Source organism: Dyella sedimenti, assembly GCF_022760995.1.
In the GTDB taxonomy this organism is placed as follows: domain Bacteria; phylum Pseudomonadota; class Gammaproteobacteria; order Xanthomonadales; family Rhodanobacteraceae; genus Dyella; species Dyella sedimenti.
Genome location: NZ_JAKWJO010000012.1, coordinates 1 through 56622, shown reverse-complemented (window position 1 = coordinate 56622; position 56622 = coordinate 1). Strand labels below are relative to the sequence as shown.

The following is a 56622-nucleotide window of genomic DNA, read 5'->3' as shown; positions in this document are numbered from 1 at the left end:
GACTGGACGCCACCTTCGCCCAGCGGCTGGCCGCCTCGTCGCAGCGCATCGCCTTGCTGCGCGCCGCCAATTTCAGCCTGGGCGTGGCCGTGCTGACCTCCCTATTGCGCCAGGCCGCCGCGGCGCTGCCGGACTGGGACCTGGATATCTTCGAAGCCCACCACAACCGCAAGGAAGACGCACCGTCCGGTACCGCCCTGGCGCTGGGCGAGGGTGCGGCGCAGGCGCGCGGCACGTCGTTGCGGGAAAGCGCCGTCTATGCGCGCGAGGGCCGCACCGGACCGCGCGAGCACGGCACCATCGGCTTCTCGGTGGTGCGCGGCGGCGACATCGTGGGCGAGCACGAAGCCTGGCTGATGGGGCAGGGCGAGCGGCTGGAACTGGTGCACCGGGCCACCGACCGCTCCATCTTCGCGCGGGGCGCGCTGGAGGCGGCGCATTGGCTCAGCGGCCGGCCGGTGGGCGAATACGACCTCGATGCGATGCTGGCCGGGCGCGCACTGCATCCGGAAGCGTGACGGCGGGGCGAAAGGTGCCGACGCCAAGGTGACGCGGATCTTCCCCATCGACGAAGCCTCGCCATGACCCGATCCCTCGAAGACCATCTCGTCCACGGCCGCCGCCAGCGCCCGGACGGTCCCGCGCCGGTGGACATCATCTCGGTGCAGTCGCAGCTGGTGTACGGCCATGCGGGCAACAGCGCGGCGGTGCCGCCCTTGCGCCAGCTGGGCCTGCGCGTGGCCGAGGTGCCCACCACGCTGCTGAGCAATACACCTTTCTATCCCACGCTGCGCGGCCGGGTGCTGCCGTCCGACTGGTTCGGCGACCTGCTGCTGGGCGTGCGCGAGCGTGGCCTGCATCGTCGCGCCCGGGCGCTGCTGTCCGGCTACCTGGGCAGTGTCGACAACGGCCATGCGTTCGCCGACTGGGTGGAGCAGGTCCTGGACGAAGCGCCTGGATTGCGTTTCTGCCTCGACCCGGTGATCGGCGATACGCATACCGGCCCCTACGTGGAGCCGGGCCTGGAAGCCGTGTTCCGCGAGCGCCTGCTGCCGCGCGCCTGGCTGGTCAGCCCCAACGCCTTCGAGCTGGAGCGCCTGAGCGGCCTGGCCGCTGCGACCGAAGCGGAAGGGTTGGCGGCCGCCCGCGCCCTGCTCGCGCGTGGACCGGCCTGGGTGGTCACGCACAGCGTGCGCAATGCCGCCGGCGAACTGGTGACCCTGGCGGTGAGCCAGGGCGAGGCATGGAAGGTGGCCTCGCCGGAGCTGCCAATCGACGTGGCCGGTACCGGCGACGTGCTGACGGCACTGCTGTTGGCCAGCCTGCTCGGTGGCGAACCGATGCCCCGTGCCCTGGAACGGGCGGTGGCCGGCGTGCATGCGGCACTGGAGGCGACGCTCGCCGCGCAGCACGAGGAACTGGATATCACGGTGGCGGCGCCTGCCTCGCGCCAGGTGGAGGCGAGGCGTTTCGTCGCGGTGCCTGCGTGAGCCGGCGAAGGCGCTGGCTTGTCGGCAAGCCAACCTAGCCGGTACCATGCCGCCCGTTGTCATTGGGGAGTAGCCATCCTCACCCCATCCGCCCGCCGTTCCGGCCGGCGAATCCGAGGAATCCGCGTCAACAGACTTGAAGCGAAGGCTTCATGGCGTGGATGGCCCACGGCACCTGCGGTGCCGTTAGCCCGGCGAGACCTTTGGCCGCGACGCGCTCACCTTCGCCGGGCGAGCTCGCGTCGTCGAGCCAATGGTTTCCGCTCGCCCGGCCCTGGAAAAAGCATGCTCACCCTGTTGTTGTTCCTGCTCTCCGCCGGCGCGATCTATCTCGCCTGCGAGTACTTCGTCAATGGCGTGGAATGGTTCGGCCACAAGCTCCGGCTGGGCGCCACGGCGACCGGCACGATCCTCGCCGCGTTCGGCACGGCGCTGCCGGAGAGCGCCGTCACCTTCGTCGCGGTGATCCTGGGCCGCACGCCGGAACAGCGCGACATCGGCGTGGGCGCGGCGCTGGGCGGCCCGCTGGTGCTGGCGACCATCGCCTACGCCGTGGTCGGCATGGCCTTGTGGGCCAATCGCCGCCGCTTGCAGCGTGCCGACAACCTGGTGCGGGTGGCGCACCGGCGCCTGGCGCGCGACCAGTCCTGGTTCCTGGTGATCTTCATCGCCAAGTGCGCCGCGGGCCTGGTGACCTTCGCCCTCAAGCCCTGGCTGGGCGTGCTGTTCCTGGCCGCCTACGCGCTGTATGTCTGGCGCGAGCTGAAGAGCGACGACGCGGCGCCGGAAGACGAGGCGCTGGAGCCGCTCAAGTGCCGGCCCGGGGCGGCCGATCCCTCGATGTGGTGGGTGACAGTGCAGACGCTGGCGGCGCTGGCGGTGATCGCCGTGGCCTCGCACACCTTCGTGCGGCAGATCGAGGCGATCGGCCTGGCCTTGCAGCTCTCGCCGCACCTCGTGGCGCTGGTGCTTAGCCCGGTGGCCACCGAGCTGCCGGAAACCATGAATGCGCTGATCTGGGTGCGCCAGGGCAAGGAGCGGCTGGCGCTGGCCAATATCTCCGGCGCCATGATGATCCAGGCCACCATTCCCAGTTCGCTGGCGCTGTTCGCCACGCCTTGGCTGTTCGATGCACCGCTGATGGTGGCCGGCGTGCTGACCGCCGTGGCGGTGGTTTTCCTGTGGTGGCAGTTCCGCCGCGGGCGCGTGGATGCGCGCTGGCTGGTGCCGGTCGGGCTGCTGTACGGCGTGTTTGCCGCCTATATCGCCTGGTATTTCGCCCGTTGAGGAGGGTTGGATCACGCACTGGGTGCGCTCCTACAAGGCTTCTGTAGGAGCGCACCCTGTGCGCGACCCGGCCTCGCCTCAGTCTCTATGCGCCGCGTTGCGATCGCGCCCGGCGCCGAACTTGCGATCCAGCGCGCCGGCCAGCTTCTTGAAGGCGCGCGCGAACTTGCCACGCTTGGTCTTGCGCAGCTTTTCCTCCTCGCTGGTCAGCCAGGCCACCTGGATGACGCGGCGCTCGCCCTCGAAGGGCAGGTGGCCGTGGAAGGAGTTGTCGCAGCGCTTGAACACCGCGAACTCGCCGTACAGCGGCTTGAGTTCGGGCGCGATCATATCGTCGATGTTGTCGATGCTGCCCAGGAAGCGCAGGCAACCGTCGCTGGTGTCCGGCCACTGGTTGTTGAGGTAGAGCAGGGCGGTGGCCACCTTGGACCGGCTGTCCGTATGGATGGTGCCGTGGCGCTTGTTCAACGAACGGCACAGGGTAATCAGGGTGGGGTACTGCCCGAGGCCGGGAATGCCGAGCCGGGAGCCGATCGCGCTGGCGAACTCGGCCGAACTCAGCCGCTGCACCAGGGCATTGACCGAAGGGCCGCAGTCTTCCGGGTCGTAGGGAAAGAAGCCGGCACTGGCATAGAGGGGGAAATCCCGTTCCAGCTCGGCGCGCGCCTCGTCCGGCAGTTGCCCATGGGCGATCAGGAAGGGAAAGGGTTCCAGCCGTATGTCCGTGTCCGGTCGGTCAAGACGGGAAGGATCGAGCAACGCGGCTGAGTTCATGGAGATCGGGTCGTGGACGGGGCCGCGCTAGTGTAGCGCCACGGTCAGCTGTCCATAGGGCTTTCCCCCGCCTTGTGTTCAGCTGTTTCCGATGGACACGGGAGGCGCTTCCACCTATCATTTCCACCCGCCCTGAAACGTTCCTCGACCAAGGTCCACAAGCTGCTTTCGCAGCGGCTTGCGGACTTTGCTGCACCTAAAGGCGGCCCTCTCATGCCTATTCCTGCTCTGCTTGCCCTCGAAGACGGCAGCGTGTTCCACGGCCACGCCGTGGGCGCGACTGGCGAAACCGTCGGCGAGGTGGTTTTCAACACCGCCATGACCGGCTACCAGGAGATCCTCACCGATCCCTCGTACAGCCGACAGATCGTCACCCTGACCTATCCGCATATCGGCAATACCGGCGTGAATGTCGAGGACGCCGAGTCCGATACGGTGCACGCCGCCGGCCTGATCGTTCGCGACGTGCCGCGTCGCGCGAGCAACTGGCGCAGCGCCGAAAGCCTGCCCGATTACCTCAAGCGCCATAACATCGTCGCCATCGCCGGCATCGACACGCGTCGCCTGACCCGCATCCTGCGCGACAAGGGCGCGCTCAACGGCTGCATCGTGGCTGGCGAGACGGTCGACGCCGAGGTCGCGCTGGCCAAGGCGCGCGCCTTCCCGGGCCTGAACGGCATGGACCTGGCCAAGGTGGTCAGCGTCGGTGAGTCCTACCCGTGGAACGAGGGCATCTACGACCTCGACCGCACGCGCTTCAATCAGCCGTCCAAACGTTTCAAGGTCGTGGCCTACGACTACGGCGTGAAGTACAACATCCTGCGCCTGCTGGCCGAGCAGGGCTGCGACATCACCGTGGTGCCCGCGCAGACGCCGGCCGCCAACGTGCTGGCGATGAAGCCCGATGGCGTGTTCCTCTCCAACGGCCCCGGCGACCCGGCGGCCTGCGACTACGCCGTGGAAGCCACGCGCCAGTTCCTGGATGCGAAGATCCCGCTGTTCGGCATCTGCCTGGGCCACCAGATCATGGGCCTGGCCGTCGGCGCCAAGACGCTGAAGATGAAGTTCGGCCACCACGGTGCGAACCATCCGGTGAAGGATCTCGATGACGGCAGCGTGCTGATTACCTCGCAGAACCACGGCTTCGCCGTCGATCCGGCCACGCTGCCGGCGAACGTGCGCGTCACTCACACCTCGTTGTTCGATGGTTCGCTGCAGGGCTTCGCGCTCACCGATCGTCCGGCGTTCTGCTTCCAGGGCCATCCGGAAGCGAGCCCGGGTCCGCATGACATCGGCTACCTGTTTGATCGTTTTGCCGCACTGATGCAGGAGGCCCGCACGAATGGCTAAGCGCACCGATATCAAGAGCATCCTCATCATCGGCGCCGGCCCGATCGTGATCGGCCAGGCCTGCGAGTTCGACTACTCGGGCGCACAGGCCTGCAAGGCGCTGAAGGAAGAGGGTTACCGCGTCATCCTGGTGAACTCCAACCCCGCCACGATCATGACCGATCCGGAGACGGCCGACGCCGTCTACATCGAGCCGATCAACTGGCAGACGGTGGAGCGCATCATCGCCAAGGAGCGACCGGACGCCGTGCTGCCCACCATGGGCGGCCAGACCGGCCTCAATTGCGCGCTGGACCTCGCCGACCACGGCGTGCTGGAGAAGTACAACGTCGAGCTGATCGGCGCTTCGCGCGAAGCCATCCGCATGGCCGAAGACCGCGAGCTGTTCCGCGTGGCCATGGCCGAGATCGGCCTGGAGTGCCCGAAGGCCGAAGTGGTCCGCACCTTCGAGCAGGCACTGCTGACCCAGGCCAAGGTGGGCTACCCGACCATCATCCGCCCCAGCTTCACGCTCGGCGGCTCGGGCGGTGGCATTGCCTACAACCGCGAAGAGTTCGAGGAGATCGTCAAGCGCGGCCTGGAGCTCTCGCCGGTGGGCGAGGTGCTGGTCGAGGAATCCGTGCTCGGCTGGAAGGAATTCGAGATGGAAGTGGTCCGCGACAAGGCGGACAACTGCATCATCGTGTGCTCGATCGAAAACCTCGATCCGATGGGCGTGCATACCGGCGACTCGATCACCGTCGCGCCGGCGCAGACGCTCACCGACAAGGAATACCAGCGCCTGCGCGATGCCTCCATCGCGGTGCTGCGCAAGATCGGCGTGGATACCGGCGGCTCCAACGTGCAGTTCGGCATCAATGCCGAGAACGGTCGCGTGGTGGTCATCGAGATGAATCCGCGCGTGTCGCGCTCCTCGGCGCTGGCCTCCAAGGCCACCGGCTTCCCGATCGCCAAAATCGCCGCGAAGCTCGCCGTGGGCTACACGCTGGACGAACTCAAGAACGACATCACCGGCGGCCTGACCCCGGCGTCGTTCGAGCCGACCATCGACTACGTCGTCACCAAGATTCCGCGCTTCGCGTTCGAGAAGTTCCCGTCCGCCGACGCCCGCCTCACCACGCAGATGAAGTCGGTGGGCGAGGTGATGGCGATGGGGCGCACCTTCCACGAATCGCTGCAGAAGGCGCTGCGTGGCCTGGAGATCGGCAAGACCGGCCTCAACCCGACCGGCCTGGACCTCACCACCGAGGAAGGCATCGTGGCGCTCAAGCGCGAGCTGCGCGAGCCGCGCCCCGACCGCGTGTTCCATCTTGCCGATGCGTTCCGCGCCGGGCTGACGCTGGAAGAGGTCTATGGCCTCAGCCGCGTCGATCCGTGGTTCCTCGCCGCGTTCGAGGACATCGTGCTGACCGAGAAGGTAGTGCAGGCGCAGGGCATCACCGCGCTCGATGCGGCGCGCATGCGCGAGCTCAAGCGCATGGGCTTCTCCGATGCACGACTGGCCGAGCTGCTTGAAACCAACGAGGCGGCCATGCGTCACCTGCGCCGCACGCTGGGCGTGCGTCCGGTGTACAAGCGCGTGGATTCCTGCGCCGCCGAGTTCGCCACCACCACGGCCTACATGTACTCGACCTACGAGGAAGAGTGCGAAGCCAACCCGACCGACCGCGACAAGATCATCGTGCTCGGCGGTGGTCCGAACCGCATCGGCCAGGGCATCGAGTTCGACTACTGCTGCGTGCATGCGGCACTCGCGCTGCGCGAGGATGGTTTCGAGACCATCATGGTCAACTGCAACCCGGAAACCGTGTCGACCGACTACGACACCTCCGACCGCCTGTACTTCGAGCCGCTGACGCTGGAAGACGTGCTGGAAATCGTCGACCTCGAAAAGCCCAAGGGCGTGATCGTGCAGTACGGCGGCCAGACGCCGCTCAAGCTTGCACGCGCGCTTGAAGCGGCGGGCGCGCCGGTGATCGGCACCTCGCCCGACAGCATCGACCTCGCCGAAGACCGCGAGCGCTTCCAGCAGATGATCGAGAAGATCGGCCTGAAGCAGCCGCCGAACCGCACCGCGCGTACGCCGGATGAAGCGCTGGCCTCGGCCCGCGAGATTGGCTATCCGCTGGTGGTTCGTCCGAGCTATGTGCTGGGCGGTCGTGCGATGGAAATCGTCTATGGCGATGCCGATCTCTCGCGCTACATCCGCGAAGCGGTGCAGGTGTCGAACGATTCGCCGGTGCTGCTGGATCGCTTCCTCGACCACGCGGTCGAAGTGGACGTGGACATCATCGCCGACGCCGACGGCAACGTGCTGGTTGGCGGCATCATGGAGCATATCGAGGAAGCGGGTGTCCATTCGGGCGACTCCTCCTGCTCGCTGCCGCCGTACTCGCTCACGACCGAGGTGCAGGACGAAATGCGCCGCCAGGTCACGGCGATGGCGAAGGAACTGAAGGTCGTCGGCTTGATGAACACCCAGTTCGCCATCCAGGGCGACACGGTGTACATCCTTGAAGTGAACCCACGTGCCTCGCGCACCGTGCCGTTCGTGTCCAAGGCCACCGGTGTGCCGCTGGCCAAGATCGCGGCGCGCGCGATGGCCGGCCGTTCGCTGATCGCGCAGGGGGCCACGCGTGAGGTGATCCCCGAGTACTACTCGGTGAAGGAAGCGATCTTCCCGTTCCTGAAGTTCCAGAACGTCGACCCCATCCTCGGTCCCGAAATGCGCTCCACCGGCGAGGTGATGGGCGTGGGCCGCAGCTTCGGCGCCGCGTTCGCGCGCGGTCACGACGCTGCCGGCATCAAGACACCACCGAAGGGCAAGGTGTTCGTGTCGGTGCGCGATGCCGACAAGGACCGCCTGCTGCCGGTGGCGCGCGAGGTGCTGGAGCGAGGCTTCAGCCTGGTCGCCACCGAGGGCACGGCCAGGTACCTGGCCGAGCATGGCGTGGCCTGCGAACGCATCAACAAGGTGATCGAAGGCCGCCCGCACATCGTCGACCTGATCAAGAACGGCGAGATCGTCTATATCGTCAACACCACCGAGGGCAAGCAGGCGATCGCCGACTCGTTCTCGATCCGGCGCGAGGCCCTGCAGCAGCGCGTCACGTACTCCACCACGGTGGCGGGCGCGCGCGCGCTGGTGCATTCGCTGGATTACCACGGCGACGGCCAGGTGCACAGCCTGCAGGAACTGCACAAGGAACTGAAAGCATGAGTCGCGCTCCCATCACCAAGACGGGTTCCGAGCGTCTTCGCGGCGAACTGGAGAAACTCAAGTCCGTCGACCGGCCGCGTATCATCGCGGCCATCGCCGAAGCCCGCGCGCACGGCGACCTGAAGGAAAACGCCGAGTACCATGCCGCGCGCGAGCAGCAGAGCTTCATCGAAGGCCGCATCGCCGAGCTGGAAGCGGCGCTGTCCACCGCGGAAGTGATCGACGTCAGCCGCCTGGCCGCCGGCACGCGCGTGGTGTTCGGCGCTACCGTGGACCTGGAGGACGAGGAAAGCGGCGAAGCCGTGACCTACCAGATCGTGGGCGACCTGGAGGCCGACATCAAGCAGCGCCTGATCGCCGTCTCCTCGCCGATCGCCCGCGCCCTGATCGGCAAGAGCGAGGGCGACAGCTTTGAGTTCAAGGCGCCGAACGGCGTGAAGCGCTACGAGATCACCGGCGTGCGCTACGGGGAGTAGTGCCCCCGTTCCTGCCCCACGGAAAAAGACGGAGTGACAACAAGGGCCGCGCAAGCGGCCCTTGTTGATTCGGCTGGACAGATATAGGGGCGCACCCAGTGCGCGACCGCAGAGCTTTGCCGTTACCAAACCGCGTGGTGTTCGCGCCCGGGTGCGCTCCTGCAAGGAGACGGGGACGGATGAGAGGCAACAAAAAAGGCCGCTCGCGCGGCCTTTTCCGTCACTCGTCGCAGCTGAAGATCAGCGCTGGCGAGCCTTGAAACGCGGGTTGCTCTTGCAGATCACGAACACCTTGCCGCGACGGCGCACAACCTTGCAGTCACGGTGCCGCTGCTTGGCGGACTTCAAAGAGGAAAGCACCTTCACGGCCAGCTCCTGAAACTAACGATAGAGGAAACACAAGAACGAAATAGTAAACAATTGGATGAATCTGCGCAAGTCCTTGGGGAGGTGAGCAAAATCCAGGCGCACGGTAACCGTGCCTGGCGCCGGACTATTCGGGCTCGGTCATGGCGCTGAGGAAGCGTCGCACGACGGGCGAAGGGTCGTCGGCGCGGCTGGCCAGGGCCAGCAGCATATAGGCGTCGGGGTCCTCCAGGCGCAGGTAGCTGACGCCGGGCAGGGTCACCGTTCCCATCGAGGCGGGAACCAGCGCCAGCCCCATGCCGGCGGCGACCAGCACCAGCAGGCCGTTGATCTGCTGGGCGTGCTGGCTGATCTGCGGATGGAAGTTGGCCTTGGCGGCGATCTGGGTCAGGCGGTCGTACAGCGTGGCGGCCAGTTCGCGCGGTTGCACCACGAAGGCCTCCATCGCCGCCTCGCGCAGCCAGATGCTTTTTCGCACGGCCAGGGGATGATCGGAGGGCAGGGCGAGCAGCAGCGGCTCGTGGTCGATCACGTCCAGCCGCAGCCCTCGCGCGATACCTTCGTGCGAGGGCTGGTCGCGCACGAAGCCCACGTCCAGCTCGCCCGCCAGCAGGGCGGCGTACTGTTGCTCGGTATACATCTCGCTGAGGATCAGCCGTACCTGGGGGGCGAAGCGGCGGTAGCGCAGCAGGGTCTGGGGCAGTGCCGGGTGGAAGGTGACCGACACCGTATAGGCCAGCCGCAGCTTGCCGCTGAAGCCGGTGGCCGCATCGGCCATCTGTTCGCGTGCTTCCTCGGCCTTGGCCAGGATCTGGCGCGCCTGTTCCAGGAATAGCTTGCCGGGTTCGGTCAGGGAGACGTTGCGCTTGTTCCGTTCCAGCAGCCGCACCCCAAGGTCGTCTTCAAGCGACTGAATCTGCTGGGAAAGTGGAGGCTGGGAAATGTAGAGGCGTTGGGCCGCGCGGGTGAAGCTCAGCTCCTCCGCGACAGTTACAAAGTAACGAAGCTGACGGAAGTCGAACATAGGGGGTCTTTAATAGGATTTACATATAAGTGCGGCCTTAAATATATATTTGTTTCTATAACAGGTCGATCATAAGATTCTCCCTGTCCCGCCACCGTCCCCTCCCCCCTGGTGGCGGCGACCCTCGCCCCGCTGCGACGCTATCCCCGCGATATCTGGTCTTCCTCCCCCCTGACCCATATCGACGCGTCGCCCAGCGGGGCGCTTTCCTTTCCAGCACGACGCCCGGCCTTGGAGCCGGGCGTCGTCGTTTCTGCCGTCCGCTTTTTTGTGGGAGCGCACCCTGTGCGCGACCCACCTCGGCAGGAACTGGCCGCACACTGGGGACGCGCCTACAAGGTGGCGGCCAACCTCGTTCCCTGGTCGATCGCCCGCTTGGCGTCGAGTTCGGCGGCCACGTCGGCCCCGCCGATCACATGGGTCTTGATGCCGGCCGCCAGCAAGGTATCGGCAAGGCCCCGGTTGGATTCTTGCCCCGCGCAGACGATCACGTGGTCCACCGGCAGCACCTGCGGCTGGCCGTCCACGGTGATGTGCAGGCCCTGGTCGTCGAAGCGCTCGTAAGTGACGCCGCCCAGCATGGCGACGCGCTTGGCCTTGAGCGTGGCGCGGTGGACCCAGCCCGTGGTCTTGTTCAGGCGAGCGCCCGGCCGGCCCTCGCTGCGCTGGAGCAGCCAGACCTGGCGGGCGGGCGGCTCCGGCTCGGGCGGGGCCAGGCCGCCGCGGGCTTCGAGCGACATGTCCACGCCCCATTCGTGCGACCAGCGGCGGACGTCCAGGCTGGGCGAAGGCTGGCGTTCCACCAGGAACTCGGCGACGTCGAAGCCGATGCCGCCGGCGCCGATGATCGCCACCTTCCGGCCCACTGGCTTGTCGTGGGCCAGCACGTCCAGGTAGCCCAGCACGCGCGGGTCGTCGCTGCCGGGAAAGCTGACCCGGCGCGGCGTGATGCCGGTCGCCACCACCACCTCGTCGTAGCCGCCGGCGGTCAGCGAGGACGCGTCGGCAGCCTGGCCCAGACGCAGCGTCACGCCTGTGTCTTCCAGGCGATGGCGGAAGTAGCGCAGCGTCTCGTGGAATTCTTCCTTGCCGGGGATGCGCTTGGCGACGTTGAACTGGCCGCCGATCTCGCCGGCCCGGTCGATGAGGGTGACCGCGTGGCCACGCTCGGCCAGGGTGCTGGCGCAGGCCAGGCCGGCCGGGCCCGCGCCCACCACGGCGATGCGCTTGCGCGTGGCCGCGGGCGTGATCGCCAGCTCGGTCTCGTGGCAGGCGCGCGGGTTCAGCAGGCAACTGGCGCGGCGATTCTGGAACACGTGGTCCAGGCAGGCCTGGTTGCAGGCGATGCAGGTGTTGATGCGCTCGCTGCGTCCGGCCTGGGCCTTGCGGGGCCATTCGGGGTCGGCCAGCAGCGGCCGTGCCATCGAGACCATGTCGGCCTCGCCGCTGGCAAGCACCTGTTCGGCCACCTCCGGCATGTTGATGCGGTTGGTGGTGACCAGCGGAATCGACACTTCGCCCTTGAGCTTGCGGGTCACCCAGGCGAATCCCGCGCGCGGCACGCCGGTGACGATGGTGGGCACGCGCGCTTCGTGCCAGCCGATGCCGGTATTGATGAGGCTGGCGCCCGCGGCCTCGATGGCCTTGGCCAGGGCGACGATTTCCTCCCAGCTCTGGCCGTTCTCGACCAGGTCGAGCATGGACAGGCGGTAGATGATGATGAAGTCGCGGCCGACCGCCTCGCGCGTGCGGCGCACGATCTCGACCGGGAAGCGCATGCGCTTGTCGGCGCTGCCGCCCCAGGCGTCGCTGCGCTGGTTGGTGCGGGCGGCGAGGAACTGGTTGATGAGGTAGCCTTCCGAGCCCATCACCTCGACGCCATCGTAGCCGGCGTCCTGGGCCAGCTGCGCGCAATGCACGAAGTCGCCGATGGTGCGCTCCACCCCGCGCGGGGTCAGCGCGCGCGGGGTGAATGGCGTAATCGGCGACTTGATCCTGGAGGGCGCCACCGACAGGGGATGGAAGCCATAGCGGCCCGCGTGCAGGATCTGCATGCACAGCTTGCCGCCCTCGGCATGCACGGCCCGCGTCAGCTTGCGGTGGCGGGCGACGTGCCAGGGCATCGACAGGCGTCCGCCGAAGGGCTTGAGCCAGCCGCGGATGCTGGGCGCGATGCCGCCGGTCACCATCAGGCCCACGCCGCCTCGGGCGCGCTCGGCGAAATAGGTGGCGAGCTTGTCGTAGTCGCTGGCCTTGTCCTCCAGGCCCGTATGCATCGAGCCCATCAGGATGCGGTTGGGCAAGATGGTATGCCCGAGGTCGAGCGGGGCGAACAGGTGGGGGAAATTCATGCGGACCGTCGAGGAGGTTCAAACGATCGTATGAATGTGCCTGGGAAGGACGTTTGAAAGCAAGAGCGGGAGATGGGGGATGGGTAGTGGGGGCGCAAAAACTGTGGCGCCCCATGGCGTGTCAGCAAAATTCCCTGCTGCGGGCTTGAGGAGGTGGATCTTGGCGTCCCCGCCCCCCATTCCCCCCATCGCCTAACCCAGCAGCTCGCGCACCAGGTCGATGTAGCGCTGCATGGCCTCATCCTCCGGCGTGCCGCGCAACTGGCCCCAGGCCTCGTACTTGGCGGTGCCCACGAAGTCGAAGAAGCCCGGCTGCTCGCCGTGCACGTCGCCCTCCGAGCCCTGCTTGTAGAGGGCGTAGAGCCGGAGGAGGGTGTCGTTGTCCGGTCGCTGCGCCAGGCGCTGGATGTCTTCGGCGGCCTGTTCGAATTCGCGACGCAGATCGGTCATGGTGTGGACTTGCATGGTTTCGTACGGACTGGGAGGGGGCAACGGTGCATCCCGCGTTCCGTGCGAGGACCAACGCGATAGCATAGGCGTTTTCCTTCGTCGCCGTCAGGAGTCCCCATGAGTCCGTCCCCGTCCGTTCCCGTGCTGACCATCGACGGCCCCTCGGGGTCGGGCAAGGGCACGGTCAGCCGCTTGGTGGCGGAGCGGCTCGGCTGGCGCCTGCTGGATTCCGGGGCGCTGTACCGGGCGGTGGGCTACGCGGCCGGGGCCGAGGGGCTGGACCTGTCCGACACCGAGGCGGTCACCCGCTGCGCCCGGGAAACCCGGATCCGCTTCCAGGCGGTGGCGGACGGCAGCGACACCCGGGTGCTGGTCAACGGCCATGACGCCACCGACGAACTGCGTACCGAGACGGCCGGCGCGGCAGCCTCGGCGATCGCCTCGATTCCTTCGGTGCGTCAGGCACTTGTGGACATGCAGCTGGCCTTCCGCAAGGCTCCGGGACTGGTCGCCGACGGCCGTGACATGGGCACGGTGATCTTCCCTGACGCCCCTTACAAGGTATTCCTGACGGCCAGCGCCGCCGAGCGTGCCCAAAGGCGCTATAAGCAGTTGAAGGAAAAGGGTCTCAGCGTTACACTTGGCACCCTCAAGCGCGAGATCGAAGCGCGCGACGCCCGCGATGCCTCGCGGACGGTCGCGCCGCTCAAGCCGGCCGCGGATGCGGTTTTCATCGACACCACCGGCATGGGCATCGACGACGTCGTCGCGAAAGTATTGGCTGTCGTGCAGTCCTGACGTGAAGGGACTGCCGGCGGCTTTTGGCGCCCCGGCCCGAAAGTCGGGGTACATGGTCAACGGTGCCAAGGGAGCGATCCCGAGCACCCATAACCGGTGGGCCGACCGTCCGTGCGCCATGCCACACGGCAAGCACAGGACCTAAGGCCTTTTCTCATTTCTGGAATCAACATGACTGAAAGTTTTGCCGAGCTGTTTGAACAGAGCCAACAGGCCATCTCCAAGCTGAAGCCGGGCGCGATCGTCACCGGTATCGTTGTGGAAATCCGCAACGATGTCGTCGTGATCAACGCTGGCCTCAAGAGCGAAGGCATCGTCCCGATCGAGCAGTTCAAGGACGAGAACGGAGAGCTGGAAGTGCAGGTCGGCGACGAGGTGAAGGTTGCCCTCGACGCCCTCGAAGACGGCTTCGGCGAGACCAAGCTCTCCCGCGAGAAGGCCAAGCGTTCCATGGTGTGGGACGACCTCGAGCAGGCCTTCGACAAGGAAGAGACCATCACCGGCAAGATCTCCGGCAAGGTCAAGGGCGGCTTCACCGTCGACATCAAGGACGTCCGCGCGTTCCTGCCGGGCTCGCTGGTCGACGTACGTCCGGTCCGCGATCCGGTCTACCTGGAAGGCAAGGACCTCGAGTTCAAGATCATCAAGCTCGACCGCAAGCGCAACAACGTGGTGGTCAGCCGCCGCGCCGTCGTCGAGACCGAGTTCTCCGAGGAGCGCGAGAAGCTGCTGGAGCGCCTGACCGAGGGCGCGGTGGTCAAGGGCACGGTCAAGAACCTCACCGACTACGGCGCGTTCGTGGACCTGGGCGGCATCGACGGCCTGCTGCACATCACCGACATGGCGTGGAAGCGCGTGCGTCATCCGTCCGAAGTCGTCAACGTCGGCGACGAGCTGGACGTCCGCGTGCTGAAGTACGACCGCGAGCGCAACCGCGTGTCGCTGGGCCTCAAGCAGCTGGGTGACGATCCGTGGGTCGCCATCGCCCGCCGCTACCCGGTCGGCAGCCGCCTGTTCGGCAAGGTCTCCAACGTCACCGATTACGGCTGCTTCGTCGAGATCGAGCCGGGCGTGGAAGGCCTGGTCCACGTGTCCGAGATGGACTGGACCAACAAGAACGTCAACCCGGCCAAGGTCGTGCAGGTCGGCGACGAGACCGAAGTGATGGTGCTGGACGTGGATGAAGAGCGTCGCCGCATCTCGCTGGGCATCAAGCAGACCCGCTCGAACCCGTGGGAAGCCTTCGCCGCCATGCACAAGAAGGGCGACAAGGTGTCCGGCCAGATCAAGTCGATCACCGACTTCGGCATCTTCATCGGCCTGGACGGCGGCATCGACGGCCTGGTCCACCTGTCCGACATCTCCTGGCAGGCTTCCGGCGAAGACCTCGTGCGCAACTTCAAGAAGGGCGACGAGATCGAGGCCGTGGTGCTGGCCGTGGATCCGGAGCGCGAGCGCATCTCCCTCGGCATCAAGCAGATGGAGCAGGATCCGTTCGGCCAGTTCATGGCCACCAACCCGCGCGGCACCATCGTCAATGGCACCGTGAAGGAAGTGGACGCCAAGGGTGCCGTGATCGACCTGGGCGAAGGCGTGGAGGGTTACCTGCGCGCCAACGACATCGCCAAGGAGCGCATCGACGATGCGACCCAGCACCTGAAGGTGGGCGACAAGGTCGAAGCCAAGTTCACCGGCATGGACCGCAAGGGCCGCCAGCTGCAGCTGTCGATCCGCGCGAAGGACGAAGAAGAACTGCACGACGCCATGGCCGAGTACTCGAACACCTCCGGTGGCACGACCAAGCTCGGTGCGCTGCTCAAGGAGCAGCTCAACAAGGCCGACTAAGCAGTAGTTGCAGGAATGCGGGGCGGCTTATGGCCGCCCCGTGGTTTCACGTCACGGACATTGGGGACCCATGACCAAATCCGAATTGATCGAGGCGCTGGCACGGCGCCAGACCCATCTCGCGTTCGCGGATGTGGAACTGGCGGTCAAGAGCGTGATCGAGCAGATGAGCCACGCGCTTTCCAACGGCGAGCGCATCGAGGTCCGCGGTTTCGGCAGCTTCGCGCTGCACTACCGTCCGCCGCGCATGGGCCGCAACCCCAAGACGGGTGAGGCCGTGGCACTGCCGGGCAAGCATGTCCCGCACTTCAAGCCAGGCAAGGAATTGCGCGAGCGCGTCAATATGAATCTGGAGTGATGCCGCCTCCATGGGCGGTGTCTCCGGACAGGTCGAAGGCAGGCGGGCCTCTCGGGCCGGGCCTGCCTTCTTTTTTGGAATCCCTGGGGCGGGCCTTCGAATCCGGCGCGCTATGCGATTTCTGAAGGCCTCCCCCATGCACGCCTGTGACGCTCACGGGCAATCGGGTAAAGTCGCCGCATGCGACTGATTGTGACGCTGATCCTCCTGCTGTTCGTCGCCGCCGGCATCGTGCTGGGGGCGCTCAACGCCGACCTGGTGAGCTACGACCTGGGATTCGTACGGCTGCCGCTGCCCAAGGGAGCGGCGCTGCTGCTGGCATTGGTGATCGGCTGGCTGCTGGGCGGTCTCACCGCCTGGCTCGGCGTCAGTTCGCGGCATCGCCGGCAACGGCGCCAGGCGGCCGCCGCCGATGGCAAGGCCCATACCAACCCGGCTGGTGCATGAGCGCGCTCCTGTACGTACTCCTCCTGCTGGTACCCGCAGCATTCGCCAGTGGCTGGTGGACGGCCCGCAAGGCGGGGGCGCGGCGTTCGGGCGCGCAGGTCAGCGAGCTGTCCTCGGACTATTTCCGTGGCCTCAATTACCTGCTCAACGAGGAGCAGGACAAGGCCATCGAGGTGTTCCTCAAGCTGGCCGAGTACAACCGCGACACGGTGGAAACCCATCTGGCGCTGGGCAACCTGTTCCGCCGCCGCGGCGAGGTGGACCGGGCGATCCGGCTGCACCAGCACCTGGTCTCGCGGCCCGGCCTGTCCGACGCGATGAAGACCGTGGCCCTGCTGGAACTGGGCGAGGACTATATGCGCGCGGGCCTGCTGGACCGCGCCGAGACGCTGTTCTCCGACCTGGTGGCGATGGATGCGCATGCGCCCTCGGCGCTGCGGCACCTGATCGCGATCTACCAGCACGAGCGCGACTGGCACAAGGCGATCGAGCACGCGCGCCGGCTGGAGGCGATGACCGGCGAGGACGAGTCGGGCATGATCGCCCAGTTTTACTGCGAACTGGCCGAGCAGTCGCGCCAGCATGGCGCCCGCCAGGAAGCGCGCGAGTACCTGCGCCAGGCCTTCGCCTGCCAGGCCGACTGCGTGCGCGCCTTCATGCTGACCGGACGCCTGCATGCCGAGGAAGGGCAGCATGCCGAGGCGGCCAGGGCCTATGAACAGGCGGTGGACGCGGACATCGCCTTCGTGCCGGAGATCCTCCCGCCGCTGCTCAATAGCTACGCGCGTTCGCAGCAGATGGAACATGCCGAGCACTTCCTGCGCGACATCCTCGAGCGCTATCACGGCATCTCGCCGGTGCTGGCGCTGACGCGGCTCTACCAGCAGCGCGATGGCGAGCGCACGGCGATCGAGTTCCTTACCTCGCAACTGCGCCAGCGTCCCTCGGTGCGCGGCCTGATGGCGTTGATCGACGCCACCATGGACAAGATCGAAGGCGAAGCGCGGGAAAACTTCCTGATCCTGCGCGACCTCACCAGGAAGCTGCTGGAAGGGCAGGCGATGTATCGCTGCAGCCGCTGTGGCTTCGGCGCCAAGGCGCATCACTGGCAGTGCCCCAGCTGCAAGAGCTGGAGCACGATCCGCCCGATCCATGGCGTCGCCAACGAATGAGGCGCGGATGAGTCCGAGTTCGCTGGCGATAGGGATGGTGCTGGCCTCGTTGGTGATTTCCCTGGCCGTCGTGCGCGGCGCGATCGCCTATGCGCATCGCCGCGGCATGATGGATATGCCCGGGCAGCGCCGTTCCCATACCGTACCCACCGCGCGCGGCGGCGGCATAGGCATCGTGGCCGCCGCGTTGCTGACCATGCCCGCCAGTCTCGCATGGCTGCCCCGGCCATGGCCGGCGGCCACGGCGGTGGCGCTGGCGGTGGCCATGGTGCTGGTGGCCGCGGTGGGCTGGTGGGACGACCATCGTTCCCTGCCGGTGCTTCCCCGGCTCGGCGTACAACTGCTGTCGGCGACCCTGGTCGCCGTGGCCCTGTCGGTGGCCGGCATGGCCTGGTGGTGGCTGCCCGTGCTAGTCCTGGCGGGCACCTGGAGCATCAACCTGCATAATTTCATGGACGGCATCGACGGCCTGCTGGCCCAGCAGGTGATGTTCGTCGGGGCCGGCCTGGCCTTGCTGGCCTGGGCCGCCGGCCAGAGCGCGCTGGCAGGGGCGGCGGCCTGCCTGATGGCCGCATCCTTGGGCTTCTGGTTCTACAACCGGCCGCGGGCCCGCATCTTCATGGGGGACGTGGGCAGCGGCACCATGGGGCTGCTGCTGTATGCCCTGACCGCCCTGCTGTGGCGGGCCGACGGGCGTCTGCTGTGGCCGGCCCTGATCCTCAGTTCATCTTTCGTAGCAGACGCAAGCCTTACCCTCTTGGGTCGTATGGCAAGTGGCCGCCGTTGGTACACTGCCCACCGGGAGCATCTATATCAGTGGATGGTTCGCAGCGGGTTCACGCATGCCTCGGGGGGGATGTGCTATCTGGCCTGGAATCTGCTGGTGGCGGCGCCCTTGGCCGCGCTGGCGTGGGTCTGGCCGGTTGCATCCATTCCGGCGTTCGCCGGCACTTACGTGGTAGCGACCGCCGTATGGATGGTCATGAAGCGCCGATGCCTGCGGCGCGTTTCGCACAAGGGTCGTCATGTCGCTTCGTAAACTGATCGGCGTTATCCATCCGCGTACGGCCGTGGTGCTCCACGACCTGGCGATGGCGGCGTTGGCCTGGTGGGTGGCCAAGGCCTTGCGCTATGCGCTGGTCGACAACGCGGCCATCGGCTTCCACATGCTGGAATTTCCCCTGGTGCTGCTGGTGCAGGGGGCGGTGCTGAGCTGGACCGGCCTGTACAAGGGCGTCTGGCGCTTCGCCAGCCTGCCGGATCTCTGGAACATCCTGCGCGCGGCGGTACTGGGCGCGCTGGCGATTGCCGCCGCCCTGATGCTCTACAACCGCCTGGACGACGTGCCGCGCTCGGTGCTGCTGCTGTATCCGGTGGTGCTGGCCGTGCTGCTGGGCACGCCGCGCCTGGCCTATCGCTTCTGGAAAGACAGCCGGCTGGACCTGTTCCAGTCCAAGCCCACCCAGCGCGTGCTGATCGTGGGGGCCGACCGCGCCGGCGAGGCGTTGTCGCGCGACCTGCATCGCGACAACGGCTATACCGTGGTCGGCTTCGTCGACGACAGGGAAAGCCTGCGCGGCGCCAGCATCAACGGCCGCCCCGTGCTGGGCCGCATCGACCAGATTCCCGAGCTGGCCCGCGAGGTCGCGGCGCAGATGCTGCTGATCGCCATGCCGGGCGCCTCCACCCAGGAAATGCGCCGGGTGGTGGAACTGTGCGACCAGAGCGGCTTGCCGTATCGCACCGTGCCCAAGTTGGAAGACGTGGTGTCCGGCCGGGCGCACTTCAACGAGATCAAGGAAGTGGCCATCGAGGACCTGCTGGGCCGCGACACGGTCGAGCTGGACTGGACGGCCATCCGCGTCACGCTCACCGGCCGTCGCGTGCTGGTGACGGGCGGCGGCGGCTCGATTGGCTCGGAACTGTGCCGGCAGGTCGCCCGCCTGGGCGCGCAGTCGCTGTGCGTGGTCGACAACAGCGAATACAACCTCTACCGGATTTCGCAGGAACTGCGCGCGGAATATCCCGAGCTGGTCTACGAGGCCGTCCTGGCCGACTGCGGCGACCCGGCGGCGATGCGCAAGCTGTTCGGCGAATACAAGCCGCAGGTGGTGTTCCATGCCGCGGCCTACAAGCACGTGCCGCTGCTGCAGGGCCAACTGCGCGCCGCCTTCCGCAACAACGTGCTGGCCACCCGCAATGTGGCGGACCTGGCCGATCGCCACGGCGTGGAATGCTTCGTGCTGATCTCCACCGACAAGGCGGTCAATCCCACCAGCGTGATGGGCGCATGCAAGCGCGTGGCCGAGATCTGGTGCCAGAACCTCAACGAGCATTCCAACACGCACTTCATCACCGTGCGTTTCGGCAACGTGCTCGATTCGGCCGGTTCCGTGGTGCCGCTGTTCCGCCAGCAGATCCGCAACGGTGGCCCGGTCACCATCACGCATCCGGAAATCTCGCGCTACTTCATGACCATTCCCGAGGCCTGCCAGCTGATCCTGCAGGCGGCCAGCATCGGCAAGGGCGGCGAGATCTTCGCGCTGGACATGGGCGAGCCGGTGAAGATCCGCGACCTGGCCGAGCAGATGATCCGCCTGGCCGGCCGCAAGCCCGGCACGGAGATCCCGATCGTCTATACCGGCCTGCGCCCGGGCGAAAAGCTGTTCGAGGAGTTGTTCCATCCCCTCGAGAACTACATCGAGACGACGCACGCCAAGATCTTTCTTGCGCAGTATCGTCCGGTGAAGTGGGAGCCGTTGAACGTGCATCTGGCCAAGGCCGCGGATGCCGTGGTGGCCTATGACGAGGATGTATTGCGCCAATGCGTGTCGAACCTGCTGCCGTCGTTCCGCTGGAGCGAGACGTCGCAGCCGGATAACGTGGTGGCGCTGCGCCGCAGTGAATCAGGAGAGAAGTGAGTGAGCAAACCGTTGCGCAAGGTAGTGTTCCCCGTGGCCGGCCTGGGCACGCGTTTCCTGCCCGCCACCAAGGTGGTCGCCAAGGAAATGCTGCCGGTGCTGGACCGTCCGTTGATCCAGTACGCCGTCGACGAAGCGGTCGATGCGGGCGCCGATACCCTGGTGTTCGTCACCAACCGCTACAAGCACGCCATCGCGGATTATTTCGACAAGGCCTACGAGCTGGAAGCCAAGCTGCAGGAGAAGGGCAAGGACGAATTGCTCGCGCTGGTGCAGGGCACGTTGCCCAGGCATGTGCGCGCCATCTTCGTCACCCAGCCCGAGGCGCTGGGCCTGGGCCATGCGGTGCTGTGCGCCAAGCCGGTGGTGGGCGACGAGCCGTTCGGCGTGATCCTGCCGGACGACCTGATCTGGAATAAGGGCAAGGGCGCGTTGCGCCAGATGGCTGAACTGGCCGAGGCGCAGCACGCCGCGGTCATCGCCGTGGAGGAAGTACCGCACAACGAGACCGACAAGTACGGCATCGTCGACGCCACGCCCATCGACGAGCGCAGCGCGCAGATCCGCCACATGGTGGAGAAGCCCAAGCCGGCCGATGCGCCCTCCAACCTCGCGGTGGTCGGCCGCTACGTGCTGCCGGGCCGCATCTTCCAACTGCTGGAGCAGACCACGCCCGGCGCCGGTGGCGAGATCCAGCTGACCGACGCCATCGACGCGCTACTGAAGGAGCAGGGCAAGGTGCTGGCCTATCGCTTCGAGGGCACCCGCTTCGACTGCGGCAACAAGGCCGGCCTGGTGCGGGCCACCATGCACATGGCCTTGCAGGACCCCAAGCTCGCCCCGGTGGTGCGCGAGTTGGCCGCCGAGCTGGTGAAGTAATCCTACGGTCGGTACTACCGCCCTCTGCGCAAGGCAGAGGGCGGCGACAGAAATCAGACTGATCCGAATGCGCCATGGACGGGCGCATGCCAGAATCCTTCCCGCGTTCCGCCATGTTCGGCGCGCAGATTAATCCCTGGGGTACCGTGATCGTTGCGCCCGCTTCGCAAGAGGCGGGCGCTGTCGCATATTGGGCATCGGCCCAGGGCCGGCGGCATGCCGTTTTCGTGTTCATCGGATGACACCTGAGGAAGCATCATGGATCTGCTGCGATTTCTGCTGTTGCTGCCGCTGCGCTTGCTGCGCGGCCTGTTCGCCGGCCTGGGATGGGTGTTGCGTCCCCTGTTGGGGCAGGTCAGCTGGACCGCGCCCGGTTGGCTGACCGCCACCGGAGGGTGGATCCGGCGCCGGCCGGTACAGGCGGCTGGCCTGCTGGTTGCGGCGATGGTGCTGGGCGCCGGCGGCTGGTTCGGCTGGCAGTGGTACCGGAACCGGCCCAAGCCGGCGGAGCCCTCCCATATCACCCTGAAGGTCGATGCCCCGGCCATTACCGACTATGTGCAGCAACCTATCGTCATCCATCCGTTGACGGTGAGTTTCTCCGGCTCGGCCGCGCCGATCGAACGGGTCGGCAAGCCGGTGACCGAGGGCATCGTCATGCAGCCGGCCGCCAAGGGGCAGTGGAGCTGGACCGACGACCGCACCCTGCGCTTCGTGCCCGCCGAGGATTGGCCGGTCGGCCGCCATTACGAGGTGCGTTTCGATCCTGCCAAGGCCTTCGCGCCCCATGTGCGGGTGGCCGAGGATCATTTCGGTTTCGATATCGCGCCGTTCGAGGCCAAGGTGCAGCGCGGCGAGTTCTACCAGGATCCCCAGGACGCGACCGCCAAGAAGACCATCCTGCCGGTGAACTTCAATTACCCGGTCGACGCGGCCGATTTCGAAAAGCGCATCGCCGTCGGCCTGGCCCAGCGGGGTAGCGGCGATACCGCGCTGAAATATACCGTTACCTACGACCAGACCCGGTTGCATGCCTGGATCCACTCGCAGCCGCTGGCCTTGCCGCGCGACGAGGGCAGCGTGCGCTATGTGATCGACAAGGGCGTGCGCAGCGCGCGCGGCGGCGATGGCACCGCGAAGGAACTCAAGGCGCATGTGCGCGTGCCGGGTCTCTACAGCCTGTCGATCAACAGCATCGCGCCCACCCTGGTCGACAACGAGAAGTACGAGCCCGAGCAGGTGCTGCTGTTCAACGTTGGCGGCAGCGTGCGCGACAGCGAACTGGCCGGCCTGGTCAAGGCATGGGTGCTGCCCGCGCGCAGGCCCGGTGTGGAGCAGGGCGAGGACGAGCCACCCTATGCCTGGAACGCTTCCCAGGTGGGCGAGGATACACTGCGCCTGGCACAGCCCTTGCCGCTGGAACGGGTGCCGACGGAGAACGACTACGAGGCGACGCAGAGCTTCAAGTTCCACGCCGCGCCCGGCCAGCGCATCTACGTGCGGGTGGACAAGGGCCTGAAATCGTTCGGCGGTTATGTCCTAGGCAAGCCCTACGCCGCCGTGGTGACGGTGCCCGACTATCCCAAGCTGCTGCGCTTCATGGCCGACGGCTCCCTGTTGTCCATCTCCGGCAGCAAGCGCCTTTCCGTGGTTTCGCGCAACCTGCCTGGCATGCGCGTGGAAATCGGCCGCGTGCTGCCCGACCAGTTGCAGCACCTGGTCAGCTTCAACCAGGGCAGCTATGCGCGGCCCGAGCTCGGCTACGCCTTCAGCGAGGACCACATCGTGGAGCGCTTCGAGCAGAAGCGCAGCTTTCCCAAGGGCGATCCCGCCAAGGCCCATTACGAGGGCGTGGACCTGGGCCAATACCTGAAGGACGGCAAGCGCGGCGTATTCCTGCTGCATCTTTCCAGCTACGACGCCGCGGCCGAGAAGAAACGCGAGGAGGCGCGCAAGGCCGCCGAGAACCAGCCCCAGGCCGCGCCGCGCAACGCCAACGAAGCTTACCCGGACGAGGAGGATGCCGAAGGCGACGGCATGTCCGGCGAGGACAGCGGCGACGGCTCCCTGCCCACCGACACACGCCTGATCGTGGTCACGGACCTCGGCATGCTGGTCAAGCGCGCGCTGGATGGCAGCCAGGACGTGTTCGTGCAATCCATCCGCACCGGCCAGCCGGTGGCGGGCGCCAGCGTTTCGGTACTGGCCGTCAATGGCCAGACCCTGTTCGACGACACCACCTCGGCCGACGGTATGGTGCATTTCCCCAGCTTCAAGGGGCTGGAGCGCGAAAAGCAGCCCACGCTCTATATGGTGAAGAAGGCCGACGACCTGTCGTTCCTGCCCATCGGAAGCTATGACCGCCGGCTGGATTTCTCGCGCTTCGACGTGGGCGGCGAGCGCAACGCGCAGAACGCGGGCCAGCTGTCGGCCTACCTGTTCTCCGATCGCGGCATCTACCGGCCGGGCGATACCTTCCATGTGGGCCTGATCGTGCGCGCGGCCAGCTGGACGCACAGCGTGGCGGGCATTCCGCTGCAGGTCGAGATCGTCGACCCGCGCGGCATGACGGTGAAGCAATTGCCGATGGCAATGGATGGCTCGGGTTTCGGCGAACTGGCCTACGCGCCCGCCGAAACCGCGCCGACCGGCACCTGGACGGTCAATCTCTATATCGTCAAGGACGGCAAGGCCGGCGCGCAGATCGGCAGCACCACCGTGCAGGTGAAGGAATTCCTGCCCGACCGCATGAAGGTGGAGGCCAGGCTTGCCGGGCAAGTGCCCGAGGGCTGGGTGAAGCCGGACGAGGTGAAGGGCATCGTCGATGCGATGAACCTGTTCGGCACGCCGGCTACCAACCGCCGCGTGGAGGCCTCGCTGACCTTGCGCCCGGCCTGGCCGGCCTTCCGCAGCTGGCCCGACTACCATTTCTACGATGCACGGCGTGCCAAGGAGGGCTACGAGGACACCTTGCAGGACGGCAAGACCGACGACAAGGGCCATGCCGAATTCGACCTGGACCTGAAGAAGTACGCCGACGCCACCTACCAGCTGTACTTCCTGGCCAAGGCGTACGAGCCCGAAGGCGGCCGCAGCGTGGCCGCGGCGGCCCAGACCCTGGTGTCCAGCAACGACTGGCTGGTCGGCTACAAGGCGGTGGACGACCTCGACTACGTCAGCCGCGGTACGCCGCGCAGCGTGCGCCTGGTGGCGATCGACCACACCGCCAAGGCCATCGCGCTGAAGGCGCTGAAGGCGCGCCTGGTCCAGTTGCGTTACGTCTCGGTGCTGACCCGGCAGGATTCGGGCGTCTACAAGTACCAGTCCAAGCTCAAGGAAACCACGCTCAAGGAGCAGGCGCTGGAGCTTTCTGCCGACGGCAACGACTACGCCTTGCCGACCGACGAGCCGGGCAGCTACGCGCTGGTGTTGCTGCGCGCCAGCGATGGCGTGGAAGTGAACCGGGTGGCGTATTCAGTGGCTGGCGCCGCCAACGTGTCGCGCTCGCTGGACCGCAACGCCGAACTGCAGCTCAACCTGAGCAAGCAGGACTACGCGCCGGGCGAGACGGTGGACGTGGCCATCCGCGCGCCGTACGCCGGCAGCGGCCTGATCACCATCGAGCGCGACAAGGTTTACGCCCACGCCTGGTTCCATGCCGACACCACCAGCTCGGTGCAGCACATCACGGTGCCGGCCGACTTCGAGGGCAACGGCTACATCAACGTGCAGTACATCCGCGATCCGTCGTCGGACGAGATCTTCATGAGTCCGCTGAGTTATGGCGTAGTGCCGTTCTCGGTGAACCTCGATGCGCGGCGCAATGCCATCAAGGTGGAATCGCCCGCGCTGGTGAAGCCCGGTGACACGGTCACCTTCAAGCTCAGCGCGCCGCAGCCGACCCGCGCCGTGGTGTTCGCGGTGGACGAGGGCATCCTGCAGGTGGCCCGCTACAAGCTGGGCGATCCGCTGAAGTTCTTCTTCCGCAAGCGCATGCTGGAGGTCGGCACCGCGCAGATCCTCGACCTGATCCTGCCCGACTTCGAGAAGCTGATGGCGATGGCGGCGCCCGGCGGCGACGAGGATGCCGCGATCGGCCGCCAGCTCAATCCCTTCAAGCGCAAGCGCGACAAGCCGGTGGCTTACTGGTCGGGCATCGTCGAGGTCAACGGCGAGACCGAGCTGCGCTACCAGGTGCCCGACTACTTCAACGGCCGGCTACGCGTGATGGCGGTGGCCGTGTCGCCGGATCGCGTCGGTACCTTCGAGGGCACCACCACCGTGCGTGGTGACTTCGTGCTGTCGCCCAACGTGCCCACCACGCTGGCGCCGGGCGACGAGGCCGAGGTCAGCGTAGGCGTGGCCAACAACCTGACCGGCCTGGGTGGCAAGGCGGTGCCGGTGGCGGTATCGCTCAAGACCGGGCCGCAATTGCAAGTGATGGGCGCGCCCAGCCGGAGCCTGAGCCTGGGCGAGCTGCGCGAAGGCGTGGCTACCTTCCGGGTCAAGGCCACCGACCAGCTGGGTTCGGGTCACCTGGACTTCACGGCCAGCTACGGCGACAAGTCGGCGCGCCAGGGCGTGGACCTGTCGGTGCGCCCGGCATCGGCCTACCGCACCCAGGTGGATGTCGGCCGGGTCGATTCCAACAGCAAGGTCGACCAGCCGGGCCTGCGCCGCATGTATGGCCCGTACGCCTCGCGCGACGCGGCCATCTCCAGCGTGCCGGTGGTGCTCGCCAGCGGACTCACCGACTACCTGGTCAACTTCCAGCATTACTGCAGCGAGCAGATCCTCAGCTCGGCGATGCCGCGGCTGGTGTTGGCCAAGTGGCCGCAGGTGAAGGTGTTCGCCGAGGCGCTGCAGCCGAAGCTGGAAGGCAGGCAGCTCAGCAACGACGAGGCGTTGGCGCAGTTCCTCGACGTGCTGCATTCGCGCCAGAACGGACGCGGCGGCTTCGGCCTGTGGGCGGCCACGCCGGATGCCGATCCGTTCGTGTCGACCTATGCGATGCACTTCCTGCTCGAGGCGCGCGATCGCGGCGTCAGCGTGCCGCGCGACATGTTCGATGCCGGCAACGGCTACCTGCGGCAACTGGCGGCGGACGACAGCCTCGATGGACTGGACCTGCTGCGCCAGCGCGCCTATGCGGTGTACCTGCTGACCCGCCAGGGCAACGTCACCACCAACGACCTCGCCGCCGTGCAGAAGCGCCTGGAGGAGGCCTATCCCGAGCAATGGAAGAACGACCTCGCCGCGGCCTGGCTGGCCGCCTCGTACCAGTTGCTCAAGCAGGACAAGCAGGCGGCGCAGCTGATCGCCGGGCCGCAGAAGCTGCTCGAGCGCAGCGCCGAGGACAAGGACTACCACTACGGCTACTACTACGACCCGCTGATCCGCGACGCCAGCACCCTGTACCTGCTCGGCAAGCACTTCCCCGAGCGCGCCAGGGCCCTCTCGCCGCGCGTGATGGAGAACCTGGCGTGGCCGCTGGCGCATGGCTGGTACAACACGCTGTCCTCGTCCATGACGTTGCTCGCGCTCGATGCCTATGCGGGGCAGGCAGGCGACGGGCTGGACAAGCTGCGCATCGACGAGGTGCATGCCGACGGCAGTGTGAAGTCCATCGCCGCGCCGCAGGGCAACCTGCTGCAGGCCGGTAGCTGGGATGCGGCGGTGAATCGCCTGCGCTTCACCAACGGCGGCACGCTGCCGGCTTGGCGCGTGGTGAGCCAGGGCGGCTACGACCGTGATGCGCCCGGCAAGGCGATCAGCGAGGGCCTGGAGATCACCCGCGACTACACCGACGCGAACGGCAAGACCATCGACCAGATAAGCCTCGGCCAGGAGATCGACGTGCACCTGAAGATCCGCGCCATTGGCAACGATGGCGTCGGCAACGTGGCGATCGTCGACCTGCTGCCCGGCGGTTTCGAGCCGGTGATCCAGCCGCCGCCGGTGGTGACCGACCACCAGCAGAACGAGCCGGCGGCCGAGGATGCTGGCGGCGACAGCACGGTGGAGGCTGGTGCGTGGCGCTCGCCCATCGGCGTGGGCCGCGCCAGCTGGCGGCTCCAATACGCCGACGTGCGCGAGGACCGCGTGGTGCTGTATGGCACGGCGCTGCCCGACGTGGGCGAGTTCGTCTACCGCATCAAGGCGACCAATGCCGGCAAGTTCATCGTGCCGCCCGCCTATGGCGAATCGCTGTACGACCGCCGTATCCAGGCGCGCACGGCCGGCGGCAGGACGCTCACCGTGACCAGCCAACCCTGAGCCAGGAGGCGCGCCTTTCGGACGAAAGGCGCGCCGGTGATGCCGCCCCATGAAGTCTCCGCCACTTGTCGCCCGCGTCGCCACGGCCCTGCTGCGATGGCTGTGGCGCTGGCAGAACTGGCTGGCGGGCGCGGCCCTGGTGGTGGCGGTGCTGCTGGGCTGCCGCCTGTGGCCGCATCGTCCCTTGCGCGAATGGTTGCCTTCGTCCACCGCGGTGGTCGATGCGCAGGGCCGCCTGCTGCGCCTGACCCTGGCCGATGACCAGCGCTATCGCCTGTGGGTGCCGCTCAAGGACATCTCGCCCGCGCTGATCGAGGGCGTGATGCTGCACGAGGACCGCTGGTTCCGCTGGCATCCCGGCTTCAACCCGTACGGGCTGGCGCGTGGCGCCTGGGTCACCTATGTGAGCCATGGCAATCGCCAGGGCGGCTCCACCCTCACCATGCAGTTGGCCCGCCTGCTCTGGCGGCTCGATACGCGCACGCCACTGGGCAAGCTGCGGCAGGTCGCGCGCGCGGTGCAGCTGGAGCTGTATTACTCCAAGGACCAGATCCTCGAGGCCTATCTCAACTTCGCGCCTTATGGCCGCAACGTGGAGGGCGTGGGCGCCGCCAGCATGATCTATTTCGACAAGAGCGCCGCCATGCTCAGCCTGCCGGAGGCGCTGACGCTGGCGGTGATCCCGCAGGATCCCAGCCGACGCCTGCAGGCTCATGGCGCGGAGCTTGCCGGTCCGTCGCTGACCGCTTCGCGCAACCGGCTCTACGTCCGCTGGAAAAAGCGGCATCCCGAGGATGCCTCGCTGCAGCCGCTGTTCGACCTGCCATGGCGCCTGCGCCCCTTGCCGAGCCTGCCGTTCGAGGCGCCACACGCGGTGGACCAGGTGCTGGCGGCGCGGCGGTTGGGCATGGCGGGGGAGGACAGCCGGCTCGCCACCACGCTCGACCTGGACCTGCAACACGTGCTGGAACGCCAGGTCGGCCGCTACATCGAGCGCAACCAGTCCCGCGGCATCCGCAATGCTGCCGCCATCCTGGTCGATACCCGCGACATGGGCGTGAAGGCCCTGGTGGGCTCGGCCGACTACCGCGACGCCGACATCCAGGGCCAGGTCAACGGCACGCTGGCCAAGCGTTCGCCAGGCTCCACGCTCAAGCCCTTCATCTATGGCCTGGGTTTCGACCAGGGCGTGCTGCATCCGCAGACCGTCTTGCGCGACGTGCCGACGGCTTTTGGGCCCTATGCGCCGGAGAATTTCGACGGCCATTTCCTGGGGCCGGTGACAGCCACCGAAGCGCTCGTGCGCAGCCGCAACATCCCGGCCGTGTGGGTCGCCTCGCAATTGCAGCAGCCCAGCTTCTACCAGTTCCTGCGCGAGGCCGGCATCAGCCGCATGGCCAGCGAGAAGCACTACGGGCTGGCCCTGGTGCTCGGCGGCGGCGAGGTGACCATGCAGGAGCTGGCCGGCCTCTACGCGATGCTGGCCAACCGTGGCGAGCTGCGGCCGCTGCGGCTGCTGGCCTCCGATCAACCATCCGGCGGCACGCGACTGCTCAGCGACGAGGCGAGCTTCATGGTGATGGACATGCTGCGGCAGAACCCGCGCCCCGACGAAACCACCGGCGCGCAGCCCGGCCGCCTGCCGGTGTACTGGAAAACCGGTACGTCCTGGGGGTTCCGCGATGCCTGGACCGCCGGCAGCTTCGGCCCTTACGTGCTGGTGGTCTGGATAGGCAACTTCGACAGCAGCGGCAACCCCGCCTTCGTGGGCGTGGAAGCGTCGGCGCCGCTGTTCTTCCAGATGGTCGATGCGCTGCGCGCGGCGCAGCCGCAGATGGCCGAGCCGGTGCGCCGCATGCCGGCCCATCTGCGTCGCGTGGAAATCTGCCTGGCCAGCGGCGACCTGCCTAACCAGTGGTGTCCCCAGCGGGGCACGACCTGGTTCATTCCCGGCAAGTCGCCGGTCCGGGTCAGCCAGGTGCATCGGCCGGTGGTGATCGACGACGCCACCGGGCGTCCCGCTTGCCCGCCCTATGCCGGCAAGCGCACCCATGTCGAGGTCTACGAGTTCTGGCCGTCCGAATTGCAGCGCGTGTTCGCGCAGGCCGGCATTCCTCGTCTCACGCCGCCGCGCAACGAGGACTGCATCGGCAGCGGCGACGTCGGCGGCGATCCGCCGGCCATCACCTCGCCCCTGCGCGGCAGCATCTATGCCCTGCGGTTGAAGCCATCCGCGGAGAACCGCATCGCCTTCACCGCCAATGCGGACGCCTCGGTGCGCGAGCTGTACTGGTTCGTCGGCGATGCCTATGTCGGAAGCACGGCGCCCGGCGAATCGCTGTTCTGGCAGCCGGCCAGCGCGGGCAACTACGAGGTGCGCGTGGTGGACGACCATGGCCGCAGCGACCTGCGTCCCCTGGGCGTCAGCCTGGTCGACTAGCGCAGGGGGCTGCCCGGCGGCAGCAGACACGGCCCGGGAAATGGCTTAGCGTTGTGGGTCGGCGTTTCCCGTGACGGACCCCGTGTCGCACCATGCGTTCACCCCATCACAGCTCTTACTACCGTGCCACCGCGGCGCCCTATGCGCCTTATGCGCCCCTGCAGGAACGTATCCACGCGCGCGTGGCCATCGTCGGCGGTGGCTTTGCCGGGCTGCATACCGCCTTGGGCCTGGCCGAGCGCGGCATGCGCGACGTGGTGCTGCTGGAGAAGGAGCACATCGGCTTCGGTGCCTCCGGCCGCAATGGCGGCTTCGTGTTCGCCGGTTACTCGCTGGGTGAGCAAGCGCTGCTGGACCAGCGCGGCCAGGACATGGCGCGGACCCTGTTCGGCTACACCACCGAGGCGGTGGAACGGATCCGGCTGCGCGTGGCGCGCCACGCCATCGCCTGCGACATGGTGGACGAGGGCGTGGTCTGGGCGAACTGGTTCCGCGACCCCGCCGTGCTGCGGCAACGCCAGGCGCTGCTGGCCGAGCACTATGGCGTGTCATGGGAGTGGCTGCCGCAGCAGGCGCTGCGCGAGCGCATCCATACCACGCGCTATTTCGATGGCCTGTACGAGCGCAACGCGCTGCACCTGCATCCGCTCAATCTGGCGATCGGGCTGGCCGGCGCCGCGTCGTCGCTGGGCGTACGTCTCCATGAGAACACCGATGCCTGGCAATTGCGCCGCGACGGCACCCAGTGGCGCATAGAAACCGCCCAGGGCGCGGTGACGGCCGATCAGGTCGTGCTGGCCTGCGGTGGCTACCTGGCCGGCCTCAAGCGTCAGGTGGACCGAGCGATCCTGCCCATCGCCACCTATGTGATGGTGACCGAGCCGCTGGGCGACCGACTGGCCGAATGCCTGCGCACCCGTTCGGCCATCTACGACACGCGCTTCGCCTTCGATTACTACCGGCCGCTGCCGGACACGCGGTTGCTGTGGGGTGGCCGCATCTCCGTGCGCAACCGTTCGCCGCGCGCGGTGCAGCGATTGCTGACGCGGGACCTGCTGCGCGTGTTCCCGCAGCTCAAGGGCGTGCGCATCGACTACGCCTGGTCGGGCCTGATGAGCTATGCGCGCCACCAGATGCCGCAGATCGGCGGTACGGGCGATGGCCTGTGGTGGGCGCAGGCATTCGGCGGACATGGGCTGGCGCCCACCTGCGCGGCGGGCGATCTGCTGGCGGCGGCGCTGGCCGAGGGCGACGATCGCTGGAAACAGTTCGCCGGTTATGGCTTGATGCCCACCTATCGCCCGTTCGGCTATCTCGGCGCGCAGGCCGGTTACTGGTGGCAGCAGGGCAGGGACTGGTTCAAGACGAGGCTGGAAGGATGAGCGAGCGGAACGAGATCAGCTGGGCCGATTTCGAGAAGGTGTTGATCGTCGCCGGGACGGTGACGCGCGTGGAGGCTTTCCCCGAGGCGCGCAAGCCGGCCTGGAAGGTGTGGGTGGATTTCGGGCCCTACGGCGAGAAAAAGACCAGCGCGCAGGTCGCCACGCTGTATCGTGCAGAGGACCTGCTCGGCCGGCAGGTCGTGGGCGTGATCAATTTCCCCGAGAAGCAGATCGGCCCGTTCCGCTCGCAATTCCTACTCACCGGCTTTCCCACCGACGAGGGCGTGGTGCTCACTGCGGTGGAGCGGCCGGTACCGAACGGCACGCGGCTGGCGTAATCAACTGGGCATCAGTACCGGCGCCGGCATGGCGGGACGGCGGATCATCAGCGCCAGCGCGGAAGCGATGAGCCCGGTGGCGCCGGCGATCACGAACGGCTCCAGGTAACTGCCGCCCTGCGTGCGCAACGCGCCGGCCAGGAAGGCGGCGCTGGCGGCGCCGACCTGGTGGCCGGCCGCCACCCAGCCGAACACCACCGGCGCGTCGCGGTCGCCGAAGGCTTCCGCCGCCAGGCGCAGCGTGGGCGGCACGGTGGCGATCCAGTCCAGCCCATAGAAGGCGCCGAACAGCGACAGGCTGGTCAGCGAAAAATCGGAATAGGGCAGCCAGATCAGCGACAGGCCACGCAGCCCGTAATAGACGAACAAGAGCTTGCGCGGGTCGTAGCGGTCGGTCAGCCAGCCCGACATCGTGGTGCCGACCAGGTCGAACGCACCCATCATCGCCAGCACGCCCGCCGCGCGCACCTCGGGAATGCCATGGTCGCCGCACATCGCGATGAAATGCGTGCCGACCAGCCCATTGGTGGTGAAGCCGCAGATGAAGAAGGTGGCGAACAGGAACCAGAACGTGCGCTGCCGGGCCGCCATCGCCAGCGTGCCCAGCGCGATGGCGAGCAGATGGCGTCGCGGCGGTTCGGCCGCGTCCTCGCCGGTGGCGCCGTACGGGCGCAGGCCGACGTCGGCGGGGTGCTCCGGTAGCAACCACCAGGCCAGCGGAATCAGCAGGGCGCAGCCGCCGGCCACCGTCCATACCACCGGCCGCCAGCCGCCATGCTCGGCAATCGCCGCCAGCGCCGGCAGGAAGGCGAGGGTGCCGGTGGCGGTGCTAGCGGTCAGCAGGCCCATCATCAGGCCACGATGGGCGACGAACCAGCGATTGACCACGGTGGCGCCCAGCACGATGGCCACGCAGCCGGAACCCAGGCCCGAGAGCACGCCCCAGCTTGCCAGCAGGTGCCAGGGGCGGGTCATCCAGGCGCTGGCCGCGATCGAGGCGGCCATCAGCGCCAGCGCCCCGATCAGGGTGCGGCGGATGCCCACCGCCTGCATCAGCGCGGCCGCGAACGGCCCGACCATGCCATACAGGAAGATGCCCGCCGCCGCCGACATGGAGATAGTGTCGCGGCTCCAGCCGAAGGCATGCTCCAGCGGCACGATCAGCACGCCTGGCGCCGCGCGCACGCCTGCGGCGGCGAGCAGGGCGAGGAACACCACGCCGGCGACGACGAAAGCGTACTTCTGGCCGAAGGGGCGTGTGCGGGGTATAGTCATGTTACCGATCGGTACGGGTGGTTCGCGGATCATACGTACCGATCGGTAACATCGTCAACGTGCCCGCCATGCCAGCCAGCAATCCCGAATCCATGTCCGTCCAGACCGAGGCCAAGCCCAAGGCCGCCGAGCGCATCCGCCGCGCGGCGCGCGAGCTTTTCTATCGCCAGGGTATCCGCGCCATCGGCGTGGAAGAGATCGTCACGCAAGCGGGCGTGACCAAGCCCAGCCTCTACCGCAGCTATGCGTCCAAGGACGAGCTGGCGGCCGAATACCTGCGCGATTACGAGCAGGCCTTCTGGAAGGTGTTCGAGGCAGGCAAGGAAACCCATCCCCATGATGCGCGCGCCCAGCTGATGGCCTACTTCGAAGGCCTCGCCCAGCGCGCCACGCAGCCCGGCTACCGTGGCTGCGGGTTGACCAATGCCGTGGTGGAATATCCCGGCGACGATCATCCCGCGCGCAAGGTGGCGCAAGCGCACAAGCGCAAGCTGCGCGCACGCCTGGTTGCCTTGTGCGAGGCGATGGGCTCGAAGGCGCCGGAGGTGTTGGCCGATGGCCTGCTGCTATTGCTGGAAGGCACGTATGCGTCGGGCCAGTTGTTCGGCAGGCAGGGACCGGCGCGTTCGCTGGTGGCGGTGGCCGAGCAATTGATCGAGGCGTCGATCGCCTGAACCGCTCAGGACGCGCGTCGCTGCAACTGGTCCAGCCATACGCCCAGCCCCTGCGCGTTGAGTTCGATGTCCATGCCGAGCAGCGCTAGCAGGTCGTCCCGGCCGCCTTGCCATCCGTGCGCCCGCGCGCGCCTGGCATAGAGGTCGGTCAGCGCGGACTTCATCGCCTCGTGGCGTGCCGCGGCATCCTGGTGATCGCGCTGGGCCGCCTGCGCGATCGCCACCATCGCGTCGATCTGCTCGTGCAGGTCCGCGGCAAGGCGATGGATGTCGCTGACGCCGTCGTAGTGGGTGAGGTACATGATGCGCGGTTCGAGCGCGACCAGCCGATCGATGGAGTGGTGCAGGGCGACAGGGTCGAACTGCACCGGCGACGTCGTCGGCAGGATGAACGGCCCCTTGTCCGTATCGAATTCCCGGTAGGAGAGCCCGAAGGTATCCCCGGTGAAGCAGGCGCCGGCCTGTTCGTCATGCACGCTCAGGTGATGGCGCGCATGCCCCGGCGTATCGAGGCAGCGCAGCGGGCGGCCGGCAAGCTCGACGGTATGGCCATCCGGTGCTTCCACCACGCGCTCGGCGGGGACGGGGCGCAGCCGTCCATAGGTCTTTTCCATCACCGACTCGCCATAGACGGCGCTGGCGCCGGCCCACAACTGCGAGGGATCGATCATGTGGCGGGCGCCGCGCGGATGGACCAGCAGCCGTGCGTTCGGCAGTTGAGCCATCAGTTCGCCGGCGCCGCCGGCATGGTCGAGATGTACGTGGGTAAGGATCAGCCAGTCGACGTCAGCCGGCGCCATGGCCTGTTGGCGCAGCGCATCGAGCATGCGCGGTACCGCATGGTTGGTGCCGCAGTCGATGAAGGCGCCGTGGCCGCTTTCCACCACGAGATAGGCCGCATCGAAATGCGGGCGCACGAAACCGGTGTCGATCGTATGGATGCCGTGGCTCATCGCCAACCTCGCCTGCAACGGAACCAGGCGAGGTTAGCAAGCCCATGGCGGCGGATCACTCCCACCTTGGTCGAGCGTCGGTCAGGGCGAGGTATCGACCAGCACCAGCTCGGCGTATTCCAGCGCCTTAACGGTGAGCTTCGATTCGCCGCAGATGGCCGCGCCGTCGCGCGCATCAAGCGTCACGCCGTTGACCTCCACCTTGCCCTTGGCCGGCACCAGATAGGCAAAACGCTGCGGATCGAGCTCGTAGCTCGCTTCCTCCCCGGCCTTGAGCGTGGCACCGAGCACGCGCGCGTCGGTACGCAGCGGCAGCGCGTCGCCATCCTCCGGGTAGCCGCTGGCCAGCGCCACGAAGCGTCCCGAGCGATCGCCGACCGGAAACGGCTTGGTGCCCCACGACGGCGGATTGCCCTGCTGGTTGGGGATGATCCAGATCTGGAAGATGCGGGTGGTGTCGGGCTCCAGGTTGTACTCGGCATGGGTGATGCCGGTGCCCGCGCTCATCACCTGCACGTCGCCGGCGACCGTGCGGCCCTTGTTGCCCAGGCTGTCCTGGTGCGTGATGGCGCCCTCGCGCACATAGGTGATGATCTCCATGTCGCCATGGGGATGCGGCGGGAAGCCGGTCTGCGGCGCGATGGTGTCGTCGTTCCACACGCGCAGCGCGCCCCAGCCCATGCGCGCGGCGTCGTAGTAGTTGGCGAAGGAAAAATGATGCTTGGCATCGAGCCAGCCATGGTTGGCTCCGCCCAGGGCATCGAAGGGGCGACGTTCGATCATGCTGCTCTCCTCAATCGTTGGCTGCCCGCCAAGATAGGGCGGGGCCGCACGGATACCAGTCGTTTCCCGGAGAACGGACTGTTGCCGAAACGCATCTGCGCGAGATTACGCTCGGGCCGCGATCCTCCCGTGAAGGCTGCCGGCATGATGACGGGCACCGCTCGGAACGCCGGCCAGGGACCGGCAAGAAAATCGTTCTGGGCTCTTCACAAATGCCAAGGTTCTGTTACTATTTCCGACTCTGATGCGGGAATAGCTCAGTTGGTAGAGCACGACCTTGCCAAGGTCGGGGTCGCGAGTTCGAGTCTCGTTTCCCGCTCCAGTTCCTGGCGAAACCTCGGCTTTCCGGGGTTTTGTCGTTTTAGGCGAATGGTGGCCCGCGTTTTCGGGTTACGATTCGCGCGCAATGGCCTGGTGGCAGAGTGGTCATGCAGCGGCCTGCAAAGCCGTGTACGCCGGTTCGATTCCGACCCAGGCCTCCATTGCGCAATACCCACCGGCCCGCCCACGGCGGGTTTTTTTACGCCCATGCACCACGGCGGCTGCCTGATGCCCGCATGCTAGGATGCGCGCATCGAACGCGTCCGGCCCGGATGGCGAAACTGGTAGACGCAAGGGACTTAAAATCCCTCAGCCGCAAGGCTATGCGGGTTCGATCCCCGCTCCGGGCACCATCAAGGAAAGGCTCTCGGGGGCACGTGGAACGTCGCGGGAGATCATGAGCGTGGTGGAATTCCTGGGGCCTTACGACAACCGCGTCGCGGCCGAACTTCCCGAGGGCTATGTCGTGGGCACCTGCGTGGGTGATTGCCCGCTGTCCCATGGCGTATCGATCCAAGGCGTGCAGCGCCGCATCGGCGAGCAGACTTGGACCGATGGACGCAGGGCGATGACCGTTCATGTCGAGGATTTCGATCTCGACGCCGCCGGCCTGCGGAACTGGTCCACGGGCGTGGAATAAACGGGAAAGCGTGTGACGGTAGGTGTTGTAGGGCAATGCCTTCACGCTGAGTAAGCATGCACGGATGGTGCGCCAGGAATGAACTTGGTGCGCTTGCATAAAGCCATACCGCAGCCTATGTTCACGCTATTGGCCCAAGGAGGGTGGCGGGTGATCAAGGTCGTACTCATTGATGATCACGAACTGGTGCGCACGGGATTCAGGATGATCCTGCAGCAGCAGCCGGACGTGCAGATCAGCGGAGAAGCGGGCTCGGCCGAGGAGGGGCTCCGGCTCATCCGTGCCAAGACGCCCGATATCGCCCTGGTCGACGTGCACATGCCCGGCATGAGCGGTATCGAGCTGACCGAGCGCGTATCCCGTTCCAAGCTGCCAACCCACGTCATCATCGTGACGGTGGTGGACGACGCGCGCTTTCCCAAGCGCCTGCTCGACGCCGGGGCGTTGGGCTACCTCACCAAGGGTTGTTCGGCCGGGGAACTGCTCGAGGCCGTGCGGCTGGTGGCTCGCGGGCATCGCTATCTGGCCCCGGCGGTAGCGCAGCAAATGGTCCTGGCCACGCTGGATGGCGAGGGCTCGCCGTTCGATGCGCTGTCCAGCCGCGAGCTGGAAGTGGCGATGATGCTGGTGCGCGGCAAGGCGCTCACCACGATCGGCGAGCAGCTCAACCTCAGTCCCAAGACGGTATCGACCTACAAGCAGCGGCTGATGGAAAAGCTGCAGGTGGACCACGTAATCAGCCTGGCCCACCTGATGACCATTCATGGGCTGCTCGACACGCACAACAACCAGGTCGGCAACTGACGCCCACGGGCATGGCGCCATAAAAAAAGCCGGACCAAGGGTCCGGCTTTTTTTCGCCATGCGGTACGGCCGGTCAGCCGTGCGAGGCGTCCTTCTTCAGTGTGTCGGCCTGATCCTCGGCCACGGCTTCATCGGCCGGCGGCGTCGCCAGTGGCGGAAGGGCGGCGTGGGCGAGCAGATCGCCCTGGGCCGGTGCCGGGGTTGCCTCTGGCGCGGCCGACGCGGGCGCTTCGGATGGAACCGTTACCGCTTCCGTCACGACTGGCTCCGCATGGGCAGTGGTGTCGATGTGTGCACGGAAATCGATGGTCGTGCTGGCTTCGACAGCGGGTGTGACCTCTGCCGTGGCGACCGGTGTTTCGGGCGCGTGCATCGCGCTTGCCGTCACGTCGACGGTCGTCGGGGCGGGCGCTTCCGGCGTGTTGTCCACCGCGGCCACTGGCACGGGAGCGATCGGTTCCAGGGCCACGGGCGGGGCGACCTCCGCTTCGATCGTCACCACCGCTGCCTCGACCACCTCGTCGCCTTGCTCGGGGATCGGCGGTAGGCTCGGCAGGTTGAACGATGCCGGCGCCACGGCGCTGAGCACCTGCTCGGGGAGCTGATCCTCCGGCTGCGAGGGCGTCGTGGCATGGGCCTCGATGTGTTTCGCCGCCGTGCCGGCGGTTTCGACGGCCGCGGCGACGGCCACCGCCGTCACGGCGATGGGCGCGGCGGCCACCGGAGGCGCGGCCTCGCCGGCGATGGCGACGCTGGCCCGCTCTGCGGGGAGGGTGCCGGCATCCTCGCCACGGTCCTCGTCGTCCAGGTCCGACGACTCGATATCCTCGGCCTCGGTGCTGCCGGCCAGGGAGGCTTCCTCATGGCGGCGACGGCGACGGCCGCCGCGGCGACCGCGGCGACGGCGGGACTGCTGCGTGCCCTCGGCGATGGTTTCCTGCGCGGCGGGTACGCCTTCGGCGTTCGCCACGGCTTCGGCCGGAGCCGGAATGACCGGCAACGGCTCCTTGGCCTCGGCCACTGGCGCATTTACCGGGCGCTCGGCCTGCTGCGCGGGTTCGCTGGCCGGTGCGACAACTGCCGGCTGCTGCGGCGCCTGGGCTGGCCGCGGCTGGCGCGGTTCCTGGCGTGGCTTGCGTTCCGCCTGGGGCTGGGCGGCGGCATCCGCCTTGGCCGGCTGCGGCTGGCGCGTTTCCTGGGACTTGGCGGCCTGGGCCTGTGGCTGGCGCTGCTGGGCCTGCTCGTTGCCGCCACGCTGGCGATTGCCCTTGGCCGGCTGCGGCTGCTGGGTTTTCTGGCCCTGCGGCTGGGCGGATTCGCGGCGCTGGCGCCCGCCCTGCGGCTGGCCCTGCTGGCGATTGCCGCGCTCATCGCGGCGGGCGCCGCCACGTGCCTGGGCCGGGGCTGGCTCGGCCTTGGCGGCCGGGGTTGGAGCCGCCGGCGCGGCGCTGCTGCGGAACCAGCCGAACAGGCGCGAAAGGACGCTGCCGCCGCTGGGGGCGGGCGCGGCGGCAGGCGGCTGGCGCGGCGGCTGCGTCGGTGCGGGTTGCGGCACCGGCGCGGCGGCCGCTTCCTCGCGGACCGGTGCCGGGGTGGCGGGTACGATGCCGCTGACCGCGGGCTGCTCGCTGCTGCCCAGCGCCTGGCCCATCTTCGGGATCGGCGCGTCCTCCACGGCGGTGAGGCGCTCGTAGCTGGGCTTGCTGTGCTCGCCCATGTCCGCTTCGCGGATGCGCTGGATCTCGATATGCGGCGTGTCGAGCTTGTCGTCGGCCACGATCACGACGTGCACCTTGTTGCGCAGCTCGATCTCGACCACGCTGGCGCGCTTCTCGTTGAGCATGAAGTTGGCCACGCTGGGCGGGGCTTGCACCAGCACCTGGCCGGTGTTGTCCTTCATGGCGTGCTCTTCGATCAGTCGCAGCGTCGAGAGAGACAACGACTCCACGCTGCGGATATGGCCGTGGCCCTCGCAGCGCGGACAGACGATCTGGGTGGCCTCGCCCAGGCTGGGGCGCAGGCGCTGGCGGGACATCTCCAGCAGGCCGAAACGGCTGATGCGGCCGATCTGCACGCGGGCGCGGTCCAGCTTGAGCGCGTCCTTGAGGCGTTCCTCCACCTCGCGCTGGTGCTTGGGGCTGTCCATGTCGATGAAGTCGATCACGATCAGGCCGCCGGCATCGCGGATGCGCAGCTGGCGGGCGATCTCCACCGCCGCCTCGCAATTGGTGTTGAACGCGGTTTCCTCGATGTCGCTGCCCTTGGTGGCCTTCGAGGAGTTGATGTCGATGGCGGTCAGCGCCTCGGTCTGGTCGATCACGATCGAGCCGCCGGAGGGCAGGCGGACCTGGCGGTCAAAGGCGCTCTCGATCTGGGTCTCGATCTGGTAGCGCGAGAACAGCGGGGTGTCGTCCTTGTACAGCTTGAGCTTGCGCAGGGCCGTGGGCATGACCTGCTGCATGAACTCGCGGGCATCGTTGTAGAGCGACTCCTCGTCGATCAGGATCTCGCCGATGTCGCTGCGCAGGTAGTCGCGCAGGGCGCGGATGAACAGCTTCGATTCCTGGTAGATCAGGAACGGGGCCTTCTGGGCCTGGGCGGCGCCGGAGATGGCCTTCCACAGCTGCAGCAGGTAGTCCAGGTCCCATTGCAGTTCCTCGGCGTCGCGGCCAAGGCCGGCGGTGCGCACGATCAGGCCGACGTCGTCGGGCACGGTGAGATGGTCCAGGGCCTCCTTCAGGGCCTGGCGGTCCTCGCCCTCGATGCGACGCGAGACGCCACCCGCCTTCGGGTTGTTCGGCATCAGCACCATGTAGCGGCCGGCCAGGCTGATGAAGGTGGTGAGGGCGGCGCCCTTGTTGCCGCGCTCCTCCTTCTCGACCTGCACGACCACCTCGTGACCTTCCTTGATGAGGTCGCGGATGTTGGCCTTGTTGGGATCCAGGCCCGGCGTGAAGTACTCGCGGGCGATTTCCTTCAGCGGCAGGAAGCCGTGGCGTTCGGCGCCGTAGTCGACGAAGCAGGCTTCCAGGGAGGGTTCGACGCGAGTGATGCGGCCCTTGTAGATGTTGGCCTTTTTCTGTTCGCGGGAAGGGATTTCGATATCGAGATCGTAAAGGGTCTGGCCATCGACAATGGCCACACGCAACTCTTCACGCTGAGTTGCGTTGATCAACATACGTTTCATTGTAATTTTTCCTCGGCTTGCCGCGCGTCGCGTGCCGCGGTGGCGCCGCTGCTTCGGCGGCCTGCCGGGGATCGCGCCGCTGCGGTTAAGCGGCAACATGACGGCATCGTTTCCGGTGCCGGGATGATTCGTGGCAATGCGCCCGTCGCCCCGGAACCCAGCGGCACCGGACAACGACCACCCGAACCGTTACGATGAAAGGGAGCAGCGACCGGCTGCCGTAGAGGCGACCGGCGCTATCCTCGCCGACGTCACGGGGCGGGCGCCCCGACTCCATGCCGAACATCGGCGAAGCGGGACCAAAGCGCCGGCCGAGTATCCTATTTCGCCAGGTTTTTTTCAATGCAGACGGCAACTTCCCCGGACGCACCTCACAGTGTGCGTCAAGTCGAGATCGGCCCGGAGCGGGACGGGCAGCGCATCGACAATGCGCTGGTGACCCTGCTCAAGGGGGTGCCCAAGAGCATGATCTACCGCCTCCTGCGCACCGGCCAGGTGCGGGTGAACGGCAAGCGTGCCAAGCCCGACACGCGTCTCGCGGCGGGCGATACGCTGCGTATTCCGCCGGTGCGCATGGCCGAGAGGGAGCCGGCGAAGGGGCCGGCGGCCGGCCTCGTCTCGGCGGTCGTCGAGGCGATCCTCTTCGAGGACAAGCATTTCCTGGCCATCGACAAGCCGGCGGGGATCGCCAGCCATGGCGGCAGCGGAATCAGTCATGGGGCGATCGAACTGCTGCGGGCGGCCCGTCCGAACGAGCACCTGGAGCTGGTGCACCGCCTGGACCGCGATACCAGCGGCGTGCTGGTGTTCGCCAAGACCCGCGCCGGCCTGACCGGCCTGCAGGCGGCGATCCGCGAGGGGCAGGTGACCAAGCAGTACCTGTGCCTGATGGTCGGCCATCCGCGCAAGGCCAAGTTCAGCGTGAACGCCGCCCTGCAGAAGTCGGTGCTGCAGGGCGGCGAGCGGATGGTGCGGGTGTCCGAGGGCGGCAAGCCCTCGCTCACCTTCTTCCAGGAGATGGAGCAATACCCCGGCGCGCGCCTGATGCAGGCCACCCTGGGCACCGGCCGCACCCACCAGATCCGCGTGCATGCCGCCCATATCGGCCATCCGCTGGCCGGCGATCCGAAATACGGCGACAAGGACATGAACAAGGCATTCAAGGAGTTGGGCCTGGATCGGCTGTTTTTGCACGCCTCGCACATGGGCTTCGAGCTGGATGGGCGGTCGTATGGTTTTTCCGCCCCGTTGCCCGACGATCTCAAGCAATTCCTCGACGTTCTGGCCGTCAAAGGCAACCGGATCCGCCGGCTACAGGAAAAAGCGCGTACTCACCTGGAGTGAGCGCAGCAGGTGGCCGGTCAGGCCGCTCTCCATCAGCAAGGCGCTGGCCGCATGCGCCAGCGCGACCGGCATCAGGCATGGCGAGCGCAGGAAACACCAGGCCCACCACAGCTCGGCCGACAGGCACAACTGCATCAGCGCGCCGTTGGGGGTATGCAGCAGGCCGAACAGGGCGGCCGTGACCAGGATGACCACTGGTGCCGGCAGGCCGGTATGCCGGAGCCTGCCCATCACCAGCGCGAGCATGGCCCACTGTTGCAGCAGCGCCCAGGCCAGGTAGCCCAGCACATGGACAGGCGTCAGGTGAAGCAGGCCGTGGCCGTCGGCTAGCGTCAGCAGGCCCGCCACCAGCAGGGGCACCAGCGGCCACAGCCAGTCGCGCCAGTCCCGGCTCCACCATGACCAGGCCACCGGCCGGCGGCGCCATTCGCTCTGGCCGCCATAGGCCAGGGCGGCGACGAAGGCGACCAGCCCGGGAATGGAGGGATGCGGTGCCCAGCGCAGGCCGGCGATCAGCCAGAACGGACCCGCAGCGATGGCGGCGACCTCCGCCCAGGGACGGATGACGCCGGGTCGTTGCCGCCAGGCTAGCCAGAGCAGCCAGGCCAGGTAGGCCGAGCACACGCCGATGTCCAGCCAGGCGGGCATCGGCGGATCGGTTCCGGCCCGCAGGGCTTGGCCGGGCGGCAGGATCACGGCGGCCGGCCAGTGTTGCCTGGCCTGGTCACGCAGGGACAGCAGAGTTTCCGAGGTCGCCCCGGCGGGAAGCCGCAGCAGGGGAGCCGCGAGTCCTTCGGCGCGGGAGGATTCGGCACCGTTGCCCAGGCCGAGCGCTAGGTCGGTGGCTTCCGCGCGCACCGCCGCCGGCCAGGCCGTCGCCGAGGCGCTGGCAAGGGCGACGGAACGCAATGTCAGCGAGGCGCCCGCCGGCAGGCGCGCCTGCAGACGCAGCAGGTAGGCGATGGCGCCGGGAGGCGGACAGGGGGCGTTTTCCGCCGTCCGCCAGTCCGCCGTCCGCAAGTCGACGGTGAGCTGGCCATCGTTGGCTCCGAGCCTGGCCGCTTCCGCCGCCGTGCAGGCCGCATGGGCCTCGGCAGTCTGGTAGCGCATGCCCAGTGAGCCTTCGCCGCTGGCATGAAGGTCCAGGCGGAGCAGCGGCCAGTGCCGGGCATCCACCGGGCGATCCAGCGGCAGGCCCAGCTCGAAGGGCGAACCGTCCTGGCTGGTGACGCGCAGGCCGTCCGGGGTGCCGTCCATGGTGGCGTTGCCGAAAACGCGCCCCGCGACCAGGTCGGCGGGTTGCCGCAGGCGCCATTGCCACAGGGGCTGGCCGTCATGCAGCGCGGTCAAGGTTGCGCGAGCGTCGTGGATCAGTTGCCCGCGCGTGATCCAGGCCGACAGCAGGCCCAGGCCCCAGAACAGAACGATGGCCGCCACCAGGAAGCCGATGGCGGCGGCCAGCCGAAGCCTGGCGGGCCTGGGATTCAACGTTCCAGCAAGGCTTCCACGCGCGCGGCGCAGATGAAGTCGTTGAGCGAAAGACCACCCACGTCGTGGGTGGACCACAGGACCTGGCAATGGCCGTAGCCCGCCTTCAGGTCGGGATGGTGGTCTTCCTGGTTGGCCATGAAGCCCACCGCATTGATGAAGCCGAGCGTGTGGTGGAAGTCGGGGAACTTGAAGTCCTTGACGATGGCCTTACCGTCGTCGGTGCGTTGCCAGCCCGGCAGCGAGGCCAGCAATTCGGCGACCCTGGACGTGTCCAGCGCGTGCTCCTTGCCCTTGCGCGGAATGCAGTGCTGGCTGGCGAGCTGGCTGTGGCTCATGGCTGTCGTTCCCTGAAGAAATCCCGAGGGTGCGAAGCGTCGAAGCTTGGCGCGCAAAAGTCAAAGCCGGGCAAGCGGCGTAAATTAGGACTAAAATGGTGCTGTATTTCCGGCCAGGCCGGAACTTGAGCTGGAGTTGACATGATCGAGATTTCCGAACGCGCACAGCGGCACTTCCTGCGCTTGCTCTCCCAGCAGGGCATCGACGGGCTGGGCATCCGCCTGCGCGTGACCTCGCCCGGGACGGCGGCGGCCAATTGCGAGCTGGAGTTCGCCGAACCCGACGAACTGACCGGCCAGGAATGGACCATCGTCTGCGATGGCTTCGATTTCCATGTGGATGGCGACAGCGCGCCCTGGCTGGAGGGCGCCAGCATCGATTTCGAGCCCAACGCCACCGGCGGCCAGCTCAATATCCGGGCGCCGCGCATCAAGGGGCATATCCCGGGCGAGGAGGCGGGCCTGATCGAGCGCGTGCGCTACGTGCTGGAGGCCGAGGTCAATCCCAAGATCGCCTCGCATGGCGGCCGCGTCAGCCTGCTGGAAGTGGATGCCAATGGCGTGGTGGTGCTGCAGTTCGGCGGCGGCTGCCACGGTTGCGGCATGGTCGACGTGACGCTCAAGCACGGCGTGGAGAAGACCCTGCGCGAGCGCGTGCCCGAGATCACCCAGGTGCGCGACGCCACCGACCATAGCGGCGGCGACAATCCGTACTACCGCAAGAAGGAAGGGCAGTCGGCGCTGGGCTGAACGCTAGCCGCGCATGCCAAGAAAAAGGCCCGCGACATGGCGGGCCTTTTCGTCGTGCCGTGGCGGGCCAGCCTACTTGTCGCCCTGGATATGGCCGCTCAACGTGTCGAGCTTGGTCGGCAGGCTGGAGAAGTAGGCGGCGACGTCCTCGATGTCCTGGTCGGACAGCGTGGCGACGAAGCCCTTCATGATGGCGTTGTCGCGCTGGCCGCTCTTGTACTCGTGCAGGGCCTGCTGGATGTACAGGTTGTACTGGCCGGCCAGGCGCGGGTACTGCGGATCGACCGCGTTGCCATCGGTGCCATGGCAGGCGAAGCAGGTGGCGGCCTTCTGTTTGCCGTTCTCGATGTTGCCGGCCGCCAGCAACTGGGTGGACGCGAACGCCAGCACGGCGCCGAACGAAAGCAGGGTGAGCGCACGATTCATGCGATGGGATCCTTGGCTTACTTGGCGAGGCTGGAGAGATAGGCGGCGACGTCGTCGATGTCCTTGTCGGACAGGCTCTGCGCCTGCGCCATCATCGTCGGATGCTTGCGATCGCCGCTCTTGTATTCGTGCAGCGCGTTGACGATGTATTGCTCGTTCTGGCCGGCGATGCGCGGCACCGGATAGTTCGGATAGGCGTTGGCGTAGCCCGGAACCCCGTGACAGCCATTGCAGGTATAGATCAGCTTACGTCCAGCGGCCTTGTCTCCCTCTGCGTGCGCGCTGGCAGTGGCGAAGAGAGCTGCGGCCACGGTCAGGCCAAGCAGTTGCACTCGAGTCATCAGGATCCCCACGATTCCGGCTGGTACATGGTGAAAGTCGAGGAAGTATAGTCGTTGCCTTCACGACTGGACAACATGTCGCAAGCCACTGATTCTTATCAGTGCAGGACCTGAGAATAGGCGGCCTGACAGAGGCGCGGCGACATCGGCCTGCCTTGGGGGCAAGCGAGAACGGACAGGGGGCAGGTCGGCATGAGGGAGTGCGGCGGTCGTTGGAAAACGTGGATGGTGCGCGCGCTGGTGTCGGCCTTGGTGCTGTGCGCGGTGCCCGCGGGCGCGCAGGCGCCGGCCCGGGCTTATCGCATCGTGGGCTACGTGGCGGATTTCTGGCCACCGGCGCCGATCAGCGCCGACAAGCTCGACGTCGTCAACTACGCCTTCGCCTTGCTGGACCCGCGAGGCGAGGTGCTGCTGTCGAATCCGAACGCCGATCGTGCCCTGCACCGCCTGGTGGACCTGCGCAAACGGCATCCCGCATTGAAGATCGTGGTGTCCATCGGCGGTTGGGGCGCGGATCATTTTTCCGACGTGGCGCTGGCGGCCGCGACGCGCCAGCACATGGCCGACAGCGCCGCGGCGCTGATCGAGAAATACGACGTGGACGGCATCGACCTGGACTGGGAATATCCCACGCTGCCCGGGCCGGGCATCAGCCATCGTCCCGAGGACAAGCGCAACTTCAGCTTGCTGCTGGAAACCCTGCGACGTCGCCTCGATGCGCTGGGCGCCACGCACGGCGGCCGCCACTACCTGCTCACCATCGCCGCCGCGGACAGCGAGTTCGTCGCCGGCATCGAGCTGGCTCGCGTGTCGCGCTCGCTCGACTGGTTCAACCTGATGACCTACGACTTCCACACTAGCCTGACGCCCACCACCGGGCACCATGCCGGCTTGCACCTGTCGGCGCTGGCGCCAGCGGACGACCGCGCCGGCGACAAGGCGGTGGCGCAGTTCCTGGCGGCCGGCGTGCCGGCCGGGAAGCTCAATGTCGGCGTGGCTTTCTATGGCCGCGAATTCACCGGCGTCGATCCCGCGCACGACGGGCTGCAGCAGAAGTACGCCAAGTACGTGGACGCGCCCTCGTGGCGGGAACTGGTGGCCGGCTTCATCGATAAGAACGGCTACGTGCGCCACTGGGATGCGCAGGCGCAGGCGCCCTACCTGTGGAACGCGGCGACGCGCACGTTCATCACCTACGAGGACCCGCAGTCGCTGCGCGCCAAGGCGGACTTCGTGAAGGCCAAGGGCCTGGGCGGCATGATGTACTGGGAGCAGAGCCTGGACGACCACGAGGAACTGCTGGACGTGCTGGACCAGTCGCTGCGCTCGCGCTGACTTCCCACTCGTCATTCCGGCCTGCGCCGGAATGACGAGTGGGGAGGTCGTCGCAGCAGCTACGGCTAGAGCAGGCTCTTGAAGATATGGATGCCGGCGGTGTATTCGCCGATGATGGTGCCGAAGCTCACCAGGGCGAAGTTGAGCAGCGTACGCGCCACGCGGTTGCGCCACCAGCCGCGCCATTGCCCGACGTCGTCCCTCAAGGTGTCGAAATCGGCCACGCTCGGGCGCCGTATCCAGGCTTCGGTCATGGCGCTGATGCCGCCGGACGGGATGCCGGGGCGAAATGGCTTGATCGGTCCCGCAACGAAGGCGGCCAGGGCGCTGAGCGGATGCGCGCCCGCGATGATCGCGCCCAGCAGCGAAAAGCCGCCGGTATAGAGAACCCAGTCGCGCAGGGCGGCGGCGCCCAGCGAGGTGTTGCGGTGAAACGCAAAACCGATCGCGGCGAACACCGCGAGCACCAGGCCGATCGCCACCCACTTCGGCCAGCGCGCCTTCGGCGGCGCGGCAGCGAGCGTGGCGGCTTCGATGGCCGGGTTGCCCTGCTGCGTACGCAACTGCTCGCACAGGCCCTTCAGGTGGCCTGCGCCAATCACCACCAGCACGCGCCGGCCTTCGCCGTAACCGGATTGCGTGGCCTGCTCGCGTAGACGGGCGGCCATGTAGGCATCGCGCTCTGCGATCAGGCTGCGATACAGCGGCGCCGACTGTGCCGCGAACTCGCTGAAGGCGCTCTCCAGCATGTCGCCTTGCTTGAGCTTCTCGATCTCGGTTTCCGCGATCTCCTGGCGCTCGAATATGCTGGCAACGAGGCCGCCCACCAGGCCCAGGCGTTGCCAAAAGCCTACACTGCTGTAAGCGCGGCGCAGCGTAATGCCAACTTCGCGGTCCACCAGCCACACCGGCAGGCCGCGCTGGTCGGCGCCATCCATGCCGGCCTTCATCTCGGCGCCGGGCTGGATGCCGTACTGCTCGGCAAGGCGCTTCTGGAACGAGGACAGCACGAGGCTGGCGGCCACCATGCCCACCTTGCCCTGGCGAATCACCTGGAACAGGTCCATCTGCTTGAACGCTTCGGGATCGCGCATGCCCTGGGCGCGGCTGTCGCACAGCTCCACCGCCACGGCATCGAAAGACTCGTGCGCCAGCAGGGCGTTCACCGCTTCCACGCTGGTGCGCGACACGTGCGCGGTGCCCAGCACCACGTATTCCACGCCATCCCGCGTGACGCGCTCGATGGGCTGGCCGCGCAGCACGGTCGGCAGGGAATCGGCGAGGTCGGTCTGGCTCATGCGTGGCGTCGGTCAGTCGGGTCAATCACGGCGTGGGGATGGCCGGGGGGCGACGCAAGTCGCGGCAGCCAGCGGAGGCAGGCGCGGTTCAGTCGCGGAAGCGCTTGAGCAGGTCGCTGTAGGCGTCGATGCGGCGGTCGCGCAGGAACGGCCAGATGCGGCGCACATGCTCGCTGCGCGCCATGTCGATCTCGGCGACCAGCAGCTCGCGCTTGTCGGTGCCCGCCTGGGCCAGGAACTCGCCCTGCGGCCCGGCCACGAAGCTGGTGCCCCAGAACTGGATGCCGTTGGTCACGCCGGCCTTGTCGGCCTCGAAGCCGGTGCGGTTGCAGGCGAGCAGAGGCAGGCCATTGGCCACCGCATGGCCGCGCTGCACGGTGACCCAGGCCTCGCGCTGGCGATCCTTCTCGGCCTGCTCGTCCTTCGGGTCCCAGCCGATGGCGGTGGGATACAGCAGCAGCTCGGCGCCAGCCAGCGCCATCAGGCGCGCCGCTTCCGGATACCACTGGTCCCAGCACACCAGTACGCCCAGACGGCCCGCCGAGGTATCGATAGGATCGAATCCCAGGTCGCCCGGCGTGAAGTAGAACTTCTCGTAGAACGCCGGATCGTCCGGGATGTGCATCTTGCGGTACTTGCCCGCGATGGCGGCTGAGCGGTCGAACACCACCGCCGTGTTGTGGTACAGCCCGGTGGCGCGCTTCTCGAACAGCGAGGCGACCACCACCAGCTTCAGTTCCTCGGCCAGCTTGCCGATGCGCTCGGTGCTGGGGCCGGGAATGGGCTCGGCCAGGTCGAACTCGTCCACCGATTCGCGCTGGCAGAAATACGGGCCGTTATGCAATTCCTGCAGCAGCACCAGTTGCACGCCTTGCGACGCGGCTTCGCGCAGGCCGGCCTCGATGGCGTCGAGGTTGGCGTCGCGGCTGCCGCGGTCGGTTTCCTGCAGGAGGGCGACTTTGAGGGTCTTGCGGGTCATCGGCGTCGTCTCGGTGGGGCTGCCGCGTGGGTGGGCCGCCAAGTCTAGCGGATACGGATGGCCGGCCCGTGGCGGGCCGGCTTCGGGCGATATGGGGCGTTGCGCGCCGGTTTCCAGCGTCGCTGGTCAGACGATGCCAGCGGGCAGCTGCATGGTGATGCAGTGCAGGCTGCCGTTCTGCCAGATCAGCGGGCGGCACGGCACCTGCACGACCTCGCGGCCCGGGTGCGCCTCGCCGATGATGCGCGCGGCCTCGTCGTCCGCCGCGTCGCCATAGGCCGGCACCAGCACGGCGCCGTTGACGACCAGGTAATTGGCGTAGGAGGCGGCGAGGCGGCGGCCTTCGTCGATGATCGGGCGCGCCCAGGGCAGGGGATGGAGCCGGTACGGACGGCCGTCGGCCGTGCGCAGCGCGGCCAGTTCCTCGCCCATGCGCTTGAGTTCGCCGTAGTGCGGGTCGGCTTCGTCGTCGCAGGCCTGGTAGACGATGCGTTCGCCCGGCGCGAAGCGGGCCAGGGTGTCGATGTGCGCGTCGGTATCGTCGCCTTCGAGGTAGCCGTGGTCGAGCCACAGCACGCGGCTGGCGTGCAGGCTGTCGGCCAGGATGGCGCTCATGGTTTCGCGCGACTGCTCCGGATGGCGCTGGGCGAGGCAGCGCCAGGTGGTCAGCACCGTGCCGTCGCCATCGCTCTCGATGCCGCCGCCTTCCAGCGCCCAGTCGATGCGCTGGTGCGCGGCATGGCCGAACACGCCGGCCTGCACCAGTCCGGCGATCAGCGCGTCGTCCTGCTCGGCGCCGAACTTGCCGCCCCAGCCGGTGAAACGGAAGTCGGTGAGCTGGAATCGGCCATCGCTTCCCTTCAACGTGATCGGGCCGGAATCGCGTAGCCAGGTGTCGTCGTAGGGCAGCTCGACGAAACGCAACTGGGAGAGGTCCACGCCTTCGCCGGCCAGCAGGGACTGCACGCGCAGGCGCAACTCGTGGCTGGCCACCACCACGATCAGCGGCTGGAAGCGCGTCACGGCGGCGGCCAGCGCCACGTAGGTGGTCTCGACCTCGGCCAGGCGGTCGGCCCAGTCGGTGCCGGCGTGCGGCCAGGCGATCAGCACGGCCGATTGCGGCTCCCATTCCGCCGGCAGGCGCAGGGTGGCGTCAGTCATGGGGAATCTCGCGTCGTGGGGAAGTCGCGGGGCGGGCGACGGGACGCGCATTTTACTAGGAAACGCCAGCGGGATCAGCACGCGGGGCGATTCCCCGGCGGCGCGGTTCGCCGCCGGGGGCGGGCCAGTGGTTACTGGGCGGTGGCGGGGTTGGTGTTGTTGCCCGCCGGCGTGTTGAGCACGGAGTGGATCACGTGGCTGTGCTCGAAGTACACGATGAAGTTCGCGTACTCCCAGCGGTTGATGGTCGGATGCTTGGCGCTGTCGCCGCCGCGCGGGGACAGCTTGCGCTGCGGTTCGCCGTATTTCTTCTCGACCTCGGACATGCTCATGCCGCGCGTGGGCAGGTCCATGGACTTTTCCTGCTGCACGCGATTGACCAGCAGGCTGTCCGCATGGGCGGGCACGCCAGCGGCGGCCGCGAGCGCGATCACGAACAGGCTGCTGCCGAACTTGCCGATTTTCATGGTTCCCCTCCGCACCAGGCGTTGCCGCGCCGTTGTAGCAGAACTGCCAGGGGTACGCCATGCGCACCTATGGCGATTGCGACGCCGTGGGCATTCATGGCGCCGATTCGGATGCCGGGGCCGTTATCATGCACGGCTGCGGGCGGCAGGACGCCCGGTCCGGATAGGCTTTCATGATCTCGTTTCGTCATTTCGCGCTGCGCCGTGGCAGCCGGCTGCTGCTTTCCGACATCGACCTGGTGATCCAGGGCGGCTGGCGGCTGGGCGTGGTGGGCCGCAACGGCTGCGGCAAGTCCAGCCTGTTCGCGGCGCTGCAGGGCCGGCTGGAACCGGACGCCGGCGACCTGGACCTGCCGGCGAAGCTGCGCATGGCCTCGGTGGCGCAGGAGACGCCGGCATTGCCGGATCCCGCCATCGAGTACGTGATGGCCGGCGACGAGGCCTTGGCCGCCGCCTTGCGCGACGAGCTGGATGCCCAGTCGCGCGGCGATACCGAGGCCATGGCCAGGGCGCACCACCGCATCGAGGAACTGCACGGCTACGACGCGCGCGCCCGCGCCGGCCGCCTGCTGCACGGCCTGGGCTTTGCGCCGGAAACCCATGAGACGCCAGTGTGGGAGTTTTCCGGCGGCTGGCGCGTGCGCCTCAACCTGGCGCGCGCGCTGATGGCGCCATCGGAACTGCTGTTGCTGGACGAGCCCACCAACCACCTCGACCTCGACGCCGTGCTGTGGCTGGAAGAATGGCTGCGCCGCTACCAGGGCACCTTGCTGGTGATCTCGCACGACCGCGAGTTCCTCGACGGCGTGATTACCCATACGCTGCACCTCAACGATGGCGGGGCGAAGCTCTATACCGGCAACTACAGCGCCTTCGAGCGCCTGCGCGCCGAGCAACTGCGCCAGCAGCAGATCGCACACGAGCGCGAGCAGGCCGAGCGCGCGCACCTGCAATCCTTCGTCGATCGCTTCAAGGCCAAGGCCAGCAAGGCCAAGCAGGCGCAGTCGCGCGTCAAGCGCCTGGAAAAGCTGGCCGGCACCGAGGCCGTGCGCGCCGAGCGGCCGTTCCGCTTCCAGTTCGCCGCGCCGGACCGGCTGCCCGATTCGATGCTGCAACTGGAAGAGGCCGAGGCGGGGTATGCCGGCGCGGATGGCCAAGCGGTGATCCTGCGCGACGTGCGCTTCCGCCTGGAGGCGGGCGAGCGCATCGGCCTGCTGGGCCCCAATGGCGCCGGCAAGTCCACCCTGGTCAAGACGCTGGTGGGCGAGCTGGCGCCGCTGGCCGGCGAGCGCAAGGCGCACAAGGACCTGAAGATCGGCTACTTCGCCCAGCACACGGTGGAAAGCCTGCGCGAAGGCGCCTCGCCGTTCGACCACCTGCAGGACAAGGCGCCGGGCGTCAGTGCGCAGGTCCTGCGTGACTTCCTGGGCGGCTGGAATTTCGCCGGGGACCGCGCGTTCGAGCCAGTCGATGGTTTTTCCGGCGGCGAGCGCGCGCGCTTGGCGCTGGCGCTGATCGCCTGGGACAAGCCCAACCTGCTGCTGTTGGACGAGCCGACCAACCATCTCGACCTGGACATGCGCGAAGCGCTGGCCGACGCGCTGGCCGACTTCGACGGCGCGCTGGTGCTGGTCTCGCACGACCGACACCTGCTGGGCATGGTATGCGACAGTTTCTGGCGCGTGGCCGATGGCGCGGTGGAAGGCTTCGACGGCGACCTGGACGATTATGCGCGCTGGCTGCGCAGCCGCGGCGGCGCCGCGAAGAAGACCAAGGACGAGGCCGCCGCCGCACCGGCCGCGCGCGCCGAATCGCCGGAGGAGCGCCGCCGCCGCACGGCCGCGCAGCGCGAGAACGAAAAGGCGGCCCGCCAGCGCGTGAAGAAGATCGAAACACGCGTGGCCACCATCGAAAACGAGTTGGGCGCCCTGGAGGCCAGGCTGGCCGACCCGGAAACCTACAATGGCCCCACCGCGGAGATGATGCGCCTGGGCCAGCGCCAGGGCGAACTGCGGCAGGAGAAGGAAACGCTGGAAGCCGAATGGCTGGAACTGTACGAGCGGCTCGAGGCATGAGCCCTCCTGTGGACAGTGCATTGCGCCCGTTGGAAGCATGGTTGCCGGACCTGGCCCGCTTCGCGTCCGATCATCCCGTGCGCGGCCTGTTGCGCAAGGCTGACCGCCTGCCCGATGGCGCGCGGGGCTATCTCGGCGGACTGGCCGGACGCTTCGCCATCGATGGCGGGCTGCCGGCCGGGGCGCTGACTCGAGAACTGATGGCCGGCGATGCCGGCGACGCCACCTGGCTGTGCGCCGATCCCGCCTGGGTGCAGCCGGATCTCACCGGCGCGCGCCTGCTGGCCTGCGGTCAGATGCAACTGGACCTGGCCGCCGCGCAATCGCTGGCCGAGCCGTTGAAGAGCGTGTTCGAGGAAGCCGGCATGTCGCTGGAAGTGTCCTCGCCCGACCACTGGCACCTGCGCCTGCCGACGGGCACGGCCGTGCCGCGTTTCGCGGCGCCCGAGCAGGCGCTGGGCGAGGATCTCTACGAACACCTGCCGCAAGGTGGCGAAGGGCGGCGCTGGCGCCTGTTGCTCAACGACGTACAGGTGCTGCTGCACCAGCACCCGCTCAATGCGGAGCGGCGCCTGCGGGGCATGCCGCCGATCAACAGCCTGTGGCTGTGGGGTGGCGGTTCCCTGCCCGCGACGGTGGCCACCGCGTTGCAAGGCGTGGTGGGCGACGACGTCTTGCTGCGGGCGCTGGCCTGGCGCGCGGGCATCGATGCGCGTGCGCGCGAAAGCGCGAGCGTCGCCACGGCGACGGTGGGCTGGCTGGTCGACCTGCAGGACTTGCCGGTGGACGAGATCGCATCCGCCTGGTGGCCCAGCATGCGGGCATGGGCGAGCACGCAATCGGTGCAGTTGAGTTTCGCCAGCGGCGAGCGCTGGCTGCATCGTCCCTGGCACCGCTGGCGCTTCTGGCGTGGAGGCGGCCGATGAGACCGGTACGCCTGCGTCGCCGCGCGCTGCTCGGCGAACCCAGCGGCTGGGGCGATGCCGTGCATCCCGTGCTGCAACGGGTCTATGCCGCCCGTGGCGTGCTGTGTCCCGCGCAGGCCGAGTACCGCCTTGCTCACCTGCTGCCGCCCCTGCAACTGGGCGGTGTGGAACAGGCGGTCGAACTGCTGGTGCGCGCCATCGGCGAGGACTGGTCCATCCTGATCGCCGGCGACTACGACTGCGATGGCGCCACCGGTACCGCGGTGGCGGTGCGTGGCCTGCGTCTGCTGGGCGCGCGCCACGTGAACTACGCGGTGCCCAACCGCTTCGTCCATGGCTATGGCCTGAGCGCCGCGCTGGTCGAATCGCTTCGGCCCCGGCCACAACTGATCGTCACCGTGGACAACGGCGTGGCCAGCGTGGCCGGCGTGGCGACCGCGCACAAGCTGGGCATCCGCGTGATCGTCACCGACCATCACCTGCCGGGCGAACAGCTGCCCGCCGCCGACGCCATGGTCAATCCCAACCTGGCGGGCGATGGCTTCCCCAGCAAGGCGCTGGCCGGTGTCGGCGTGATGTTCTACCTGCTGCTGGCCCTGCGCGCCGCGATGCGCGAGCAAGGCCTGTTCGCCACCGGCGCCGAGCCCGACCTGTCGGTGCTGCTAGACCTGGTGGCGGTGGGCACGGTGGCCGACCTGGTGCCGCTGGATTTCAACAACCGCGTGCTGGTCGAAGCGGGCCTGCGCCGATTGCGCAGCGGCCGTGGCTGCGCCGGGGTAACCGCCCTGGTGGAGGCCAGCCAGCGCAGCCTGGCCTCGCTGTGCGCCAGCGACCTGGGCTATGCGATCGGTCCGCGCCTCAACGCGGCCGGCCGGCTGGAGGACATGCGCATCGGCGTGGAATGCCTGCTGACCGATGACGTGGCACTGGCCCGCCACTATGCCGAGCTGCTCGGTTCGATCAACCAGGAGCGCCGCGAACTGCAGGCGGCGATGGTCGCCGATGCGGAAGTGATGGTGGCGCAGGCCACCCACATCGATGCGGTGGGCGTGGCCCTGTTCGAGCCGGGCTGGCATGCCGGCGTGGTGGGACTGGTGGCCTCCAAGCTGAAGGAACGGCTGCACCGCCCGGTGATCGCCTTCGCACCGGCCAGCGAGGATGCACCCGACGAACTGCGCGGCTCGGCGCGTTCGATCGCCGGCTTCCATATCCGCGACGCGCTGGTCGCGATCGACGCCCGTCACCCGGGCCTGATCGCGCGCTTCGGCGGCCATGCCATGGCGGCGGGCCTGAGCCTGCGCACGCAAGATTATCCACGCTTCGCCGATGCCTTCGACGCCATCGCGCGGGAATGGCTGGACGAGGACCAACTGCAGGCCGTGCAGCACACCGACGGAGAGCTGCCGCCCGGCGCCGCCACGCTGGTCCTGGCGAGGCAGTTGCGCGAGGGTGGCCCGTGGGGACAGGCGTTTCCCGAGCCAGTGTTCGAGAACCTGTTCGAATGTGCCAGTTGGCGCGTGATGGGCGGCAAGCACCTGCGCCTGGAGTTGCGCGATCCGCGCGACGGCAGCCTGCACGAGGCGGTGATGTTCAACGCCTACGATGGCACGCCGCCGCCGACGGCCTTCCGTGCCGTGTACGAACTGGTCATCAACGATTGGCAGGGACGCGAGCGCGCGCGCCTGCTGTTGCGGCATATCCAGGCGCCCTGAGAGCTTGTTCACGATCTCCCGGCCACCTCCGCCGTTGGTCACCGCGATGGCGTGCGGCAACCCTTGCGTGTCCACCGCGATGTGTCGCCTGATCCCCGACACCTTCTTGCCCGCGTCATAGCCCTTCTGACCGGCCGTATCACTGTTCTTCACGCTCTGCGCGTCCACGATCAAGAACCTGCTGCAGCCGTTGCACCCCTGTTTCTCGCGGGCCGCGCCAACCTGATTTTTGAGCGCCCGCTCCGGCAGGCTCACCTCCTCTTTGTCCACCTCGCTCCAGATCTGGAAGTACGCGTGCACCGTGCGCCATTTCGGAAAGCTCTCGGGCAACATCCGCCTAGTTTCGGGCAGAGCAGGAAGATTTTGAATGGGCTCTTGGGAATCTGCTCCGTAGAGTGGCAACACACCGAACAGCGGTAACACGCCAAGCTGCGCACTGCGCAGTATGAAACAGCGTACAGAGACATTTCCTGTCATCACGTGGAGGAAATGGCTGATGGTGTTACCTGATAGGCGACTCAATGATGGCGGCATCGCCACAGTCGAGTCTGGCCCCTTTCCTCATGACCAACCCATGCACTTCGCTTGGTGACACTGGCCGAGCAAGGCGCGGCGGCCAACGCCTGGCCATAGAAAACCTGAATTGTATCGGCGGCGTATCAGGAGTTTCCGGTAGCCGGAAAAATCAAGATGCAGGGTATGCTGCATCAATGACAGAAGGAAATTGTGTCATGCGCGAACTCAACGAACTGGAAGTGGAGCAAGTCGCGGGTGGTTACCTCGGGGCTTTTTTGGCGGGCGGCACGCTCGGCCTTGCCGTGGGCGCAGACATCGCACTTGGTTATGCAATTGACTACGGCATCGACTGTGCTTTCGGCACCCACCTGGTTTCTTGATTGATCAGGAGTCGTTCTTAACAGAAGTCGCCACAAGGCGACTTCTTTCAAAGGATAGGCCGAGGAGAAAATCATGCGATTCTTTTACGGAAAGACCCCGCGCCTGATTAAGGATGACATCCTCCTTGAAGATTTTTCGGCATTCCCATCGAATTTCGAGAAAATCAATGGATACGGGCCAATCATCTCTTTCTTGGTGCTCGTTGCGGCTACGGCACTTTGGCTGGCAAGCGGGATCGACCCCTTACGGCCTTTCCTTTCGCTTCTAAGTCATCCGTTCTCTATACTTCCCGTATTACTGATCATGCTCAGTACCAACGTTGCACATGAGGTGATTCACTTCGCCTCCTTTCCGGGCTTCTGGAAAGACAAAAAGGCAGGCTTCGGCTTCATGCCGAAAATTCTGACGCCCTACGCCTGGTACGCGGGGGTATTGAGTAAGAATCGGGCCATGACATCAATGCTAGCTCCTTTTGTCTGGCTAACCTGCATGCCCCTGGTCATCCAATTGATTTTTCACCCCTTCGGGCAAGAGAGTTACATGCCATGGGTGTCGATTTTCAACGCCATGTCGTCTGGTGGCGACCTGCTTCTATCCACCATCATTTTCTTGTATGTGCCACGTGGCGCATACATGCAGGGGACAATCTACGGCATGAAGCTCAAGTCCAGCACGCCTTCGCCCCATGCCTTGTGATGCTCTCGTCTCTACGCCTTTGAAAGAGTCAGCTCTTCAACGCTTAGAGCCGCTAACAAAACCGGGTTGAAGGCTGGTTCGCGGGTGGCAAAATTGCAGCATGGCCCG

The 56622-nt window shown here is 67.2% G+C and carries 46 protein-coding genes, 3 tRNA genes, 1 pseudogene and 1 riboswitch (1 of these 51 only partly in view); of the genes and pseudogenes, 32 read left to right on the top strand and 18 right to left on the bottom strand.

Going from position 1 to position 56622, the window contains the following annotated elements:
- From dapB to MJ605_RS18575, 3 genes are all read left to right on the top strand, one after another.
- A protein-coding gene (gene dapB, locus MJ605_RS18585) for a 4-hydroxy-tetrahydrodipicolinate reductase (protein WP_243043036.1) crosses the window boundary here: on the top strand, window positions 1-518 show its 3' portion. 295 nt of this gene lie to the left of the window's left edge; 518 of the gene's 813 nt are visible here — the last part of the coding sequence; its start codon lies off the left edge, out of view; its stop codon occupies window positions 516-518.
- A 63-nt stretch (window positions 519-581) separates the two neighbouring features.
- Window positions 582-1490 (top strand): pyridoxal kinase, encoded by a 909-nt coding sequence (gene pdxY / locus MJ605_RS18580; protein ID WP_243043035.1) that lies wholly within the window; start codon window positions 582-584, stop codon window positions 1488-1490.
- A gap of 52 nt (window positions 1491-1542) precedes the next feature.
- Window positions 1543-1699, top strand: a riboswitch (yybP-ykoY riboswitch).
- Between the two features lie 76 nt (window positions 1700-1775).
- Complete coding sequence (locus tag MJ605_RS18575; protein WP_243043034.1) at window positions 1776-2777, top strand: sodium:calcium antiporter; 1002 nt, start codon at window positions 1776-1778, stop codon at window positions 2775-2777.
- A 78-nt stretch (window positions 2778-2855) separates the two neighbouring features.
- Here the strand turns inward: MJ605_RS18575 and MJ605_RS18570 are convergent, their stop codons facing one another.
- Window positions 2856-3551 carry a 2OG-Fe(II) oxygenase gene (locus tag MJ605_RS18570; protein ID WP_243043033.1) on the bottom strand — a complete coding sequence of 232 codons (696 nt, stop codon included), beginning with the start codon at window positions 3549-3551 and terminating at the stop codon, window positions 2856-2858.
- 213 nt (window positions 3552-3764) lie between these two features.
- Between MJ605_RS18570 and carA the strand changes: the two genes are divergently transcribed.
- Genes carA through greA form a run of 3 tightly spaced genes read left to right on the top strand, consistent with a single transcriptional unit; the run spans window position 3765 to window position 8597 of the window.
- Window positions 3765-4901 (top strand): glutamine-hydrolyzing carbamoyl-phosphate synthase small subunit, encoded by a 1137-nt coding sequence (carA, locus tag MJ605_RS18565; RefSeq protein ID WP_243043032.1) that lies wholly within the window; start codon window positions 3765-3767, stop codon window positions 4899-4901.
- Entirely contained in the window at window positions 4894-8121 is a 3228-nt protein-coding gene (gene carB, locus MJ605_RS18560) for a carbamoyl-phosphate synthase large subunit (protein WP_243043031.1), read from the top strand. Before carA ends, carB begins: the two co-directional genes overlap by 8 nt.
- Window positions 8118-8597, top strand: coding sequence for a transcription elongation factor GreA (gene greA / locus MJ605_RS18555; RefSeq protein WP_243043030.1), 480 nt, complete (start codon window positions 8118-8120; stop codon window positions 8595-8597). Before carB ends, greA begins: the two co-directional genes overlap by 4 nt.
- A gap of 240 nt (window positions 8598-8837) precedes the next feature.
- Here the strand turns inward: greA and ykgO are convergent, their stop codons facing one another.
- The 4 genes from ykgO to MJ605_RS18535 all read right to left on the bottom strand — a co-directional run bounded on the left by ykgO (window position 8838) and on the right by MJ605_RS18535 (window position 12788).
- Window positions 8838-8963, bottom strand: a complete 126-nt coding sequence (gene ykgO / locus MJ605_RS18550; protein ID WP_008215056.1) for a type B 50S ribosomal protein L36 — start codon at window positions 8961-8963, stop codon at window positions 8838-8840.
- Between the two features lie 127 nt (window positions 8964-9090).
- Window positions 9091-9987: a LysR family transcriptional regulator gene (locus MJ605_RS18545; RefSeq protein WP_243043029.1), complete on the bottom strand. Its 897-nt coding sequence runs from the start codon at window positions 9985-9987 to the stop codon at window positions 9091-9093.
- 332 nt (window positions 9988-10319) lie between these two features.
- Window positions 10320-12338: an NADPH-dependent 2,4-dienoyl-CoA reductase gene (locus MJ605_RS18540; RefSeq protein ID WP_243043028.1), complete on the bottom strand. Its 2019-nt coding sequence runs from the start codon at window positions 12336-12338 to the stop codon at window positions 10320-10322.
- A 192-nt stretch (window positions 12339-12530) separates the two neighbouring features.
- A complete protein-coding gene (locus tag MJ605_RS18535) occupies window positions 12531-12788 on the bottom strand; it encodes an acyl-CoA-binding protein (protein WP_243043027.1) in 258 nt (85 codons plus the stop codon).
- A gap of 117 nt (window positions 12789-12905) precedes the next feature.
- On the opposite strand from MJ605_RS18535, the gene cmk reads away from it, so the two are divergent.
- The 12 genes from cmk (at window position 12906) to MJ605_RS18475 (ending at window position 31644) form a co-directional block, all read left to right on the top strand.
- The gene (gene cmk / locus MJ605_RS18530; protein ID WP_243043026.1) at window positions 12906-13586 is read left to right on the top strand and encodes a (d)CMP kinase; all 681 of its coding nucleotides are present in this window, start codon (window positions 12906-12908) and stop codon (window positions 13584-13586) included.
- 171 nt (window positions 13587-13757) lie between these two features.
- Complete coding sequence (rpsA, locus tag MJ605_RS18525) at window positions 13758-15431, top strand: 30S ribosomal protein S1 (RefSeq protein ID WP_243043025.1); 1674 nt, start codon at window positions 13758-13760, stop codon at window positions 15429-15431.
- Window positions 15432-15501: 70 nt separating this feature from the next.
- Window positions 15502-15789 (top strand): integration host factor subunit beta, encoded by a 288-nt coding sequence (locus tag MJ605_RS18520; RefSeq protein WP_243043024.1) that lies wholly within the window; start codon window positions 15502-15504, stop codon window positions 15787-15789.
- Between the two features lie 180 nt (window positions 15790-15969).
- Window positions 15970-16236, top strand: a complete 267-nt coding sequence (locus tag MJ605_RS18515; protein ID WP_243043023.1) for a LapA family protein — start codon at window positions 15970-15972, stop codon at window positions 16234-16236.
- Window positions 16233-17408 carry a lipopolysaccharide assembly protein LapB gene (gene lapB / locus MJ605_RS18510; protein WP_243043022.1) on the top strand — a complete coding sequence of 392 codons (1176 nt, stop codon included), beginning with the start codon at window positions 16233-16235 and terminating at the stop codon, window positions 17406-17408. The genes MJ605_RS18515 and lapB overlap by 4 nt, the downstream gene beginning before the upstream one ends.
- 7 nt (window positions 17409-17415) lie before the next feature.
- Window positions 17416-18447 (top strand): MraY family glycosyltransferase, encoded by a 1032-nt coding sequence (locus MJ605_RS18505; RefSeq protein ID WP_243043021.1) that lies wholly within the window; start codon window positions 17416-17418, stop codon window positions 18445-18447.
- A complete protein-coding gene (locus MJ605_RS18500; protein WP_243043020.1) occupies window positions 18434-20329 on the top strand; it encodes a polysaccharide biosynthesis protein in 1896 nt (631 codons plus the stop codon). Before MJ605_RS18505 ends, MJ605_RS18500 begins: the two co-directional genes overlap by 14 nt.
- A complete protein-coding gene (gene galU, locus MJ605_RS18495; protein WP_243043019.1) occupies window positions 20330-21208 on the top strand; it encodes a UTP--glucose-1-phosphate uridylyltransferase GalU in 879 nt (292 codons plus the stop codon).
- A 258-nt stretch (window positions 21209-21466) separates the two neighbouring features.
- Entirely contained in the window at window positions 21467-27484 is a 6018-nt protein-coding gene (locus MJ605_RS18490; protein ID WP_243043018.1) for an alpha-2-macroglobulin, read from the top strand.
- A gap of 49 nt (window positions 27485-27533) precedes the next feature.
- Entirely contained in the window at window positions 27534-29924 is a 2391-nt protein-coding gene (gene pbpC / locus MJ605_RS18485) for a penicillin-binding protein 1C (RefSeq protein ID WP_243043017.1), read from the top strand.
- Between the two features lie 92 nt (window positions 29925-30016).
- Window positions 30017-31306 (top strand): NAD(P)/FAD-dependent oxidoreductase, encoded by a 1290-nt coding sequence (locus MJ605_RS18480; protein WP_243043016.1) that lies wholly within the window; start codon window positions 30017-30019, stop codon window positions 31304-31306.
- A complete protein-coding gene (locus MJ605_RS18475) occupies window positions 31303-31644 on the top strand; it encodes a tRNA-binding protein (protein ID WP_243043015.1) in 342 nt (113 codons plus the stop codon). The genes MJ605_RS18480 and MJ605_RS18475 overlap by 4 nt, the downstream gene beginning before the upstream one ends.
- Here MJ605_RS18475 and MJ605_RS18470 read toward each other — a convergent pair whose 3' ends face one another.
- The gene (locus tag MJ605_RS18470) at window positions 31645-32919 is read right to left on the bottom strand and encodes an MFS transporter (RefSeq protein ID WP_243043014.1); all 1275 of its coding nucleotides are present in this window, start codon (window positions 32917-32919) and stop codon (window positions 31645-31647) included.
- 92 nt (window positions 32920-33011) lie between these two features.
- On the opposite strand from MJ605_RS18470, the gene MJ605_RS18465 reads away from it, so the two are divergent.
- Window positions 33012-33593 (top strand): TetR/AcrR family transcriptional regulator, encoded by a 582-nt coding sequence (locus MJ605_RS18465; RefSeq protein WP_243043013.1) that lies wholly within the window; start codon window positions 33012-33014, stop codon window positions 33591-33593.
- Window positions 33594-33598: 5 nt separating this feature from the next.
- Here MJ605_RS18465 and MJ605_RS18460 read toward each other — a convergent pair whose 3' ends face one another.
- Window positions 33599-34546, bottom strand: a complete 948-nt coding sequence (locus MJ605_RS18460) for an MBL fold metallo-hydrolase (protein ID WP_243043012.1) — start codon at window positions 34544-34546, stop codon at window positions 33599-33601.
- Window positions 34547-34627: 81 nt separating this feature from the next.
- Window positions 34628-35329: a pirin family protein gene (locus tag MJ605_RS18455; protein ID WP_243043011.1), complete on the bottom strand. Its 702-nt coding sequence runs from the start codon at window positions 35327-35329 to the stop codon at window positions 34628-34630.
- Window positions 35330-35575: 246 nt separating this feature from the next.
- On the opposite strand from MJ605_RS18455, the gene MJ605_RS18450 reads away from it, so the two are divergent.
- The 5 genes from MJ605_RS18450 to MJ605_RS18430 all read left to right on the top strand — a co-directional run bounded on the left by MJ605_RS18450 (window position 35576) and on the right by MJ605_RS18430 (window position 37094).
- A tRNA-Gly gene (locus MJ605_RS18450) sits at window positions 35576-35651 on the top strand.
- 86 nt (window positions 35652-35737) lie between these two features.
- Window positions 35738-35811, top strand: a tRNA-Cys gene (locus MJ605_RS18445).
- A gap of 105 nt (window positions 35812-35916) precedes the next feature.
- Window positions 35917-36003 (top strand) — tRNA-Leu (locus MJ605_RS18440).
- Window positions 36004-36047: 44 nt separating this feature from the next.
- Window positions 36048-36290, top strand: a complete 243-nt coding sequence (locus MJ605_RS18435) for a hypothetical protein (RefSeq protein ID WP_243043010.1) — start codon at window positions 36048-36050, stop codon at window positions 36288-36290.
- A gap of 150 nt (window positions 36291-36440) precedes the next feature.
- The gene (locus MJ605_RS18430; protein ID WP_243043009.1) at window positions 36441-37094 is read left to right on the top strand and encodes a response regulator; all 654 of its coding nucleotides are present in this window, start codon (window positions 36441-36443) and stop codon (window positions 37092-37094) included.
- A gap of 73 nt (window positions 37095-37167) precedes the next feature.
- On the opposite strand, the gene MJ605_RS18425 is transcribed toward MJ605_RS18430, so the two are convergent.
- Window positions 37168-40281, bottom strand: a complete 3114-nt coding sequence (locus MJ605_RS18425) for an Rne/Rng family ribonuclease (RefSeq protein ID WP_243043008.1) — start codon at window positions 40279-40281, stop codon at window positions 37168-37170.
- Window positions 40282-40623: 342 nt separating this feature from the next.
- On the opposite strand from MJ605_RS18425, the gene MJ605_RS18420 reads away from it, so the two are divergent.
- Window positions 40624-41625, top strand: a complete 1002-nt coding sequence (locus MJ605_RS18420) for an RluA family pseudouridine synthase (RefSeq protein ID WP_279237678.1) — start codon at window positions 40624-40626, stop codon at window positions 41623-41625.
- On the opposite strand, the gene MJ605_RS18415 is transcribed toward MJ605_RS18420, so the two are convergent.
- On the bottom strand, window positions 41593-43113 hold the full coding sequence (locus MJ605_RS18415) for a CPBP family glutamic-type intramembrane protease (protein ID WP_243043007.1): 1521 nt from the start codon (window positions 43111-43113) through the stop codon (window positions 41593-41595). The two genes, MJ605_RS18420 and MJ605_RS18415, sit on opposite strands and share 33 nt — an antisense overlap.
- On the bottom strand, window positions 43110-43451 hold the full coding sequence (locus MJ605_RS18410) for a 4a-hydroxytetrahydrobiopterin dehydratase (protein WP_243043006.1): 342 nt from the start codon (window positions 43449-43451) through the stop codon (window positions 43110-43112). Before MJ605_RS18410 ends, MJ605_RS18415 begins: the two co-directional genes overlap by 4 nt.
- A 141-nt stretch (window positions 43452-43592) precedes the next feature.
- Here MJ605_RS18410 and MJ605_RS18405 point away from each other — a divergent pair, with 141 nt between their 5' ends.
- Window positions 43593-44201: an NfuA family Fe-S biogenesis protein gene (locus tag MJ605_RS18405; RefSeq protein ID WP_243043005.1), complete on the top strand. Its 609-nt coding sequence runs from the start codon at window positions 43593-43595 to the stop codon at window positions 44199-44201.
- 72 nt (window positions 44202-44273) lie between these two features.
- Here the strand turns inward: MJ605_RS18405 and MJ605_RS18400 are convergent, their stop codons facing one another.
- Together MJ605_RS18400 and MJ605_RS18395 are read right to left on the bottom strand one after the other, a co-directional pair.
- Window positions 44274-44627 carry a c-type cytochrome gene (locus MJ605_RS18400; RefSeq protein ID WP_243043004.1) on the bottom strand — a complete coding sequence of 118 codons (354 nt, stop codon included), beginning with the start codon at window positions 44625-44627 and terminating at the stop codon, window positions 44274-44276.
- Window positions 44628-44644: 17 nt separating this feature from the next.
- Window positions 44645-44968 (bottom strand): c-type cytochrome, encoded by a 324-nt coding sequence (locus tag MJ605_RS18395; protein ID WP_243043003.1) that lies wholly within the window; start codon window positions 44966-44968, stop codon window positions 44645-44647.
- Between the two features lie 225 nt (window positions 44969-45193).
- Between MJ605_RS18395 and MJ605_RS18390 the strand changes: the two genes are divergently transcribed.
- Window positions 45194-46303, top strand: coding sequence for a glycoside hydrolase family 18 protein (locus tag MJ605_RS18390; RefSeq protein ID WP_243043002.1), 1110 nt, complete (start codon window positions 45194-45196; stop codon window positions 46301-46303).
- Window positions 46304-46368: 65 nt separating this feature from the next.
- Here MJ605_RS18390 and MJ605_RS18385 read toward each other — a convergent pair whose 3' ends face one another.
- From MJ605_RS18385 to MJ605_RS18370, 4 genes are all read right to left on the bottom strand, one after another.
- Window positions 46369-47601: a TraB/GumN family protein gene (locus tag MJ605_RS18385; protein ID WP_243043001.1), complete on the bottom strand. Its 1233-nt coding sequence runs from the start codon at window positions 47599-47601 to the stop codon at window positions 46369-46371.
- A gap of 88 nt (window positions 47602-47689) precedes the next feature.
- Window positions 47690-48580: a carbon-nitrogen hydrolase gene (locus MJ605_RS18380; protein WP_243043000.1), complete on the bottom strand. Its 891-nt coding sequence runs from the start codon at window positions 48578-48580 to the stop codon at window positions 47690-47692.
- A 126-nt stretch (window positions 48581-48706) separates the two neighbouring features.
- Window positions 48707-49741 carry an agmatine deiminase family protein gene (locus tag MJ605_RS18375; RefSeq protein ID WP_243042999.1) on the bottom strand — a complete coding sequence of 345 codons (1035 nt, stop codon included), beginning with the start codon at window positions 49739-49741 and terminating at the stop codon, window positions 48707-48709.
- A 131-nt stretch (window positions 49742-49872) separates the two neighbouring features.
- Window positions 49873-50208, bottom strand: a complete 336-nt coding sequence (locus MJ605_RS18370) for a hypothetical protein (protein WP_279237677.1) — start codon at window positions 50206-50208, stop codon at window positions 49873-49875.
- 173 nt (window positions 50209-50381) lie between these two features.
- On the opposite strand from MJ605_RS18370, the gene MJ605_RS18365 reads away from it, so the two are divergent.
- From MJ605_RS18365 to recJ, 3 genes are read left to right on the top strand one after another with little or no spacing between them, the layout of a single operon-like run.
- Window positions 50382-52283 (top strand): ABC-F family ATP-binding cassette domain-containing protein, encoded by a 1902-nt coding sequence (locus MJ605_RS18365; protein ID WP_243042998.1) that lies wholly within the window; start codon window positions 50382-50384, stop codon window positions 52281-52283.
- The gene (locus MJ605_RS18360; protein ID WP_243042997.1) at window positions 52280-53209 is read left to right on the top strand and encodes a phosphoglycerate mutase; all 930 of its coding nucleotides are present in this window, start codon (window positions 52280-52282) and stop codon (window positions 53207-53209) included. The genes MJ605_RS18365 and MJ605_RS18360 overlap by 4 nt, the downstream gene beginning before the upstream one ends.
- On the top strand, window positions 53206-54921 hold the full coding sequence (gene recJ, locus MJ605_RS18355) for a single-stranded-DNA-specific exonuclease RecJ (RefSeq protein ID WP_243042996.1): 1716 nt from the start codon (window positions 53206-53208) through the stop codon (window positions 54919-54921). Before MJ605_RS18360 ends, recJ begins: the two co-directional genes overlap by 4 nt.
- A 36-nt stretch (window positions 54922-54957) precedes the next feature.
- Here recJ and MJ605_RS18350 read toward each other — a convergent pair.
- Window positions 54958-55257: pseudogene (locus tag MJ605_RS18350) on the bottom strand (transposase); the annotation flags it as partial.
- Window positions 55258-55652: 395 nt separating this feature from the next.
- On the opposite strand from MJ605_RS18350, the gene MJ605_RS18345 reads away from it, so the two are divergent.
- Entirely contained in the window at window positions 55653-55817 is a 165-nt protein-coding gene (locus MJ605_RS18345) for a hypothetical protein (RefSeq protein ID WP_243042995.1), read from the top strand.
- A 73-nt stretch (window positions 55818-55890) separates the two neighbouring features.
- A complete protein-coding gene (locus MJ605_RS18340; protein WP_243042994.1) occupies window positions 55891-56514 on the top strand; it encodes a DUF3267 domain-containing protein in 624 nt (207 codons plus the stop codon).
- The last annotated feature ends 108 nt before the right edge of the window (window positions 56515-56622 follow it).

Excerpts from the sequence above, each read along its gene's own strand:
- MJ605_RS18545 (WP_243043029.1), bottom strand. The coding sequence starts at position 9,987 with ATGTTCGACTTCCGTCAGCTTCGTTACTTTGTAACTGTCGCGGAGGAG.
- MJ605_RS18395 (WP_243043003.1), bottom strand. The coding sequence starts at position 44,968 with ATGACTCGAGTGCAACTGCTTGGCCTGACCGTGGCCGCAGCTCTCTTC.
- MJ605_RS18340 (WP_243042994.1), top strand. The coding sequence starts at position 55,891 with ATGCGATTCTTTTACGGAAAGACCCCGCGCCTGATTAAGGATGACATC.
- cmk (WP_243043026.1), top strand. The coding sequence starts at position 12,906 with ATGAGTCCGTCCCCGTCCGTTCCCGTGCTGACCATCGACGGCCCCTCG.
- MJ605_RS18370 (WP_279237677.1), bottom strand. The coding sequence starts at position 50,208 with ATGAAAATCGGCAAGTTCGGCAGCAGCCTGTTCGTGATCGCGCTCGCG.
- MJ605_RS18390 (WP_243043002.1), top strand. The coding sequence starts at position 45,194 with ATGGTGCGCGCGCTGGTGTCGGCCTTGGTGCTGTGCGCGGTGCCCGCG.
- rpsA (WP_243043025.1), top strand. The coding sequence starts at position 13,758 with ATGACTGAAAGTTTTGCCGAGCTGTTTGAACAGAGCCAACAGGCCATC.
- MJ605_RS18460 (WP_243043012.1), bottom strand. The coding sequence starts at position 34,546 with ATGAGCCACGGCATCCATACGATCGACACCGGTTTCGTGCGCCCGCAT.
- MJ605_RS18360 (WP_243042997.1), top strand. The coding sequence starts at position 52,280 with ATGAGCCCTCCTGTGGACAGTGCATTGCGCCCGTTGGAAGCATGGTTG.
- MJ605_RS18540 (WP_243043028.1), bottom strand. The coding sequence starts at position 12,338 with ATGAATTTCCCCCACCTGTTCGCCCCGCTCGACCTCGGGCATACCATC.
- MJ605_RS18380 (WP_243043000.1), bottom strand. The coding sequence starts at position 48,580 with ATGACCCGCAAGACCCTCAAAGTCGCCCTCCTGCAGGAAACCGACCGC.
- MJ605_RS18435 (WP_243043010.1), top strand. The coding sequence starts at position 36,048 with ATGAGCGTGGTGGAATTCCTGGGGCCTTACGACAACCGCGTCGCGGCC.
- MJ605_RS18470 (WP_243043014.1), bottom strand. The coding sequence starts at position 32,919 with ATGACTATACCCCGCACACGCCCCTTCGGCCAGAAGTACGCTTTCGTC.
- MJ605_RS18410 (WP_243043006.1), bottom strand. The coding sequence starts at position 43,451 with ATGAGCCACAGCCAGCTCGCCAGCCAGCACTGCATTCCGCGCAAGGGC.
- carB (WP_243043031.1), top strand. The coding sequence starts at position 4,894 with ATGGCTAAGCGCACCGATATCAAGAGCATCCTCATCATCGGCGCCGGC.
- pbpC (WP_243043017.1), top strand. The coding sequence starts at position 27,534 with ATGAAGTCTCCGCCACTTGTCGCCCGCGTCGCCACGGCCCTGCTGCGA.
- MJ605_RS18365 (WP_243042998.1), top strand. The coding sequence starts at position 50,382 with ATGATCTCGTTTCGTCATTTCGCGCTGCGCCGTGGCAGCCGGCTGCTG.
- MJ605_RS18570 (WP_243043033.1), bottom strand. The coding sequence starts at position 3,551 with ATGAACTCAGCCGCGTTGCTCGATCCTTCCCGTCTTGACCGACCGGAC.
- MJ605_RS18490 (WP_243043018.1), top strand. The coding sequence starts at position 21,467 with ATGGATCTGCTGCGATTTCTGCTGTTGCTGCCGCTGCGCTTGCTGCGC.
- MJ605_RS18465 (WP_243043013.1), top strand. The coding sequence starts at position 33,012 with ATGTCCGTCCAGACCGAGGCCAAGCCCAAGGCCGCCGAGCGCATCCGC.
- MJ605_RS18505 (WP_243043021.1), top strand. The coding sequence starts at position 17,416 with ATGAGTCCGAGTTCGCTGGCGATAGGGATGGTGCTGGCCTCGTTGGTG.
- MJ605_RS18520 (WP_243043024.1), top strand. The coding sequence starts at position 15,502 with ATGACCAAATCCGAATTGATCGAGGCGCTGGCACGGCGCCAGACCCAT.
- MJ605_RS18480 (WP_243043016.1), top strand. The coding sequence starts at position 30,017 with ATGCGTTCACCCCATCACAGCTCTTACTACCGTGCCACCGCGGCGCCC.
- MJ605_RS18475 (WP_243043015.1), top strand. The coding sequence starts at position 31,303 with ATGAGCGAGCGGAACGAGATCAGCTGGGCCGATTTCGAGAAGGTGTTG.
- MJ605_RS18345 (WP_243042995.1), top strand. The coding sequence starts at position 55,653 with ATGCGCGAACTCAACGAACTGGAAGTGGAGCAAGTCGCGGGTGGTTAC.
- MJ605_RS18500 (WP_243043020.1), top strand. The coding sequence starts at position 18,434 with ATGTCGCTTCGTAAACTGATCGGCGTTATCCATCCGCGTACGGCCGTG.
- MJ605_RS18515 (WP_243043023.1), top strand. The coding sequence starts at position 15,970 with ATGCGACTGATTGTGACGCTGATCCTCCTGCTGTTCGTCGCCGCCGGC.
- MJ605_RS18425 (WP_243043008.1), bottom strand. The coding sequence starts at position 40,281 with ATGAAACGTATGTTGATCAACGCAACTCAGCGTGAAGAGTTGCGTGTG.
- lapB (WP_243043022.1), top strand. The coding sequence starts at position 16,233 with ATGAGCGCGCTCCTGTACGTACTCCTCCTGCTGGTACCCGCAGCATTC.
- carA (WP_243043032.1), top strand. The coding sequence starts at position 3,765 with ATGCCTATTCCTGCTCTGCTTGCCCTCGAAGACGGCAGCGTGTTCCAC.
- greA (WP_243043030.1), top strand. The coding sequence starts at position 8,118 with ATGAGTCGCGCTCCCATCACCAAGACGGGTTCCGAGCGTCTTCGCGGC.
- MJ605_RS18385 (WP_243043001.1), bottom strand. The coding sequence starts at position 47,601 with ATGAGCCAGACCGACCTCGCCGATTCCCTGCCGACCGTGCTGCGCGGC.
- recJ (WP_243042996.1), top strand. The coding sequence starts at position 53,206 with ATGAGACCGGTACGCCTGCGTCGCCGCGCGCTGCTCGGCGAACCCAGC.
- MJ605_RS18420 (WP_279237678.1), top strand. The coding sequence starts at position 40,624 with ATGCAGACGGCAACTTCCCCGGACGCACCTCACAGTGTGCGTCAAGTC.
- MJ605_RS18400 (WP_243043004.1), bottom strand. The coding sequence starts at position 44,627 with ATGAATCGTGCGCTCACCCTGCTTTCGTTCGGCGCCGTGCTGGCGTTC.
- MJ605_RS18535 (WP_243043027.1), bottom strand. The coding sequence starts at position 12,788 with ATGACCGATCTGCGTCGCGAATTCGAACAGGCCGCCGAAGACATCCAG.
- MJ605_RS18455 (WP_243043011.1), bottom strand. The coding sequence starts at position 35,329 with ATGATCGAACGTCGCCCCTTCGATGCCCTGGGCGGAGCCAACCATGGC.
- pdxY (WP_243043035.1), top strand. The coding sequence starts at position 582 with ATGACCCGATCCCTCGAAGACCATCTCGTCCACGGCCGCCGCCAGCGC.
- MJ605_RS18575 (WP_243043034.1), top strand. The coding sequence starts at position 1,776 with ATGCTCACCCTGTTGTTGTTCCTGCTCTCCGCCGGCGCGATCTATCTC.
- MJ605_RS18375 (WP_243042999.1), bottom strand. The coding sequence starts at position 49,741 with ATGACTGACGCCACCCTGCGCCTGCCGGCGGAATGGGAGCCGCAATCG.
- MJ605_RS18405 (WP_243043005.1), top strand. The coding sequence starts at position 43,593 with ATGATCGAGATTTCCGAACGCGCACAGCGGCACTTCCTGCGCTTGCTC.